This window comes from Candidatus Woesearchaeota archaeon, from assembly GCA_018303425.1.
Taxonomy (GTDB): domain Archaea; phylum Nanobdellota; class Nanobdellia; order Woesearchaeales; family JAGVYF01; genus JAGVYF01.
Genome location: JAGVYF010000019.1, coordinates 1 through 56672, shown reverse-complemented (window position 1 = coordinate 56672; position 56672 = coordinate 1). Strand labels below are relative to the sequence as shown.

54 protein-coding genes and 1 pseudogene are annotated in these 56672 nt (G+C 32.9%); 31 read left to right on the top strand and 24 right to left on the bottom strand.

The genetic code is table 11. From position 1 onward, the window contains the following. From J4418_03270 to J4418_03235, 8 genes are all read left to right on the top strand, one after another. Nucleotides 1-327, top strand: a 327-nt coding sequence (locus J4418_03270) for a hypothetical protein (protein MBS3113076.1), incomplete at its 5' end; no start/stop codon positions are given. 21 nt (nucleotides 328-348) lie between these two features. After that, complete coding sequence (locus J4418_03265; protein ID MBS3113075.1) at nucleotides 349-1542, top strand: hypothetical protein; 1194 nt, start codon at nucleotides 349-351, stop codon at nucleotides 1540-1542. Nucleotides 1543-1747: 205 nt separating this feature from the next. Beyond that, on the top strand, nucleotides 1748-2020 hold the full coding sequence (locus tag J4418_03260; protein ID MBS3113074.1) for a DUF1858 domain-containing protein: 273 nt from the start codon (nucleotides 1748-1750) through the stop codon (nucleotides 2018-2020). A gap of 4 nt (nucleotides 2021-2024) precedes the next feature. Further along, complete coding sequence (locus J4418_03255; protein ID MBS3113073.1) at nucleotides 2025-2228, top strand: ferredoxin; 204 nt, start codon at nucleotides 2025-2027, stop codon at nucleotides 2226-2228. Between the two features lie 102 nt (nucleotides 2229-2330). Beyond that, nucleotides 2331-4472 (top strand): vitamin B12-dependent ribonucleotide reductase, encoded by a 2142-nt coding sequence (locus J4418_03250; GenBank protein MBS3113072.1) that lies wholly within the window; start codon nucleotides 2331-2333, stop codon nucleotides 4470-4472. 1 nt (nucleotide 4473) lies between these two features. Then, nucleotides 4474-5091, top strand: a complete 618-nt coding sequence (locus tag J4418_03245; protein MBS3113071.1) for a cob(I)yrinic acid a,c-diamide adenosyltransferase — start codon at nucleotides 4474-4476, stop codon at nucleotides 5089-5091. Nucleotides 5092-5147: 56 nt separating this feature from the next. Further along, nucleotides 5148-5324: a hypothetical protein gene (locus J4418_03240; GenBank protein ID MBS3113070.1), complete on the top strand. Its 177-nt coding sequence runs from the start codon at nucleotides 5148-5150 to the stop codon at nucleotides 5322-5324. Nucleotides 5325-5357: 33 nt separating this feature from the next. Further along, nucleotides 5358-6260 carry a hypothetical protein gene (locus tag J4418_03235; protein MBS3113069.1) on the top strand — a complete coding sequence of 301 codons (903 nt, stop codon included), beginning with the start codon at nucleotides 5358-5360 and terminating at the stop codon, nucleotides 6258-6260. Here J4418_03235 and J4418_03230 read toward each other — a convergent pair whose 3' ends face one another. The 5 genes from J4418_03230 to J4418_03210 form a co-directional block, all read right to left on the bottom strand. Next, the gene (locus J4418_03230; GenBank protein ID MBS3113068.1) at nucleotides 6261-7061 is read right to left on the bottom strand and encodes a hypothetical protein; all 801 of its coding nucleotides are present in this window, start codon (nucleotides 7059-7061) and stop codon (nucleotides 6261-6263) included. It lies immediately after the preceding gene. Between the two features lie 135 nt (nucleotides 7062-7196). After that, nucleotides 7197-7898: a metallophosphoesterase gene (locus J4418_03225; GenBank protein ID MBS3113067.1), complete on the bottom strand. Its 702-nt coding sequence runs from the start codon at nucleotides 7896-7898 to the stop codon at nucleotides 7197-7199. Between the two features lie 32 nt (nucleotides 7899-7930). Beyond that, on the bottom strand, nucleotides 7931-8785 hold the full coding sequence (locus tag J4418_03220) for a DMT family transporter (protein MBS3113066.1): 855 nt from the start codon (nucleotides 8783-8785) through the stop codon (nucleotides 7931-7933). Nucleotides 8786-8809: 24 nt separating this feature from the next. Next, nucleotides 8810-9592 (bottom strand): undecaprenyl-diphosphate phosphatase, encoded by a 783-nt coding sequence (locus tag J4418_03215; protein MBS3113065.1) that lies wholly within the window; start codon nucleotides 9590-9592, stop codon nucleotides 8810-8812. A 108-nt stretch (nucleotides 9593-9700) separates the two neighbouring features. Then, nucleotides 9701-12319, bottom strand: a complete 2619-nt coding sequence (locus tag J4418_03210) for an ATP-dependent helicase (protein MBS3113064.1) — start codon at nucleotides 12317-12319, stop codon at nucleotides 9701-9703. 325 nt (nucleotides 12320-12644) lie between these two features. Between J4418_03210 and J4418_03205 the strand changes: the two genes are divergently transcribed. Then, complete coding sequence (locus J4418_03205) at nucleotides 12645-14291, top strand: TCP-1/cpn60 chaperonin family protein (protein MBS3113063.1); 1647 nt, start codon at nucleotides 12645-12647, stop codon at nucleotides 14289-14291. 393 nt (nucleotides 14292-14684) lie between these two features. On the opposite strand, the gene J4418_03200 is transcribed toward J4418_03205, so the two are convergent. Further along, nucleotides 14685-14825, bottom strand: a complete 141-nt coding sequence (locus tag J4418_03200) for a hypothetical protein (GenBank protein ID MBS3113062.1) — start codon at nucleotides 14823-14825, stop codon at nucleotides 14685-14687. Between the two features lie 122 nt (nucleotides 14826-14947). Between J4418_03200 and J4418_03195 the strand changes: the two genes are divergently transcribed. From J4418_03195 to J4418_03175, 5 genes are all read left to right on the top strand, one after another. Further along, nucleotides 14948-15475 (top strand): hypothetical protein, encoded by a 528-nt coding sequence (locus tag J4418_03195; protein MBS3113061.1) that lies wholly within the window; start codon nucleotides 14948-14950, stop codon nucleotides 15473-15475. Between the two features lie 2 nt (nucleotides 15476-15477). Beyond that, nucleotides 15478-17157 carry a hypothetical protein gene (locus tag J4418_03190; GenBank protein ID MBS3113060.1) on the top strand — a complete coding sequence of 560 codons (1680 nt, stop codon included), beginning with the start codon at nucleotides 15478-15480 and terminating at the stop codon, nucleotides 17155-17157. 42 nt (nucleotides 17158-17199) lie between these two features. Further along, nucleotides 17200-17406: a hypothetical protein gene (locus J4418_03185; protein MBS3113059.1), complete on the top strand. Its 207-nt coding sequence runs from the start codon at nucleotides 17200-17202 to the stop codon at nucleotides 17404-17406. 192 nt (nucleotides 17407-17598) lie between these two features. Continuing rightward, nucleotides 17599-19494 carry a threonine--tRNA ligase gene (gene thrS, locus J4418_03180; GenBank protein ID MBS3113058.1) on the top strand — a complete coding sequence of 632 codons (1896 nt, stop codon included), beginning with the start codon at nucleotides 17599-17601 and terminating at the stop codon, nucleotides 19492-19494. A gap of 31 nt (nucleotides 19495-19525) precedes the next feature. Further along, on the top strand, nucleotides 19526-19786 hold the full coding sequence (locus J4418_03175; protein MBS3113057.1) for a hypothetical protein: 261 nt from the start codon (nucleotides 19526-19528) through the stop codon (nucleotides 19784-19786). Here the strand turns inward: J4418_03175 and J4418_03170 are convergent. Beyond that, nucleotides 19761-20507: a hypothetical protein gene (locus tag J4418_03170; GenBank protein MBS3113056.1), complete on the bottom strand. Its 747-nt coding sequence runs from the start codon at nucleotides 20505-20507 to the stop codon at nucleotides 19761-19763. The two genes, J4418_03175 and J4418_03170, sit on opposite strands and share 26 nt — an antisense overlap. A 69-nt stretch (nucleotides 20508-20576) precedes the next feature. Between J4418_03170 and J4418_03165 the strand changes: the two genes are divergently transcribed. The 4 genes from J4418_03165 to J4418_03150 all read left to right on the top strand — a co-directional run bounded on the left by J4418_03165 (nucleotide 20577) and on the right by J4418_03150 (nucleotide 21708). Further along, entirely contained in the window at nucleotides 20577-20843 is a 267-nt protein-coding gene (locus tag J4418_03165) for a hypothetical protein (GenBank protein MBS3113055.1), read from the top strand. A gap of 164 nt (nucleotides 20844-21007) precedes the next feature. Next, entirely contained in the window at nucleotides 21008-21244 is a 237-nt protein-coding gene (locus J4418_03160) for a hypothetical protein (GenBank protein ID MBS3113054.1), read from the top strand. 1 nt (nucleotide 21245) lies between these two features. Next, entirely contained in the window at nucleotides 21246-21434 is a 189-nt protein-coding gene (locus J4418_03155; GenBank protein ID MBS3113053.1) for a hypothetical protein, read from the top strand. Nucleotides 21435-21540: 106 nt separating this feature from the next. After that, nucleotides 21541-21708, top strand: a complete 168-nt coding sequence (locus J4418_03150) for a hypothetical protein (GenBank protein MBS3113052.1) — start codon at nucleotides 21541-21543, stop codon at nucleotides 21706-21708. A 30-nt stretch (nucleotides 21709-21738) separates the two neighbouring features. Here the strand turns inward: J4418_03150 and J4418_03145 are convergent, their stop codons facing one another. Further along, nucleotides 21739-22425, bottom strand: a complete 687-nt coding sequence (locus J4418_03145) for a hypothetical protein (protein MBS3113051.1) — start codon at nucleotides 22423-22425, stop codon at nucleotides 21739-21741. A gap of 259 nt (nucleotides 22426-22684) precedes the next feature. Between J4418_03145 and J4418_03140 the strand changes: the two genes are divergently transcribed. From J4418_03140 to J4418_03130, 3 genes are all read left to right on the top strand, one after another. After that, nucleotides 22685-24061, top strand: coding sequence for a hypothetical protein (locus tag J4418_03140; protein ID MBS3113050.1), 1377 nt, complete (start codon nucleotides 22685-22687; stop codon nucleotides 24059-24061). Beyond that, nucleotides 24058-24279, top strand: a complete 222-nt coding sequence (locus tag J4418_03135) for a hypothetical protein (GenBank protein MBS3113049.1) — start codon at nucleotides 24058-24060, stop codon at nucleotides 24277-24279. The genes J4418_03140 and J4418_03135 overlap by 4 nt, the downstream gene beginning before the upstream one ends. A 96-nt stretch (nucleotides 24280-24375) precedes the next feature. After that, nucleotides 24376-25737, top strand: coding sequence for a signal recognition particle protein Srp54 (locus tag J4418_03130; GenBank protein MBS3113048.1), 1362 nt, complete (start codon nucleotides 24376-24378; stop codon nucleotides 25735-25737). Here J4418_03130 and J4418_03125 read toward each other — a convergent pair. From J4418_03125 to polX, 3 genes are read right to left on the bottom strand one after another with little or no spacing between them, the layout of a single operon-like run. Beyond that, nucleotides 25730-26128 carry a hypothetical protein gene (locus tag J4418_03125; GenBank protein ID MBS3113047.1) on the bottom strand — a complete coding sequence of 133 codons (399 nt, stop codon included), beginning with the start codon at nucleotides 26126-26128 and terminating at the stop codon, nucleotides 25730-25732. The genes J4418_03130 and J4418_03125 overlap by 8 nt on opposite strands. A 4-nt stretch (nucleotides 26129-26132) precedes the next feature. After that, nucleotides 26133-26948, bottom strand: coding sequence for a MinD/ParA family protein (locus tag J4418_03120; GenBank protein ID MBS3113046.1), 816 nt, complete (start codon nucleotides 26946-26948; stop codon nucleotides 26133-26135). A gap of 34 nt (nucleotides 26949-26982) precedes the next feature. Next, nucleotides 26983-28680 carry a DNA polymerase/3'-5' exonuclease PolX gene (polX, locus tag J4418_03115; GenBank protein MBS3113045.1) on the bottom strand — a complete coding sequence of 566 codons (1698 nt, stop codon included), beginning with the start codon at nucleotides 28678-28680 and terminating at the stop codon, nucleotides 26983-26985. Nucleotides 28681-28763: 83 nt separating this feature from the next. Here polX and J4418_03110 point away from each other — a divergent pair. After that, a pseudogene (locus tag J4418_03110) lies at nucleotides 28764-29931 on the top strand (DNA helicase UvrD). 1 nt (nucleotide 29932) lies between these two features. Here J4418_03110 and lonB read toward each other — a convergent pair. Then, the gene (lonB, locus tag J4418_03105; GenBank protein ID MBS3113044.1) at nucleotides 29933-31294 is read right to left on the bottom strand and encodes an ATP-dependent protease LonB; all 1362 of its coding nucleotides are present in this window, start codon (nucleotides 31292-31294) and stop codon (nucleotides 29933-29935) included. Beyond that, nucleotides 31291-33339 (bottom strand): ATP-binding protein, encoded by a 2049-nt coding sequence (locus J4418_03100; GenBank protein MBS3113043.1) that lies wholly within the window; start codon nucleotides 33337-33339, stop codon nucleotides 31291-31293. Before J4418_03100 ends, lonB begins: the two co-directional genes overlap by 4 nt. Nucleotides 33340-33787: 448 nt before the next feature. Here J4418_03100 and map point away from each other — a divergent pair, with 448 nt between their 5' ends. Continuing rightward, the gene (map, locus tag J4418_03095) at nucleotides 33788-34681 is read left to right on the top strand and encodes a type II methionyl aminopeptidase (GenBank protein ID MBS3113042.1); all 894 of its coding nucleotides are present in this window, start codon (nucleotides 33788-33790) and stop codon (nucleotides 34679-34681) included. On the opposite strand, the gene hisS is transcribed toward map, so the two are convergent. From hisS to J4418_03080, 3 genes are all read right to left on the bottom strand, one after another. Beyond that, complete coding sequence (gene hisS / locus J4418_03090) at nucleotides 34665-35948, bottom strand: histidine--tRNA ligase (protein ID MBS3113041.1); 1284 nt, start codon at nucleotides 35946-35948, stop codon at nucleotides 34665-34667. The two genes, map and hisS, sit on opposite strands and share 17 nt — an antisense overlap. 427 nt (nucleotides 35949-36375) lie before the next feature. Beyond that, the gene (locus tag J4418_03085; protein MBS3113040.1) at nucleotides 36376-37611 is read right to left on the bottom strand and encodes a translation initiation factor IF-2 subunit gamma; all 1236 of its coding nucleotides are present in this window, start codon (nucleotides 37609-37611) and stop codon (nucleotides 36376-36378) included. Between the two features lie 53 nt (nucleotides 37612-37664). Then, on the bottom strand, nucleotides 37665-38099 hold the full coding sequence (locus tag J4418_03080; GenBank protein MBS3113039.1) for a 30S ribosomal protein S6e: 435 nt from the start codon (nucleotides 38097-38099) through the stop codon (nucleotides 37665-37667). Nucleotides 38100-38304: 205 nt separating this feature from the next. On the opposite strand from J4418_03080, the gene J4418_03075 reads away from it, so the two are divergent. From J4418_03075 to mnmH, 8 genes are all read left to right on the top strand, one after another. Beyond that, complete coding sequence (locus J4418_03075; GenBank protein ID MBS3113038.1) at nucleotides 38305-39138, top strand: TIM barrel protein; 834 nt, start codon at nucleotides 38305-38307, stop codon at nucleotides 39136-39138. Between the two features lie 88 nt (nucleotides 39139-39226). After that, nucleotides 39227-41170: a methionine--tRNA ligase gene (metG, locus tag J4418_03070; GenBank protein ID MBS3113037.1), complete on the top strand. Its 1944-nt coding sequence runs from the start codon at nucleotides 39227-39229 to the stop codon at nucleotides 41168-41170. 103 nt (nucleotides 41171-41273) lie between these two features. Next, nucleotides 41274-43361, top strand: a complete 2088-nt coding sequence (locus J4418_03065) for a hypothetical protein (protein ID MBS3113036.1) — start codon at nucleotides 41274-41276, stop codon at nucleotides 43359-43361. Between the two features lie 94 nt (nucleotides 43362-43455). Continuing rightward, nucleotides 43456-46425 carry a hypothetical protein gene (locus J4418_03060; GenBank protein ID MBS3113035.1) on the top strand — a complete coding sequence of 990 codons (2970 nt, stop codon included), beginning with the start codon at nucleotides 43456-43458 and terminating at the stop codon, nucleotides 46423-46425. Further along, a complete protein-coding gene (locus J4418_03055) occupies nucleotides 46425-47726 on the top strand; it encodes a hypothetical protein (GenBank protein ID MBS3113034.1) in 1302 nt (433 codons plus the stop codon). The genes J4418_03060 and J4418_03055 overlap by 1 nt, the downstream gene beginning before the upstream one ends. Further along, on the top strand, nucleotides 47720-48166 hold the full coding sequence (locus tag J4418_03050; GenBank protein MBS3113033.1) for a hypothetical protein: 447 nt from the start codon (nucleotides 47720-47722) through the stop codon (nucleotides 48164-48166). Before J4418_03055 ends, J4418_03050 begins: the two co-directional genes overlap by 7 nt. Nucleotides 48167-48355: 189 nt before the next feature. Continuing rightward, entirely contained in the window at nucleotides 48356-48532 is a 177-nt protein-coding gene (locus J4418_03045; protein MBS3113032.1) for a hypothetical protein, read from the top strand. 86 nt (nucleotides 48533-48618) lie between these two features. Further along, nucleotides 48619-49626, top strand: coding sequence for a tRNA 2-selenouridine(34) synthase MnmH (mnmH, locus tag J4418_03040; protein MBS3113031.1), 1008 nt, complete (start codon nucleotides 48619-48621; stop codon nucleotides 49624-49626). Here mnmH and J4418_03035 read toward each other — a convergent pair. From J4418_03035 to J4418_03000, 8 genes are all read right to left on the bottom strand, one after another. Next, nucleotides 49616-50353, bottom strand: coding sequence for a 50S ribosomal protein L11 (locus J4418_03035; protein MBS3113030.1), 738 nt, complete (start codon nucleotides 50351-50353; stop codon nucleotides 49616-49618). The two genes, mnmH and J4418_03035, sit on opposite strands and share 11 nt — an antisense overlap. 188 nt (nucleotides 50354-50541) lie before the next feature. Next, nucleotides 50542-51024 (bottom strand): transcription elongation factor Spt5, encoded by a 483-nt coding sequence (locus tag J4418_03030; GenBank protein MBS3113029.1) that lies wholly within the window; start codon nucleotides 51022-51024, stop codon nucleotides 50542-50544. A gap of 2 nt (nucleotides 51025-51026) precedes the next feature. Then, nucleotides 51027-51230 carry a protein translocase SEC61 complex subunit gamma gene (locus J4418_03025; GenBank protein MBS3113028.1) on the bottom strand — a complete coding sequence of 68 codons (204 nt, stop codon included), beginning with the start codon at nucleotides 51228-51230 and terminating at the stop codon, nucleotides 51027-51029. Between the two features lie 20 nt (nucleotides 51231-51250). After that, a complete protein-coding gene (ftsZ, locus tag J4418_03020) occupies nucleotides 51251-52345 on the bottom strand; it encodes a cell division protein FtsZ (GenBank protein MBS3113027.1) in 1095 nt (364 codons plus the stop codon). Nucleotides 52346-52415: 70 nt separating this feature from the next. Further along, a complete protein-coding gene (locus tag J4418_03015; GenBank protein ID MBS3113026.1) occupies nucleotides 52416-53111 on the bottom strand; it encodes a peptidylprolyl isomerase in 696 nt (231 codons plus the stop codon). A 78-nt stretch (nucleotides 53112-53189) separates the two neighbouring features. Beyond that, nucleotides 53190-53744, bottom strand: coding sequence for a cytidylate kinase family protein (locus J4418_03010; protein MBS3113025.1), 555 nt, complete (start codon nucleotides 53742-53744; stop codon nucleotides 53190-53192). A 2-nt stretch (nucleotides 53745-53746) separates the two neighbouring features. Continuing rightward, nucleotides 53747-55849, bottom strand: a complete 2103-nt coding sequence (locus J4418_03005; GenBank protein MBS3113024.1) for a hypothetical protein — start codon at nucleotides 55847-55849, stop codon at nucleotides 53747-53749. Nucleotides 55850-55862: 13 nt separating this feature from the next. Continuing rightward, nucleotides 55863-56672 (bottom strand): hypothetical protein (locus J4418_03000; protein ID MBS3113023.1); only part of this gene is annotated, 810 nt, incomplete at its 5' end.

Below are 56672 nucleotides of genomic sequence, written 5' to 3'. Positions count from 1 at the left end.
GAAATATGGGAATATGATATGTTTTTAACTGTCGGAAACTATACCGGTTTTAATGTGAATAACAGCGCGCTTTATTTTGGCACCATAAAACCTGGTGGAACCAGCACAAGAAAAATTGAACTAAAGAACAACAATCAATTTGTAAAAGTTTCAATGTTCGTTAATGGCGAACTTGCTGAATGGATTTATACTGAAGATACATCATTTAATTTATTAGAAAATGAAGAAAAAACAATTGAAATTAAGGGGATAGTGCCAAAAGATGCTAAATTAAAAAATTATGAAGGAAAAATCACTATTAAATTTGAAACTGCAGTAAGACAATAGTAGGATGATTGAGAAAAAACTATGAAAAGCGGCAATAAACTTTTAATGTGGGCAATGTCATTCTTAATATTTATCTTATTAATAAATATTTTTAATGTATTAACTATTAACAAATTACAGCGAATTGATGGTTTGGCGAGCGGAGAAGTTTTATTAAAAGTTATTTCAGATATTGAACTGCCAAATATAACTGATTGCTCCATAAACCCCAAAATCGTTATTGCAAATAACTCTGTCAATCTTTATTTAAAGGTTTTTGATAACAATCCCTTGTCGAATACTAGCATAATATTAACTTTGCCGGATAATACCAATCACTCATTTTCAGGTAATACAAGTTATAACCCTGTTGTTAACGGAGATTACCTTATTACATGCGAGGCAGTTGATTCTGTAGGAAACCGCAAATATTTAAAAAATACCTTTATTGTTGCTCGGGCTTTCGATTTTGAAATGGATATGAATCAAAAGGACAATATTGGTGTTAATCTCGAATTTTATTATCCAAATTCAAATATTAAAATTTATACATTGGAAAATTATTCAGGTAATTACCATACAATGGCTGAAACAGTTTATGATATAAAATTTGCCAAAACAAATAACGAGTTTTATGCAACTTTGCATAACACAAATGTTTCAAGCAAAAATCCTAAAAACATGTCATTCTTTAAACTTGAAACGCCAAATGCTGGGTTTTTGTCAAATTATGTTATACAAACGAATTACGAGTTTGCAAATTCTACTCTTATTTTTAATTATAGCATGTTTAACATTAGTAAAGAAACAGATCTAATGACATATGTTTGCCACGATTGGGATTTAGAAATAGGAAAGTGTATGGGGGTTTGGTCAATAATAGCAAATGCTGAACAGGATAAGACTAATCAAATTATTACTGCAATCGTTTTAAATTTTTCGGGATTTGGAATTAAAGAAGTTGCGAATATTAGTTCTATTGTTGAAGCAAGATTAAATGCTCCCCATTCAGGAAGTAATGGTATAATTTTTCCGGATAAACCAACATTACCTAAAGAATTAGAGATTGAAGAAAACTTAATAAATGAGAGTTTAGAATTTAAACTGCCATTAATAGAAATCCCGTTTAACTGGGATATATCCAAAGAAAATAAAACATTAGAATTATTTATTTTGGGCCTGTTTTTCATATCAGTTATATTTATATTATTATATTATCAAAATATGATAAAATAAATTAAATTTTTTTCTGATGATTTTTATTTATAAATTTAAATTTATTGACCTACAATAACGCTATTTTTCGTTAATGGTATGACATATATCCCCCAATTTGAACATACTCGCGGTCTATTTCTATACTTAAACATAATTAAGAATTATCACAACAGAACCAAAAAACAACAACCTTTAAAAAGGATTAAATTTTCATATGAAAATTATGGTAACCAAACATCAAATTACAAAGAAAATGAGTTTTGTTGAAGTAATTGACAAATTTCCAATGACTGTAGAAGTAATGCTAAAATATGGTTTGCATTGTGTCGGATGCCATATGGCTGCAACTGAAACCATTGAAGAAGGTTCAAAAGGTCATGGAATGGATGATGAGCAAATAGATGAAATGATTGAAGAAATGAATGAAAAGATTGCTGTAGAAACAGAAGAAGATTATAGTGATTTTGAAGATGAATCCGCTGGTGAAGAGGAATAACCAGATGCCGTTTAAAATAAATTATAACGAAGAAGAATGCATAGGTTGCGGCGCATGCACTGTGCAATGCCCTGAAAACTGGGAACTTGTTGAAAAAAATGGCCTATTTAAAGCTAAACCAAAACAAACAAATTTAAGTGATATTGGAAAAAATAAGGAAGCTGAAGAAGTTTGCCCTGTAAATTGTATCAAAATTTCTGAAGAATAATTTGTTACTATTATTAGATAATTACTAACTCTAAACTAATGTATGCACTAGAATTAAATATATAAATAATAAATCTCAAAAAAAGTAAATGGGGTGTTAAATATGGGGACATTAAAACAAATACAAAAAAGGGATGGTTCTATAGTTAATTTTGATCAAATTAAAATTGCCGAAGCAATCTTTAAAGCGGCTAAATCTGTTGGTGGGCACGATTTTGAAAAAGCTAAATATGTAGCTTCATTAGTCAGTCAAGGTTTAGAAAATAAATTTAACGGGCATACAATTCCCAAGGTTGAACAAATTCAGGATCTTGTTGAAAATGTGTTAATTGAAGGAGGTTACGCTTCAACAGCTAAAGCATATATTCTTTATAGAGAAAATCGTAAAAAATTAAGAGATGAAAAGCTAAAAATTTTAGGTAGAGAAGATGATTTGAAGCTCCCTATGAATAGTATCAAAGTTCTTGCTGAAAGATATCTTAAACGAAATCACGACGGGAAACTAGTTGAGACTCCTAAAGATATGTTTAGAAGGGTGGCGGAGAATATTGCTTCTGCAGATGCATTGTATAATGGAAATGTCGAAGAAACCTCAAAAAAGTTTTTTGATATAATGACTTCTCTAATATTTTTGCCTAATAGCCCAACTTTAATGAATGCGGGTAATGAACTTCAACAATTAGCTGGATGTTTTGTTTTGCCGGTTGGAGATTCAATCAGCGAAATATTTGATGGGGTAAAACATGCTGCAATTATTCATAAATCGGGAGGGGGCACAGGTTTCGCATTTTCCAGATTAAGACCGAAAAATGATGTGGTGATGAGTACTAAAGGAGTATCATCCGGACCAATCTCATTTATGAAAGTTTATAATGTCGCCACTGAGACAATTAAACAAGGCGGAAAAAGGAGAGGGGCTAACATGGGAATATTGCGCATTGATCACCCGGATATTATAGAATTTATCAATTGCAAAGAAAAAGAAGGAGCTTTTAATAATTTTAATATTTCAGTTGGTTTAACTGAGAAATTCATGCAGGCAGTTGAAAATGATGAAGAGTATGAACTTTATAATCCAAGAACAAAGATTCATGAAGGTTCCTTATTAGCAAGAGATGTTTTTAATTTAATTGTAACAAATGCATGGAAAAATGGTGAGCCCGGAATTGTGTTTCTTGACAGGATGAACAGAGATAATCCTACTCCTGAAATTGGGGAAATTGAAAGCACTAATCCATGCGGGGAGCAGCCTTTACTACCTTACGAATCATGCAACCTTGGTTCTATCAACCTGGTGAAATTTGTTAAGAACGGCAATATTGATTATGATGAACTCAGAAAAGTTGTGCATATATCTGTACACTTTTTAGACAATGTTATAGATAAAAATAATTTTCCTCTACCTGAAATTGAAAATATGACCAAAGGGAATAGAAAAATAGGTTTGGGCATAATGGGTTTTGCCGATATGTTGCTGCAACTTAATATCGGATACAACACTGAACAAGCTGTTGAAACTGCTGAAAAAATAATGGGATTTATTCAGCAAGAATCTAAACTAAAATCTATTGCGCTTGCAGTAGAAAGAGGCAATTTTCCCAATATTGAAAGAAGCATCTACAATGGACAAAACATGAGAAATGCAACAAGAACAACGATTGCGCCAACGGGTTCAATTGGGATGATTGCTGACGCATCAAATGGGATTGAACCATTATTCGCAATATCTTTTGTAAAACAAAATATTCTAGGCGGAGACCATAAACTTCTTTATATTAACCATTTTTTTGAAAAAATTGCTAAAGAACGCGGTTTTTATTCGGAGGAATTAATGGAAGAAATTGCTAAAACAGGTTCAGTACAGCATGTTGATGCTGTGCCTCAAGACGTAAAAAAAATATTTGTTGTGTCACATGATATTGACCCTATATGGCATATCAAGATTCAAGCGGCTTTCCAGAGAAACATTGAAAATGCAGTTTCTAAAACGGTTAATTTTACACATGATGCGACAACTAAAGATGTTGAAAAAGCTTTCTTATTAGCCTATCAGTTAGGCTGCAAAGGTATAACTATTTACAGAGATGGCAGCAGAGAAGCGCAAGTAATTAATTTAGATACTACAAAACACCATAAAAAAAAAGAAACTGAAGAAAATCTTTGCCCGCAATGCAAAACAAAATTGTACCATTCAGAGGGATGCAGCACATGTCCTAGCTGCGGATTTTCCAAATGCTCCGTATAAAATGAGTAAAGACAACTTAGGCTTAGTACATGTATATACAGGAGATGGCAAGGGTAAATCCACTACTGCATTCGGCATGGCATTGCGGGGAATTGGACAAAATCTCCGAATAAAAATAATACAATTTCTTAAAGGGGGTTACTATACCGGAGAATATATCGCAATACAAAATTATCTAAGCAACATGATAGAAATTGAACAATATGGCAAAATGTGCTTAAAAGAAAATGTGCAAGTTAAACTTGACGAAAATATTTACAAAGGTTTTTACATACGAACTGAAGAAGATTGCGGTGATTGCAGACACTGTTTTACAAGCGACGCTGAAGAAAAAGCGTTTGTTTCTGAAGCTTTACAGCGCGCAAAAAAAATAATCAATTCAGGCGAATACGATATGGTATTTTTAGATGAAATTAATAACTGCATTGCAAAAGGCCTAATTTCTGTTGATGAAATTCTTGAAATGATTTCAAGTAAACCTGCGAAAATGGAACTCATATTAACCGGACGCAATGCACCTGATAAAATTAAGAAAATTGCTGATTTAGTCACTAACATGCAGATGGAAAAACATCCGTTTGAGAAGGGGATTTTTGCGCGGAGAGGGATTGAGTTTTAGAATATATCTCTTAAAGAATAGTAGAATATTTAAATTGTTTATAAAAATAAATTAACATGACAGATTGGCAGAAAATTGGTAGACCTGGAGCAATTGGAAGTAGAAAGAATGAAGTTCTGGCTAATTTTGACAAGATTTATGGTAAAGATAAATGGCGTTTAATTTGGGATGTTAAAGGGCAACCTGTTAGTGTACAAGGTGCATTAACTTTATATGAAGATGCATATTTTTAATTTTTACAACAAAACCCTGGTGAATTAGAATGGTTGATTAATAATTTTTCAGAAGTTTATGATAATAATGTTTCAAATGTTAATTCAGGTTTTGATTATTCAATTCAAGAATTTGAAGGCAATCATTTTCAAGACATTGCATTAAGAAGATGTTTAATTAGAAATGGTACCTGGTTTAAAGGGAATCAACCACTTGAAGTAAGGCTGTCAGAACCTGGAATTAAATTTAATCCTGGTGAAGTACTATTTCATAAGCCAGAACTTATACCACAACCAGAAGTTATAGGTTGGTGGAAATCAGGCTCAATTGAAAGTTGGTACCAATCTGCTCGTTATTTAGAAGCAAAAGATTTTGAACATGATACTGAAGATTATCTTTATTTTGTAACATCTAATGCTGGAAAAGTTAACTCTGCTCAAAAAGGGCTTGGAAATTTTGTAAGATTAAAACAAGCCCCCTTAGAAATTTCTGAACATCATTTAACTATCGAAGAGATTGCAAAACATAAAGCCAAAGTAGCATATTCAGTAATGTGTAGACCAATCATTTGTGATGATTCAGGATTAGTAATCCCTTCACGCGGAGAATGGCCAGGTTCAAGGGTAGGGAGAGAACTTGAAAAGTTAGGCGAACAAGGTTTTGCTGATATTTTTAAAGATAGACCTCTTGAAGCTTACTTTGAAATGGCAGTTACTTATTTTGATGAAACACTTGAAGAACCGAAAATATTTAAATCTACAGTGAATGGAAAATTTTATTCAGAAGCAAGAGGTGATCCAAACAAACCATTTATTAAAAATAAAATTTTGGGTACTAGGTTTGTTGTTGATGGTCAAACCAAAACTATTGCAGAAATGACTGAAGAAGAATATGAAAAAGATGCTACGAGCGATCGATGGAATAGATTAGTAGAATTTCTAAAAAGTAGAAAATAACTAATTCCGCAGCATAAACAAGAACATCTGCGCATATCCTGCATTCTTGCCCCAATATTCTTGGGCAAACTGCTTAATCTTTTTGTTAGAAGTTTGATTTCCGTCAAAGTAATGTTTTTCCATGATACGTTTTATCCAGGTATCAACAGGAAACGCTTCTGTATGTCCTAGTGAGAATAAAGATATACAATCAGCAACCTTTGGACCGATGCCTGGCAATTGAGTAAGAATATTATGCGCATCATTATATTCCATATTTTGCAAGTGATTAATTTTTTGGAGGGTTATCATCTTATTAATTTCATAAATATAGTTTGCCCTAAAACCGGTTTTTGAATGAACTATTTTTTCAAGAAGGTTAATATTGCCAACTTTAGGAAATGAGTGTGAAATATAACCTCCAACTTTAACTTTTTCTCCAAAATGCTGGGAAAGAAGTTCAATGTTTTTTTGTATCTTCGGAATATTTGAAGCAGATGAACAAACATATGAAATCATACATTCCCATGGATCCTGGCGCATCAACCTTAAACCATTATACTTTTGCGTTAATGAAGTCATTAATTTATCAGTTGAGATTTCTTTAATAATTTTGTTATAGTTATCATTTAATCCAAATAAATTTTTTAAAAAATCCTGCTCAACCCCGTCATATATTAAATAGTCACCATTTTGTTTTAGAGATATAACCCTATCTTTTGAGTTGACGTAATAGAATCCCGCAAAGTTATTATAACGAAAAAATTGTCCAGATTCTAATGTCAATGGCAGGTTAAAATCTTTAACACGTAATGTTTGCATAGTATTGTGGGGAGATTAGTTATTTATAAAACCTGCGGATAATCTGCGGTTTAATTCAAATAATCTGCGGTTTCAATAATCAAAATTAAATTTTTGACATATAGGGCTTACGAGTAAATAATAGCATTAATTAAATTACAAATTCCTTAACTTCTTAAGTTTGCCAAAATCAAATACTTTATCCCCAACTATAAACGCCATAAAATTATCTAAATCCTGTTTTAGAAAAGGGCTCAACAAACGCTCCCTTAAAACATCAGTGCCTTCTGTTACAAGATTAAATGATGGTTGAACAATAAGATTTTTTTGTTTATACCGCCCTAACAGAAAACATTTAAACCTCTCAGCCCTTATTTCGGTTCTTAAAGTTATAGCCGGATGTTCATGACCTATGATTATTGTTTTCTGTTCAACTTTTTTAGGAATAGCATCTCCATGACAGATGTAACAATCTTTAACAATGTAATGGTCAGTTATTTCAAGGCCTTTCTTTTTAGCAATAGGTTCAAGGATTTTATCATGATTGCCTTTTATGAGTACAACATTTTTTGAATGGTTTTGAAAGAGTTCAAGGAGTTTTAAAGTTTGCTTCCATTCAGTATCACTAATTATGCCAAACTCATGTTTCAAGTCTCCATTTATAATAATTATTTCAGGTTTAACTTTTTCAAGTATTGGAATAATTCTTTTAATAGTATCTCCAAACTGGAACATAGGCATAAATATTCCTTGCTTGTTTAATGCTTCTTCATAACCAATATGGAAATCTGCAAAAATTAAAATTTTGCCTATCTTTAAACCAAGGTCTACTATTTTGATTCCTTTCATAATCTCCATATTCAGGTATATTACTGAACTAATTTAAAAGTTTAACCGTAAATTTGAATAATAAGGATACAACTAAGAATTACAATGCCGGCAACAATCTTTTTCCAGCCCGGATTATCTTTATAAATAAAGTATGCGTAGGTGAAAACCGTAACAGGCAATAAGTTCATTATTAAATTCGTGACTACAATCCCGTTAAATTCAACACTTGTAAAAGTTGCAACATATTGAATTACGAAAGCCATCACCCCTGCAACCAAGTACTTCCAAGACTTTCGAGGTATCTCTTTAAATTTCACAGGGAATAATAAATTAAATAAAATAGTTAGAAAAAATGTCCGCACAAAATAAAGTGTAAACGGATTATACAAGCCAAGTAATTGTTTAACAAACATATATTCAATGGCAAGAAACAAAATTGATAACAATATATATTTCGAATTTTTAGTAAATTCTATATGGCCATGATAAAAATGTGACCATGCCAAAACAATTGTTGCTATGATGCCCAAAAAAAGAGGCAATAATAATCTTTCAGAAGGAAAAATAAAAAATGCTAAACTTATCGCAAACAATGGAACAAGTAACATTAAAAATTCTACTTCACATAAAGTTTCATGCCCAAATCCCTTAAAGAAAAAAAAATTGTACATGTATGCTACAAATATTAAACCCATCATTAAAGAAATGTTTATTGGTTCAAGCATGCGCATTGAAAAATTTTCTATAAAACCTAAGAATGGCAACATGAAAAGACTGGCTAAAATAAAAGTAATCGGCAAAAATTTATGAAAATTAACTTTATGCCTAACTAAAACAATCCGGCTCCAAATTAAATTAGCAGCCCCAGTGAAAACTGCAATCAGCGGAACCAATAAATTAATTAATTCTACCATTAAAAAAATTAGATGCTTTAATCTTTATAAAATTAGCGGTGTAAATGAAATTAAACCTAATAAAATACAAAAATATCCAAAGTTAAATTTCTTTGCAAACTGAGTAAGAAAATTAAGAGTAAATAATCCAATTATAAAAGAAAACACCATTGCAAGCAACAAATAATAACTGAAAGTTACTTTGTCTAATAATATTAAAACAATTTCTGCACCAAACACTGCAGGGATTGACATAAGAAAACTTAATGATAATGCAGTTTCAGGATTATAGCCTCTAAATATTAAAACTGACACAGTTAAACCAGATCTGCTCAATCCCGGAAGCCCTGCAAAAGGTTGCACAAAACCTGCCAAGATTCCATCAAAAGTAGTTGGTAATTTTTTGAGAGTTTGGTTTTTTATGAATAATTGTAAAAAGCCGGTGATAATTAACAAAATTCCGATAAATGCTGTTGCTAAATTACCATTAAAATCTAATTTATCCAAACCGAAAAGTAATATTGGCAAACCAATAATCCCAGTTACAATTGTTGAAGCAACTAAAAAGTTTGTCAAATTATTATAAGGAGTTTCTTTAAAAGAATAATGTCTAAGATTCTTTAACAATTTTAATATTTGTTTTCTAAAAAACACAACTGCCGCAAGTAAAGTCCCTGAATGAAGCCAGATTGACAAATATACTGCATCTGTTAATGATGAATTAAAGAAATAAATCAGAATCAGTGAATTAACCCCCTCAGAGCTAATCGGTAACCACTCCGCTATGCCTTGCACAATTCCTAAGATAACTGCTTGAAATAAATCCATGAAAGAGGTATTCTTTATATAAATATAAATTTATCTTATATCCGATATTGAGATTATAAAAAAGTAATAACTGCATTCGTAAAACTCAATTTTATAAAAGTATTACTCCTATTCAGATTTAGTAGTTTTCTTCATATTCAGCCCAATCTGCGCTTTAACCAATCCGTGCATTTTTCTTAAAAAATCAACCCGCTCATCTACTTTGAACAAGTCAGCGTAACCTTGCGCGATTATGTTGAATGAAAATGGGGATGGGATTTTTGTAGATTGTTCAGTTACTTTAATTTTTTTTTCTTCCACAAGTTCCAAAACTTTAACGGCATTTCCAATGTCCATCAAGTCTTCAAGTACTTCTCTCCGTGCTTCTTTCAAGATGGAGAAATTAGGGGAAATCCGCCTCACGGCATTTAAAAGAATCATAGAACTTACTTGCTGCCTTCCAACATTTTTCTTTCTGCCCATATAGTTCCTTAAAATCATCAGCGATCTCCCTGCGCAATGTCTAAACCTTCTTCTTAGTACCTCAGATTTTTCAATTGCAAGATCCATTAGCTTTCTTAATTCTTTTGACTTCAACATTTCAAAGGCTTTCAACGGGTTAATTGGTTTGTCAGAGGCAACATAAAATCCATTATCGCGGATACCAACTTCAACATCTCTATGTTGAGTTCTAAAAATTACAAATGCAACTGCTCTTGCAAGCACATCATTAACCCTTCTGCCAAAATTAGAATGAAATATGCTATACTTTTTTTGACCATCATTATAATTTTCAATAAGCAGCCACCGGAGATTGGGGATCCCAATAAAAAGATATTGATCATACATATAACTATAAATCGCTTCTGCTGCAACTTCATCTACATAAAGATACTTATGAATAAATTGTAATATCTCTTTTTTATTTACTTTGCTATTAAACTGGTCTTGCATCAACCCCCTAAACCTTTGAATTTCAGTGCCAAGGTCAAATGACAAAGGCAACATTTCTGATACCCAACTCGGAACTGTAGGAGTTTTACCTTGGGCAGCGTTTACCTGCGCAACCATTCCACGCGCAAATTTAAACTGGTAAGTATTCCCCCCTAAAACAAAAATATCGCCGGATTTTAATTTCTCAAGAAAACCTTCATCAACTGTGCCAATACTTTGCGTTCCAATCTTTACGACAATGCCATGCTGATCCGGAATAGTGCCGATGTTTGTCATGTAAAGAACCCGAGCCATTTTACCGCGTCTGCCGATTTTGCCTTCTTCAAACCAAATTTTTCCATAAACGTGCCTATCCTCCAGCGAAATAAATTTACCTGACAAATAATAAATAACCTCTATAAAATCGTCCATTGACAAGTCTCTGTAACAATATGATTGTTTAACTAACCTATAAAGTTCTTTAGTTTCAATAACTTCGTCAATCGCAAACCCATAAATTTGCTGCGCAAGCACATCTAAACAATTAGAGGGGATATGTATTCTGTCAATTTTTTTTTCTACTGCATTTTTTAATAAAACGGAACATTCTACAAGATCGTCACGATCCATTACAATTATTCTTCCTTTTGTGATAGAATGCAACTGATGCCCTGACCGGCCCACGCGTTGCAAAGCTCTTGCAACGCTTTTCGGTGAACCTAATAAAATCACAAGATCAATGTAACCTATGTCAATGCCCAACTCTAAAGAAGTCGAACATACAACTGCTTTCAGTTTGCCTTTTCTTAAACTTTCTTCAATATTCAATCTATGTTCTTTTGAAAGTGAGCCATGATGTGCCCCAATTAAAGATGAAACTTCGTCTGGCGAACCTTCTTTGATCTCTGAATATTTTTGCGGGAATTTGTCTTTCAAATGATGCACGACTCTTTCAGTCCCCGCCCTTGTGTTTGTAAAAATGAGAGTAGTTTTATGCTCATGTATTAATTTATCAATAAGATCATATGTTTTCTTTGATAATGTTTGATAATCAATATTGACTAGATCCGGCACTGGACTTATTACTTGCAAATCCAGTTCTTTAATAAACTGCACATCAACAATTTTACATGAACGTTTAACCCCTACTAAAAATTGAGCAACTTCTTCTAAAGGCGAAACCGTTGCGCTTAAACCAACCCTTGCCATACCTGGAGAAAGCCTCTGAAGTTTTTCCATTGTTAACGATAAGTGCACACCCCTCTTGTTATCTGCCAATGCATGAATTTCATCGATAATGCACCACTCTACATTGTTAAGTTTATCCCTAAACTTTGGAGAAGACAGCAGAATAGACAGTGATTCCGGCGTAGTAATTAAAATATGGGGCGGATTTTTCAACATCTTAGCTCTTTCGCTTTGGGGGGTATCACCTGTACGCACGGAAATTCGGATAGGGAATTGTTTTTTTTCTAACTCTTCCATCTGTTGCAATGGTTCAACTAAATTCTTTTTTATATCATTGTTTAGCGCTTTCAATGGCGAGATATAAACACAATAAACCCTATCTTCCAATTTTCCTTTTTCAGCAGAATCAATTAATTCGTTAAGCACAGATAAAAAACCCGTCAATGTTTTAGTTGCGCCTGTCGGCGCTGAAACTAGAATATTATTTCTTGAATGTATCTCTGAAACCCCATATAACTGCGGCAATGAAAAATCTTTAAATTTCTTGAAGAACCAATTACTGATTATAGGATTCAAAAGCTTTTTTAATACCGCTGCGCTGTCAGGTTTATCTTTAAATGTTATCATTTGATTGGTCCTATCGTCCTATCACTTACTAAGAAAATATCTTTTTTAGACTATACTTTCGAGTTTTTATATATAAAGGTTTGGGTAAGTTAATGCTGTTTCAAAGGCACCCCATCATTAATTAGTAACTGATAATCGATTATTAAAATAATTCTTACATAGATAGAATTTAATTTAATACCGGTATATTAACAATGGACTTTCAAAATATCCCGGTCTACCGCAATCTTTATAAAGAACCATTTAATCTTAAACTTAACCTAAACAGGTGATAGTTCTTAAAAATTAAAGAAAGCTAGAAAGAATTGATAGGAGGAAAATTAAAATGACAAATCAGGTTCAACCAATATTTATTTTACCCGAGGGTACACAAAGGACAACTGGCAGAAATGCCCAAAGAAATAACATTGCCGCAGCTAAATTAGTAGCTGAAGCGGTACGCACAACCCTAGGTCCTAAAGGAATGGACAAGATGATTGTTGATTCGCTAGGTGATGTGACAGTAACAAATGATGGGGTAACAATATTACAGGAAATGCAAATTGAACACCCAGCAGCTAAAATGTTGGTTGAAGTTGCAAAAACTCAAGAAAATGAAGTTGGAGATGGCACAACTACGGCAGCAATTCTTGCTGGCGAATTGCTAAAAAAAGCTGAACAATTATTAGATATGGACATTCATCCAACTGTACTCTCAAAAGGTTACGGCATTGCAGCTGAGAAAGCCCAAGAAATATTAAAAGAACTTGCAGTAGATATTGAAACAAACGATAAAGAAATTCTAAAAATGATTGCTTCAACTGCAATGAACGGCAAAGGTGCAGCAGTTGCAAAAAATAAACTTGCAGAAATAGCAGTTAATGCAATCATAAAAATCACTGAAGTAATTGATGGCAAAAAAAGCGTTATAATCGATAATATCAAAATTGAAAAGAAAGTTGGTTCCGGCGTAGAAAATACTGAATTAATTGAAGGCATCATACTTGACAAAGAAAGAGTGCATTCAGGCATGCCAACATTAGTAAGGAATGCAAAAATCGCGTTAATTGATTCGGCTATTGAAGTTAGATCAACCGAAACTGATGCAAAAATACAAATAAATGATCCGTCACAAATACAAGCATTCCTTGATCAGGAAGAAAAAATGTTGCGTAACATGGTTGAAAAAGTGGCAAACTCCGGCGCTAACGTTGTTATATGCCAAAAGGGCATTGACGATATTGCGCAGCATTACCTTGCAAAGAAAGGAATATACGCAGTAAGGAGAGCCAAAAAATCAGATATTGAAAAATTAGCTAGAGCGACAGGTGCTAAGATTGTTACCAATCTTGACGATTTGACGCCGGCAGAACTGGGGAAATCGGGTATAGTGGAAGAAAAGAAAGTTGGTGACGAACAAATGACTTTTGTGCGAGAATGTATCAACCCCAAAGCTGTTACAATTCTCGTCAGGGGTGGCACTGAGCATGTAATTGATGAAGTAAAGAGAGCGTTAGATGATTCAATCGGAGTACTTGCTTCAGCAATTAGAAATGGTAAAGTTGTAGCTGGCGGCGGAGCAATTGAGATCGAACTTGCTAAAAAATTAAGATATTTTGCAGATTCATTATCAGGCAGAGAACAGCTTGCAGTTAATGCTTTTGCGGATGCTATTGAAGTAATACCAAGGACATTAGCTGAAAATGCCGGCCTAGATCCAATTGATATGATAACTGGATTAAAAGCTGCGCATGATAGGGGACAAAAATGGGCCGGTGTTGATGTATTCAACGGCAAAGTTACAGACTCATGGGCTGACGGGATAATCGAACCTTTACAGATTAAAACTCAGGCAGTACAATCCGCGGCTGAAGTTGCTATAATGATATTAAGAATTGATGATGTTATAGCTGGAGCTTCCGGTGGCGCGCAACAGGGAATGCCACCTGGCGGGATGGGTGGAATGCCTCCTGGAATGGGCGGTATGATGTAAAGAGGACTTTGCATAATTCTTTTTTTAGGCAAACCCCTCAATGAGAATTTGGAATGGCGTAATTTTAGCCTTTATAAATCAAAATCTCCCCTGCGAGTCAAATACTAAATTGGAGATTTTTAAGACCCTATTTTTCCAATATAACCCTCAGCGGTATAGCAAATGTGTTAAATAATCGTATATTTATCCATACATTTGCTTATTAGTAATTGTGAAAAATGTACGAAAATTATTCACAATTACTATACACTGGTGGAAAAATAAGATTTTATTTACTTTTTGAAATTTATTTAGCTAAAAATTCCTTTTTGCAAAGCTCTCTAAAGATGTCTTTCTATAACAAATTGCAGATATAGACACAAGTAAAAGATTAGAAAATAATGAATAAACAAATCAATATATATTTGAAAGATATTTAGAATCTCCGGGGATTAACAAGTTAATCTCTCCAGGCAAAACTCTTAATAAAATCTCTTTATGCCTGCCGACATAATCACCATCAATTTCAACAGGCTCAAGATTAACTGATTTCACTACTCTGAAGTAATGTAAACCACTAACAAAACCTTTATAAATACTAAAAGGGTAAACTTTAGTATAACATAAATTATTATATATTCAAATATATACACAAATACTAAAAATGGTGATAGATAATGATTAAAAGTGATATTGATAAACTTGAAGCATTAAGGGATGAAATTGATTTAATGAAATCCAGAAGACCAGAATCAAAGTCAAAAGTTCCTGAACAAAAAGACGTAACGGCATCAATGGAAAAGTTAACTGAGACATTAAATAATTTCATGAAAACATTTGAAGAAGCAACTGATGAGATGAAGCTTGAAGAAAAAGAAGAAGAACTTTTTATAAGAGAACTTAAGCCTTTGCATGAAAAAATGGGCATAATAATTGAACAAAACGAAAAGATTGCTAAAGGCATAATTGCAGTTGCTAATATGTTAAATTCTGATATTCCTTTTATTAAAAGGATGGTGACACCAAGTTCAGGTGGAAATAGGTCTATGTTTGAACCTCAAAAATTAAATTTTGGAGAAATGCCCCAGATGCAAAGACCTATGGCTCCCAGGTCAATGGAAAGCCCAAATTTAACTGGCGCCCCAATGCCCTCTCCGCCAAGGCCAGGGGATAATAAAAAAAAATTTAGTAATTTATTTAAATAAAAATGAGTCCTTTACAGCCCAGAAAAGTTAGAAGGTTACTAAAACATTTTAAAAATATTAAAACAAAAAACGTTGAAAAAATTAAACCTGAACTAACAAAAGGAAGGGTAAAATTTCAGGAACCAATACCTGAACTGATTAGTTCTATAAAATCCATGAAAAGTGATTTTAAAATTGACCCCCCTAAGCTAATTATCAATACAGTAGAAAATAAAGAACTTCCTTTTTTAAAACAAAAATTAGCTGCAACTGAAAATCTGCTTAGTCAGGATGAACGCAGACTTTATGAGATTTTTTCAGAGATTAATGAATTAAAAGAAAAATTTGAAAAACAAGACTTGGAAAAAAATGAGCAAGATCAAAAGATTAAGGAACTTGAAAAAGAGATACAATTAATAGCATCAAAACCGCCTAATGATATTCAAACAAGGCAATTAAATGAACAAAAACAAATAAACTCTGAAAATGCAGAAGAACCAAAAACAAATAAGTTTAAAAGATTATTACATCCTTTCAAAAATATTAAAGACCCTAAAGAAGAAGAGAAAATTAGATTGTTGTCTAAACCACAAAAAACTGAATCTGATGAACAAATTACAAATTTAAATTACCTTTTAAATCCTAAAATTGATTTACCCCAGACATCTGCAGGTACAATAAAAAATACTGAATTCCCTTTATTAAAACCAACCAGTATGATTGCAGAGAAAAATATTAGCCAAAATGAATGCAGACTTAATAATTTATTCTCTGATATCAATGAATTAAAAGAAAAATATGAGAAGCATGATATTGAAAATAATGAATCCGGCCTGAAATTTAATGCGCTTGAAGAAACAATACATATAAAAAAATCTACGGCGATGGAACATGAACTTGATAAAGATAAACTCTATGAATTATTTTCAAACATAGGCGGATTAAAAGAAGAAATTGAAAAACAAAAATCTGAAGGAGAAGAACAAGATCAAAAGATTAAGGAACTTGAAAAAGAAATACAATTAATAGAAACAAAAAAATCTAATGATGCCAAACAGACTCTGCAATTAAATCAGTCTAAAACCGAAAAACTAATAATGGATAAAGACAAAAAAGTTAATACTTTGCAAAATACATTAATACTTATGCAAAACAAACTTAACCAATTAATCAAAATTAAAGTTAAAGAAGAGAATGATAAAATGAAAGAAAACAAAACCAAATTAAACGATATAGATAAATCAATCACGAAATTTGAAATAAAACTTATTAGGCTTCAAAGTAAACATAGTCAAAAAAAATTAATGCCATTAATGAAAAAAATTCAAAATTTAAAGGATAAGTATAATGAGATAGCCATAAAACTAAAAAGTAAAGAAAATTTTAATGTTGCCACAATTGAATTGGATAAAGTACCTAAAATTCCCGATATTATTGAAACTAAAAATATCAAAAAGAGTTTATTTGAAAAAGAAGCTTCAGAACTGCTTTCCGGGTATAGGAACGAAACTTCTCGTGAAACGTTGCCTATCAGTTTAGACCTGCCTGACATCACACAGGGTACAATAGAACTTGATTTGGATTTACCTGACCCAGTTCCGAATCCAACTTCAATAAGACCGATTACAAAAACTAAAAAAAAGGCCGGATTTTTGGAAAATGTAGGCCTGGAAGTTAAAAAGTTTCTGCATATTGGTTCTTGAGAATATAAATAAATAAATACTCCGAATTCATCATTAGTTTTAATGATAAATAATAATTTAGAGAAAAAAATTAATTCAGGTTTAATCCTTCCGAGACTTCACATTAAAAAAAGTAAATGGTATCAGTTAGGTTATGAAATGGCAGAAAAAGCCAGATCTGAAGGAAGAATTACGAGATATCCAATTGGTTTTGATCCGGATGATAAAACCGAGTATATGGTAAGGTTAATAGATAAGGACTATTATTAATTATCCGGGCAGTGTTTCCAAATAATCTATATTGAGATTTAGATATTTTAGTAAACCCTTATTAAACTATACCAACCCAATTTTCCAAAGCCTGCTACTGAAGTTATAACGATTTGAAAACACTGTCATTATCCGTAAGCTTTTTATAAACTAGTCCTATTTCTTTTATGAAGAAGTAAAAAGTGATTATAAATGGTTAAAATTACATTTTTAGATGGAAGTTCAAAGAATTTTAAGGAAGGAGTTACTGGCTTAAAAATAGCTGAAAGTATTTCTGAGGGATTAACTAGGTCTGCGCTTGCTATCAAAGTAGATGATAAAGTATGGGATTTGTCAAGAGAAATCAAGCACGATACAAAAATACAAATATTAACATTTAAAGATAAAGAGGGTATTGAAATATTTAGGCATTCTACTGCGCACATTTTAGCTGACGCAGTTATACAATTATTCCCCTATGCAAAATTAACTATTGGTCCAGTTGTTGATGAGGGTTTTTATTATGATATTGACCATGAACCTTTCACGCCAGAAGATTTATCTAAAATTGAGGCTAAAATGAAAGAAATTGCCAATGCTAAGCTGAAATTTGAACGTAAAGAAGTAACAAAAAAAGAAGCGCTTCAAATTTTTCTTGACAATCCGTATAAAACTGAGATGATTAGAGAACTTAAAGAAGATTCCATTACAATATATCAACAGGGCAAATTTATTGACCTCTGCAGGGGTCCGCATGTGCAGCATACCGGGCAGATTAAAGCTTTCAAGTTAACTAAAATTGCAGGCGCTTATTGGAGAGGAAATGCTAAAAATAAAATGTTGCAGAGAGTTTATGGTATCTCTTTTGCAGACAAAAAAGATTTGAACCAATATTTAGAAATCATTGAAGAAGCAAAGAAAAGAGACCATAGAAAAATTGGTAAAGATTTAGACTTATTCTCGTTTCATGAAGAAAGCCCGGGGTTTCCATTCTGGCACCCAAATGGCATGTATCTATACAACAAACTTATTGAATATGCAAGACAAGAAAATAGAAAAAGAGGTTATGAAGAGATTAGAACTCCAACAATTTTAAACGCGTCACTCTGGAAACTTTCAGGGCACTGGGACAATTTTAAAGAAGCAATGTATTTCACTAAAATCGATAACGAAGATTATGCAGTTAAACCTATGAACTGTCCGGGGGGATTATTAATTTACAATACCAAAATTCATTCATATAAAGAATTGCCAATAAGAAATGCCGAATTCGGTTATGTCCATAGACATGAATTATCAGGGGTATTATCCGGATTAATGAGAGTAAGAGCATTTACACAGGATGATGCGCATGTATTTTGCACTGATGAACAATTACAAACCGAAATAATCGATATGTTGGAATATGCAATCGACATTTATGGAACTTTTGGATTTAAAGAAATTAGCACCTTCATTGCTACAAGACCTGAAAAATCAATAGGCACTAACGAAGAGTGGGAATTTGCAATCAACTCTTTAACAGGGGCATTAAGCAAGAAAAAACTGGACTATAAAATTAAAGAAGGGGAGGGCGCATTCTATGGCCCAAAAATAGAGTTTAATCTTAAAGATGCTCTAGGCAGAAACTGGCAATGCGGAACTATCCAAGTAGATTTGTCTATGCCTAAAAGATTTAAAGCAATATATGATTCAGATGATGGCACTAGAAAAACTCCAATCATGATTCACAGAGCGATTCTGGGTTCACTTGAAAGATTTATTGGTATGGTTATTGAAAATTATGGTGGAAGGTTCCCACTATGGATAAACCCTAGACAAGTAGCTGTTCTTTCTGTATCTGAGAAAGGCGAAAATTATGCTAAAAAAATTTATGAAAAATTGTTTAACGCCGGTTTTAGAGTTGAACTTGACACCAGATCTGAATCTATTCCTAAAAAAGTCAGAGATGCGCAACTTAAACAGTGCAACTATATTTTAGTGGTAGGAGAAAAGGACAAAGAAACCGGAACTGTAACCCCACGTACACGTGATGGTGAAATTCAAAATGCTTTGAAAGTTGATGATTTTGTAACAAGATTACAGAAAGAAATTAATAATAAACAATAGATTTTTATTGTCCTTTCATTTCGTAGTTATCATGAAAAGATTAATAATGTTATTATTAATATGGATTTTAATAATTCAGCAAGTTTATGCCGGTACTACGCAAGCAAGTTTCACGATTTCAGAGAATCAAATAACTGGCGCGGTTGTTGGAGTTGATAATCAAACCGGAACAGAAAATAGTAATGACACAAATAATTTAATAACTGGTGCAGTTGTAGGCGCGAATAAGGGTTTTTCAGAATTTTGGAACCTGGTTAAAGGATTTTTTATTCAGCTTCTTGCCAAAATTTAAAAAATAATATTTTGAGGTTTTCTGCAAATTTTTGGTTTTCGATAAATATTACACCGCCGAATGTGATTGGATCTTCATGCACAAGTTTTAATAAAACCTTTTTACTATCAATAATATCGCATCGTGTAAAATCAAGGTTTGCTCTTTTTACTTGAAATTTAGTTTTATCAAGAAAATTTAAAATCAAAGGAAGTTCTATGCCCAGGGGATAAATTGCTTTGAACATAACGCCTCTATTAATTGCATTTCCAATTTCTTTTTCCCATAAAGTCTTGCTTTCTCTATTCGATTTAGGTTTATGGTGAATATTTATTATTTGTAATACTTCACGTTCGGCCTCATGAAAAGTTCTTAATTGCAGTCTTTTATTATCTTTCACATTTGTCCCAATTTCAAAAAAATGAGTTTGCCTATTTGCTTTTTGATCAAAATGCGTGGCTAAATCATGGAGTTTATCGGTAACACTTTGCTGTTTAAGTTCATAATCTCTAATTAATTTAGAAATAATAATGGAAACGTTTTCAATATACAAATGTTTAGGCCTTGTGCTTGTTTCCTGTACTAATCCTTTTTCTAATAATTGTTTAACTACTGTCGATATTTTTCCGGCAGGGATTCCAGTTACTTTACTTAACTCTTTCAGAGTATATCGTTTACTAAATAGTACTTCTAACGCTTTACTTTGGTAAGTCGATAAGCCTAACGCTTTTAGTTCTTCCATTTTCATACTTCCGTGGTGTGAAAAGTGCGGAATAATATTTAAATGTGATTGTTTGAGTTAGATATTAAGATGGAAAAAGATAATTTAGGATTCTATGTAGAAGGTTATGATAAATATGAACCCATTGCCTTTCTTGCAGGAATTTCAAAAAATTTGAGAAGGCCAAATATGTTCCAATATTATAGATGTTTTGATTTAGAGGGTTTATTTTGGTACATAGAAAGTATTCCCGAAAAAATCTTATCTAAACCAATCTTCTATACTGGAACGATTACAATCAAAGATGAACGAGCAATTAAGGAGTACAGAAAGACACTCCTTGATAAATTAAAATGAATAGTCGGAGGATGGATGAAAATGAAAAAAATACAGAAAACTAGCATTGAAAAAATATTAAATAAGGGTGATCTAAAATGACAAAATTATACTTAGAAAAAAATTCATAATTTAGATTATATTATCAAAGTGGATTTCATTTTGACCAGGATGATAGAGAAGAAGTGCCTTCTTACATCACAATTGCAAGTGCGAAAACAGTTTCAGATTTAAGGGAACAATTACGCATGTACATTGCATCTAAACCAACAGAAGAATTTGAGCTTAAGATAAGTAAACCTACCCTAGAAGCATTTGAACAGTTTGATACGAGAAATGACCTAGAAAAGATTGTAGGAAAGCATAATACATTTGTGCGAGAAGAACTAATTAAGAAATACAAAGACTACATGAATGATTAAGATGCCAAAATTAACACTACAAAAAAAAATTGAAACTTACAAGATTAGTTTCTGCTATCACCCGGAAGATAAAGAGAATCAGAAATATGTTGAAAAGCTTCTTAATATCGGATACAAGGTTTCAACAATTCCTGTTGCATGCATTCCAACATTGTATGTGAGGCAGATATGGCAACGTGTAAAGCTGTAGGAGAAAAAAGTATTGAAAAGTTAATTGAATGGCTTGAAAAGGATGATGAGTGAATGAATTTAAATGACAAAATTAAAATAGCAGAATAACATTTTTTGACTCTTCTTTGGAAGGACAAGATCCAAAATTATTAGAATTATCTGAAAATTTAAAAAGTGCAGGTTATAAAGTTGATTATACTTACACAACGGGAATACCCGCAATTTTGTATGACAATCCAGGACTGCCAAATTGTATGCACAAAGAAAAAGGAATAGACGCAATCAATAATTGAGTTAATTATCTCTTGAAAAATGATGAATAATTATCTTCTAAAAATAACATTCCCTCTGCCTTTTTTAACTTTCTTTACTAGACCTTTATGTTCCAGCTCAGTTATCATTAATGACATCTTAGCCTCCGACATTGATGGATGATGTTTTCTTATTTCTTTTTGTGTTATTCTTCCATTGTTTTGCTTGATAAGATTTAGAAGGTCATTAAGTTCAGTGTCAACTTTTACTATTTTAATCTCTTGTTTAAGTTGTTCATTCTTAATTGATTTATTATTGTTAACTTGAATTAAACGATACCTCAAAAAGAAAATACCAATAATGAATAGTGCCAGTACATAATAAAACCAATAAGATTCTCTTTCCAAAGTTGTTTCAGGTAATTCAATTACTTCTGTATCATCTTCAAGGTTTGAAAATAATACAAGGTCAACTCTAAATGTTCCTTGCTGTTCAATTAATACAAATTCTTCTGCCATAGAAATTAAGACTTGGTCTTCATAATATTCTGCGCGAAGGTTGTATTCGCCCAAGGGTAGATCAAAAGTATAAAATCCGTAAGGTGAAATGATTTTTTGTATAGGTTTAGAATCAACCGTCACAATTACATTATTAGCTTTATTTAACGATAAATCGTAAATAGTACCTTGAACAGTAGCCGCTTCAACCAATGAAATTGATAAAATAAATATCAAAACAAAAAATAATAAACGTTTCATGTATACTTTAAACGAAATGTGGTTTAAATAGTTTTCTACGAGCAATAGCCAAAATGGGGTTAAAAAGAGCTTTATTTGTTTAAACGAGGCTTTGTAAAGTTTTGTAAAGTGTTAAAGCTTTGATAATTGATTAAAAATGATTTAAAAAAAAAGTAAGTTTATAAACAAAAATCATCAGAATAATACTAACCCAAAAAAAAGATTTGGCGAATTATGTTTTTATAAAATATAATAAAATAAAATAAGGGAGGGATTTATCATGAAAAAAACATACGCATTGATGATTATGTGTTTACTGGTTTTTAGTATTGTTCCTTTGGCATTTGCCGAAGAAGATACTGACAGTACCAATTTAGATAACACAGAATCTGCAAATGTTGAAACAACAAATACTGAAACTGAAAAGACAGATAATTCAGATTCAGTTAAAAGAGAATTAACTCAGAAAGCAAGAAAAGTAGTTGGTGAAGCTGCAAAAACTAAAGAAAACGTATTCAGAGAAATCAAAAAACTTGCAACCGCAGAACAAGCTGAAAGAATTAAAACTCTGGCAAAAGAAGAGTTTAGAGAATTTCAGGAATCAAGGTTAATGCAGGCAGTGAAAAAGTGCAAAGAACAAGGTCTTGAAGGCTGTGAAGTAAAGGCACAAAAAAGGTTAAAACTTGTAGCAAATCTACAACAGAAAGATCTTGAAAGAATCCAAAACATTGTTGAACATAAATCTGAAGCTTTAAGAAAAGTTCAAGAACTTGAGCAGGATGAAAACTTTGAAAAATACAAAAAAGAAAGAGAGTTCAAAGCAAGGGCTTTAACAAAAGAAAAATTAACTAATGCAAGAGATAAACTTGAAAAAGCTAAAGAAAGGTATGAAGTTGCAAAAAATAATTATCAGAAAGCAATGGATAAATTTGAAGAAAGAAAGAAAGAAATAGCTTGTGAAGACGATAATTGTCCTGAAATTAAAGCTGATGCTAAAAAAGTTTTACAACACGCAAGCGAAAGAGTTCTTGAAACTTTAAATCAGTTATTAGAAAGAGTTGATTCTGCTGAATACTTAACTGAAGATGAAGTTGCTAACTCTAAAGCGTTCTTGGAAAAAGAGATTGCAAAAGTTAATGCAATAATGTTAAAAGTTGAAAACTTTGATGAGACTACACCTAAAGCTGATATTAATACAGCGTTCAAAGAATTAAGAAAAGTTACTCAAGAAGCAAATCAAGCAGTAAAAAGGGCTGCAGGTAAACTTGTTAATTCAAGAATAGGTGGAATTGTAATTAGTTCACAACATTTAAAAGTTAAGTTAAACAGGATTATTGAAAGGATGGCTGAAGCTAGTAAAGATACTGGCGCTACCGAACCATTAATTGTTGAGTTTAATAGCTTCCTTGAAAATGCTCAAGCAAACTTTGAACTTGCAAAAACAGAATACGATGCAAGGAATGTTGAAACAGCTCATGAGTATATTACAAAAGCTAAAGAAGCATTGAAGGAAGCACAAAGTGTTTTACAACAGATTGTAAAATCTATTGCTGACAATGACGGAACCGAAGAACTTGAAGATTCAGATTTAGATGAGATTGAAGATCAGATTGATAATGAAAATGAAGATTCAACTGAAGTAGGTGATGCACAATGAAAAAATCTGCAATCTTATTAATCGGAATTGTATTGTTAGTTACAATTATAGGATGCTCAAAAAGCGCGCCTATTCAAGACAATAACGAAGTTCAACAAAGTGCTCAAGCTACTACTCCTGCAATTGATTCAGAAATTAAAGAAGTTGATCAATTAAATCAGGAACTGGATACAAGTGAACTTGACACATTGGAAAGTGATCTAGATATCGAGATCTAGAATTTTGTCTATTTTTATTTATTTTTTTTTATTTACTTATCTAAGTGATAAAATTAGGCGTTAGCTTTATAAAGGTCACTTCGGTCCTCTATCATAATGATACTTGAAAATTTAAGCGAATCCCTCAAGAATACATTAAATAAGATTGCAAAATCTATTTTTGTAGATGAAAAATTAGTGAATGAATTAATCAAGGATTTACAAAAAGCCTTGCTTAAAAGTGATGTTAATGTTAAATTTGTATTTGAACTGACAAATAAAATCAAAGAAAGGGCATTGAAGGATGATGCACCAAAAGGATTATCGAAAAAAGAATTTCTAATTAATATATTATATGAAGAATTAACTAATTTTTTAGGTAAAGAACCTAAAGAACTAGAAATTGAAAAAAAACAACCCTTCAAAATCATGTTAATTGGTTTATTCGGTAACGGTAAAACTACGACTGCAGGAAAACTTGCGAAATTCTATCAAAAACGCGGATATAAAATTGCATTAATGAGCACAGATACATGGAGACCTGCAGCGCTTAAACAATTACAAACCCTTGGTCAAAATTTGAATATTCCAGTATTCGGAGATTCAGCAATAAAAGACCCAGTTGAAATTTATAAAAAATTTGAACATGAACTTTTAAAATATAATTTATTAATAATTGATACAGCCGGCAGAGATGCGCTTAATGATGAACTTGTAGAAGAACTTAAAAAAATTAATTATTGCATAAAAGCTGATGAACGTTTATTGGTGATGGCAGCCGATGTCGGACAAAGCGCGCAAAAACAAGCCGAAACTTTCCATAACACTTGTAATGTCACAGGAGTAATAATAACAAAACTTGATGGCACTGCGAAAGGAGGCGGGGCATTAAGCGCATGCGCAATTACATCTGCGCCGGTAAAATTTCTCGGCACTGGTGAAAAGATAGATGATTTTGAACTTTTTGAACCTAAACGTTTTGTAGGCAGATTACTCGGTATGGGAGACATTCAAACCTTGCTAGAAAAAGCTAAAGATGCAATCAATGAAGAAGATGCAGAAGATTTAGGTAAAAAATTAATGAAGGGGGATTTTAATCTTCTTGACCTTTACCAACAAATGGAAGCTATGAATAAAATGGGCAGCATAGGGAAATTAATGGAAATGATTCCGGGCATGGGGCAAATAAAACTCCCAAAAGATGCATTAAAAATTCAAGAAAGCAAACTGAAAAAATGGAAATTTATCCTGGACTCCTGCACTAAAGATGAACTTGAAGACCCTGAAAAAATAACTTCAACCAGGATTGAAAGAATTGCAAATGGGTCCGGCACTGAAACCAGTGATGTGCGTGAATTATTAAAACAACACAAGCAAACCAAAAAAATGATGAAAATGTTTGGAAGCAGCGCAGGATCTGAAAAAGGGATTAAAAAACTTATGCAAAGAATGGGCGGAAAAGCGCAGGAATTTAGTTAATCATGTCCTTTAAAAGTTTTTGAAATTGTTTAATGGTAATAAAATTAAATGGTTTTATTCGTTCCAAATCATCTGAAAAACGGAGCAAATCTTCATTTTTAGCAGTCAAGTTTAATTCTGAAATAAAAAATTCCTGATTATTTCCTATAAAAGAAATATCTTGATTTATTTGGTCCATGCTTTTTTTAAGGTTCCCTAGAATAGATTCTATTTCTTTTATTTCACTCCAAGCATTTAGATCAAGCTCTCCTAAATGAGTTGTTAAATTAATATCTATATCCTGCAAAGAATCAAACCGTTTTTGTAAAGAAAATATTTGTTCCCTTGGAGTTTTATAAAGTTCTCGTATCTTTAACTGGCCAATTGGAACCTTTTTTTTAAATAATGTCATTAAATTACTCCTTGATTGGCTGATTACCGCTTTCTATCGTAATATATCTGTTTAAAAAGTTTTTTACCCGGCTTTTAAATGGTTGCTTTATAACAACAGAATTTTCAGTTTCTCCCATTATATGTTTTGCAATGTTATGATACATTTTAGTAACTTTGGTTTTAGGACTATAGTACGGTAATGGTGTCGTCTTGGACAAAGATTCAAGAATTTTTATATCATCAGGAAGCACAGCCAAAACAGGAACCTTTGTCTGAGATTCAAGATCTTTTTTTGTAACTTCAAACCGTTTTCCACGTTGTTTATTGATAATTAAGCCAGATATGGGTGTTTTTTGTTGTTTTGCAACTTCAACAGCTTCAATCGTACACCTTAATGTAGGTGTGTCCGGAGTTGTAACAACTATTAATTCATTAGCTGCAACCATTGCCAAAAGCATTTCGTTATTTAAATTCGGAGAAGAATCAATTAATACAAAATCATAATTACGCTTAATCTTAAGAAGTTTCTCTTTGAGTTTAAACACGCTAAACCTATCTGCATTCGGTGTAAAAGTTGAGGGTATAACATCAAAACCCAATTCGTGTTTATATATGGCGCCGCTAGCGCCAATCTTGTCCATCAAAACATCTTTCAATGTAAAATCAGGATTAATTATGCCTATATGATCGCCCAAGTTTGGTGAAGATAGGTTGCCATCCACTAATAATACTTTCTGATTAAAATCTTTAGCAAGAATAGCTCCAAGATTCACAGTCGTAGTAGTTTTTCCAACACCCCCTTTAATTGATATGATACTTATAGTTTTACCATTGCCCATAACAATATTAAATATATTTATGATATATAAAGTTTTACTTTTTAAAGAATTTAATAAGCTCAGAATAGCTCATTGTATTAATAACATCACATTTCTTTGCCCAGCCCCTTCTTGCCTGGCCAATGCCATAAATCATATTATTAAGCTGATATGTGCTATGGGCATCTGTGTTTATTGCAAGCTTTACTTTTTGCTCAACGGCCTCGCGGATAAATGAGTCTTTTAAGTCTAACCTTAAAGGTTGAGAATTAATCTCCAAAGCAATATCGCGCTCTCTTGCTTTTGCAAAAATCTTTGTAAAGTTCAATGAAAAAGAGTCCCGCGCATTGATTAATCTTCCAGTAGGATGACCTATAATTTTTACATAATCATTGTCCATTGCCTTTAAAACTCGTTTTGTATTATCTTTATTAAATCCAGAATGGATTGAAGCCAAAACATAGTCTAGCTGTTTAAGCACATCATCAGAATAATCCAAAGAACCATCTACAAGAATATCAACTTCAGCACTTTTCAGCACCTTGATTCCATTAACTGACCCATTTAACTGGTCAATCTCTTTAATCTGTCCCAATAATTTATTTACTGGCATACCTTTAGCAATCCTTAAAGTTTTAGAATGATCTGTAATCCCAATATAACTATAACCTAGCTTTTTCGCTGCTTCGACCATCTCTGTCAAACTATTATCACCATGACTATAATTAGTATGCGTATGCAGATCTCCCTGCATATCGTTAAATTCTATTAACTGGGGTATCCTATTTTTCTGCGCTGCTTCAATCTCTCCATTATACTCCCTTATTTCAGGAGGAACCCATTGCAACCCTAATTTTTGATATATCTTTTTTTCATCTTTTGATTCAATAACCCTGCCGGTTTTTCTTAAAAATAAACCATACTCATTTAATTTATAACCTTTATTTATAGCAATCTTTCTTAATGCAATATTATGCTCTTTTGAACCTGCAAAATATTGAAATGCTGAACCATATAGTCCAGGTTTTACAACTCTCAAATCTATCTGCACGTTATCCTTTGTCATGATAGAAGCTTTTGTTGAGCCTTTAGCCAGAACCCTTTTTATCTGAGACAGCTCTGTAAAATACTGAATAATTTTTCCAGGCATATCTGAAGTTGCAAGAATATCAACATCGTGCACTGTTTCTTTCATCCTTAAAACAGAACCTGCAAGAGTAACATCTTTGGCAACAGTTTTTAATTTTTTTACTAATTCCATTGCTGAAGGATAAACGTCACCTAGCAACAACCTTGTCTCTCTTTGCTTGACAAGTTTCAGACCTTCTTCAAGATCTTCTTCAGATTTTTTCCCAAACCCTTCAAGTTCCTGTATCTTGTGCTGTTTGATTGCTTTATTTAAATCAGATAAGGATCTAATTTTTAATTCAATGTGTAATTTTTTTATTCTCTTTGGCCCTATGCCCGAAACCTGCATTAATTTAAAAATCCCTTCCGGCAGCTTCTTTTTTAACTTTTCAAAATATCTTAATTTTCCAGTCTCAAGAATCTCGCGAATTTTTTCAGTTATGCTTTTCCCAATTCCGGGAATGTTATCAATCACATTTTCTTCGTAGTATTTAGAAAGCAGTTCAGGCAATAATTCAATCTCCTGCGCAGCCTTTTCATATGCCCTTGGCTTAAACTGCACATCCTGAATTTCAAGAATGTCCGCTATATCATAAAAGATTTGCGCAACTTCTTTATTTGATATTTTATGAAGCCTTTTAACCATTGCAAAAATTAGGTGTTTTGTATATATAAAAGTTTATATAAGATTATTTTTATTACAATGTTATGACTATTATAGCAGATTTACATATACATGGAAAATACTCTAGAGCGACAAAAACTTGAAAAGTATGCAAAGATTAAAGGTGTTTCATTATTAGGAACAGGGGATTTTACACACCCGCAGTGGATAGAGCATTTGAAAGAGTCATTAATTCGAAAAGAAAACGAGATTTATTATACTAAAACTAATTTTCCATTTATGCTTACAACTGAAATTTCTTTAGTTTATACGCAAGATAACAAAGGTCGTCGTGTACATAACCTCGTGCTTGCACCATCATTTGAAGTTGTTTCGCAAATTACTGAATGGCTTAAAACTAAAGGCAGAGTTGACTATGATGGAAGGCCAATATTTAAAATTCCTTGCCCTGAGTTTGTTGAATCGTTGCGTTCAATATCTAAGGATATTGAAGTCATACCTGCGCATATTTGGACTCCATGGTTTGGGTTGCTTGGAAGCAACTCTGGATTTAATTCTGTGCAAGAAGCTTTCCATGATCAAACTAAATATATACATGCACTTGAAACGGGTTTAAGTTCGGACCCTATCATGAACTGGAGACTTTCACAACTTGACAAATATTCGTTAGTATCCTTTTCAGATTTGCACTCATTCTGGCCGCATAAGATTGGAAGAGAAGCAACAATCTTTGATTGTAAACTTTCTTATGACTCAATAATCAAATCATTGCATACTAAAGAAAGACTTGCTGGAACAATTGAAGTTGACCCTGCATATGGAAAATATCATATTGACGGGCACAGAAACTGCAATGTTGCGCTAAAACCTGATGAATCTGTAAAATTAAACAATATCTGCCCGAAATGTAATAAAGGTTTAACCATCGGTGTTGAACACAGAATTGAAGAACTTGCTGATAGGCCCTATGGTTTTAAACCTGCAGATGCTAAAACTTACCACACCTTAATTCCGTTGTCAGAGATTATTTCTGCTATCATGGGTAGGGGCATTATGACTAAATCTGTTGTACAAGAATATAATAAAATTTCTAAAATTGGACATGAATTTAAGATTTTGCTTCATACTCCGCGTGAAGAATTAATCAAATATACGGACATAAAGATTGCTGATGCGATTATTAGGTACAGAAATGGCGAAGTTAAGATTGAGCCAGGGTATGATGGGGTTTATGGGAAACCGTTGTTTTAACTTACGCACTCTTAATCTTCTTCAAAATGTCTTCTTTACCTTTCCATATAAGAATTTGTTCTAAAACCTGAGCAATGTTCTCAACAGGAATAATTTTTATCCTGCCTTCTTTATCTTTATCAAGGATAATATCCTGTACATTTGATTTTGGTACAATTACGGCATTTAAACCCGCTTCTATTGCTGCTTCAACTTTTGCAGAAACTCCCCCGATTGGTAAAACTTCCCCCCTCACGCTTAACGAACCGGTCATTGCTATGTCTTGCCTAACTGGAATTTTATGAAGCGCAGAAATGACCGCAGTTGCAACTGCAATACTGGCAGAATCACCTTCAACACCTTCATATGTTTGTAAAAATTGTACATAAATATCATAGATCTCTTTGATATCTTTTCCAAAATATTTTTTTATTATTGCACTCACGTTTTTTATTGCTTCTTTTGCGATATCACCTAGTTTACCAGTGGCAATTATTTCTGATTCTTTACCGCCAGGCGTTACCTCTGCTTCAATCGGCAAAATTATACCGGAAAATGCACCAGACCCACCAATTACAGCCAACCCATTAACCCTGCCTATTTCTATACCTTTGGTCCTAATAACTTCGTACTCTTTTTTATGTTCAATAAATTTATCAGCTATCTGTTTTTCTAAAGTTCTTGCAATTTTTTTTGCCGCCATAATATGTTTTGGTTCAACAAGTTTAGCTTTTTGTTCAAGCCCAATGTCACCAGCTGCCCTGACAAGCCCGCCAAGTTCCCTTAATCTTAATGTTAAATGGTTTTTACGGTTAGCCATTTTTCTGGCTTCTTCAATTATGACTTCAACAGCAGCTTTTGAAAAATGTGGGATTTTATTATCTTTTACAACTTCTTGCGCAACAAACTGCGCAATTTTCATCCTATTTTCGTCAGTATCAATCATTGTGTCATCCATATAAACTTCGTAGCCATAACCCCGGATTCTTGATCTTAGAGCAGGATGCATATGTTTAATAGTTTCCAAATTTCCTGCGGCAATTAATATGAATCTGCAAGGTACTGGTTCAGTTCTTACCATTGCGCCGGCTGAACGTTCAGATTGCCCAGTTATAGGATATTGCCCTTCCTGCAACGCAGTAAGCAAATCTTGCTGCGTAGAAGGTTTTAAAGTTGCAATCTCGTCAATGAATAAAACCCCCATATGCGCTTTATGTATCATGCCGGCTATAACTCGTTCGTGCGCAGGTGTGCCCAGGCCCCCTGAATTTTTACATAGAATTCCATTAGCAATTAAATTACCTGAATCAGTTGTAACATTATACAATTTGCCCTTATAATGAATTTTTTCTACTCTTGTTACTTTTTCAGATATTAATTTCATGTTTTTGCCTTTTCTCCAAAATGGTTTAAAATTAAATATAATGAATTAGGACTAAGGTTAAGCGTCTTCATCGCATGTTCTGCGCCATAACCTCTTTGTGTCAGTTCATGATATTTATTTATTTTTAATTGCGTCCATTTCCCCAGTGCTCGATATAATCTTTCAACTTTATATTTACAATAATTAATTTTTATATTTATTAAAAAATAGAGAACATTGTCTAACTTTTTTTCGATCAACAAGCGAAAAATTAATGAGTCCGGGCTTGTTGTTTTGCCTTCATAAATTGATGTACATTCAACATCATTTATAGATAAATAGTTTTTCAATTGAGACAAGAAAAATAGTCTGTTTTGTTTAAATTCCAACGTACCAGTTATACCCACTTCTAATGAAGTTAAGTAATTCCCATGTTTATGAATTATTGGTGTTCCAAGTTCTCCGCCTAAAAAAGAACCATAAAACTCTTTTTCAAATTCGGAATTAATCTTTACCCAATTAGGAACAAATAGATTCAGAGTTGTTTTATTTCCTTTAGGAGCGCCCAAAGCCAAAAAGAATCTTATCACATTGCGGTTGGTATTTTTATAACACCAAGAATGACCATATTCTCCGCCTTCAATAATTCTGGAGTTTGTATATTTCTCTAATTGAAATATGTTTTCAATATCTCGACCAAACTCTTCAACTGCTGATTTTTCAGAACTTGAAAGGAAAATGCCATTTAAATTCTCAAAAATTCCACCATCGCCAAAAGTAGCACCTAAAACTTTAGCAATTAATGATAATTGAGGGCTATCAATTTTCAGTGGAAGTAACCCTTTTTGTTTAAGCCAGTTTGCGGTTTGAATTGGAACAGGAGTATGTCTTTGAGCATGCCACCACCTTGTTTTACCAATCTTTTGACCCATAGCATTTGCAATGCGTTTATATCCCCATGTAGGATTTTTTTGTTTAATATTTAAATATTGATAATAAAATTTACACTGTTCTTGTTGTCTTTCATCATAAGTATTAATAATCTCTTGTTCATCAATTAAAATATTCTCATATTTAGAAATAACCTCATCATCTTTTTTGATATTTTGAGCTTCGACATATTTAATTCGGTTATTTTTGTTAATAGCCACTTTATGTTCAGGTGTAACAATAAGTTCCTTATCTTCAGATGTTGTTAATTTTATCATTTCACCATCATAATCATAACGATTGCATGATAAAACTTCAACAGGAGAAATTGAATTGTTTGTTTCACCTAAGATATGTAACTCATTCTTTGACAAGTGAATTGCTTCATAATTATTTAGGTGTTTTTTCATAATTTTGTTTTTATTTTTTTCTAATAATACATCAATTTGATTAATTAGTTTTATTTGAGAAAGATCACTTAGGCCCTGTTTTGTTACTACGGTGAAAGGATAAAAAGTTTGGAACGGATCATGAAGTACATCACCTAACAATGCACCTGCATGCGCACCAGTTGCATCATAGAATGGTGCCTGCTTTCGTTTAAAATTATCAACTATAACTTTAGGCACTTTAACTTTGCCGTTAGCCCTTTGACCAACATTAAGGAATAACATGAAACCCACGATGAACATTACACCCGTTATCATTGACGCTGCAAAAATTATATCTGAAATTTGTTTTGTACTCCATAACCAATAAGGTATAAGTGAAACTGCAAGCACAACGATGAACATTATAATTGTTTGATTTTTGAATGCATTCATACCCTGGAGATTAGATTTCATTGCAATTTCTCTGCCTTCACCAGCTTTCACAGTACGAATTAAAGGCTGATTTTCATCATTAGGATTATTAAAAGAAATTGTATCAAGCAGCTTTTCTTTAGGTAAAAGTTCTGCTAATGCAAGACCAATCATACTCTTCCCTGTACCGGGCTCACCGATTAAAAGAACGTGCCTTCTTTGAAGCGCGGCTTTCTTAATTATCTTAACAGCTATCTCCTGGCCAACTACTTGATTAACAATGCTATTGTCTACCTTAATATCTTTAGTTGATTTTAGGTTTAAATTCACCATCGGATTTATTTATAGAATCAACCTTTATAAGATTTGTGATTTGGGGGTTTTGTCCAGAGTCGTTCCATTATCAATTAGTATTCGTATCTAAAATATAATTGCAAGAAATGGTTCTTGGCGAACTATTATTATTGAGATATACTTATATCTAAATAATGGACTTTCGGAATAAAGCAGATTTTTGGATGCTCTCCTAAAAAGTTCTATAAAACAATTATTGCCAAGAAAATGCAAACCTTTCCAAACTCTAAATTAACATATTCACTAAATTAAAAATCTGCAAAAATAGCCTTGATAATTTCGTATTAAAATGTAGGGACTGACAAATATAAATAAATATATTAAATACAAATAAATTTATTTTCACAGAACCAATTACACGCGATGTTATCCCAAAACTATTAAGCACCCCAAAAAGTTTAAATAGGGAAGCAGTAGTATAGCCCATATGACACAAGATTTTAATTCTTTGAGAAAGGCAGGACAAATAGCAGGCAAGGCTCTTTATTTTGGCAGCAGTTTAATAAAACCTGGCGCTAAACTGTTAAATGTAACAGAACAAATTGAAGCATTTATAAAAAATGAAGGCGGAGAGCTGGCATTCCCGGTTAATATTTCGTGCAATGATACTGCTGCACACTACGCCGCTAAAAAAGATGACAATTTTATATTTAAAGATGAACTTGTAAAACTTGACGTTGGCGTGCATGTAAATGGTTATATCGGTGACAATGCCTGTACAATTGATTTGTCAGGCAAGTATAAAAAATTAATTGATGCTTCTCGCGAGGCATTAGAAGCAGCTATATCAATTGTTAAACCGGGGGTTGAAATTGGCGCAATAGGCTTAGCAATCGAATCTGCAATTACAAAAAAAGGTTTTCACCCGATAAAAAATTTATCCGGACACGGCCTTGACCAATATATTACACATTGTTATCCTACAATCCCTAACTATGACAATGGCGATGGAGAAGAACTTAAAGAAGGAACAATAATTGCGATTGAACCATTTGCAACAGAGGGTGTAGGAATGATAAAAGAACAAGGAATACCCGAAATTTTTTCAATGACGAGCTTCAAAGCAATGCGCGTAGGATTTACTAGAGACATTTTAAAATATATTGAAAAAAAATTTAAAACTTTGCCTTTCTCCAAAAGAAGTTTATATGAAAAATTTAGCGAAGCGCAAGTAAACTATACCCTGAAAAAATTGAATGAAACTGAAATGGTGCATGAATACGCCCCATTGGTTGAAAGGTCTGGCGGAATGGTAACTCAGGCAGAGCACACATTACTTGTTACTAAGAATGGATGCGAAGTTCTTACAAAAGTTGTTTAATTACCTGCTTAACTGATAATAATTCTTCTTTACCTGTTTTCATATCTCTTAATTTCACTTTATTTATCTCTAATTCTTTCGGTCCAACAAATAATACGTACGGAATTTTTAATGCATTGGCGTAATCTAAATTTTTACTGATTCCTTTCCCAATTAAGTCAATATCAGTATTAAGATTATTCTTTCTTAATTCTTGCGCAATCCCTAAAGATTCTTTTAATGTTTTTATTGGAATAACATAAACTTTAACTAAACTTTCCTGTTCTTGCTTGTTATCGCATTTCAACGCATCAGTAATCACATCAAGCCCAAAACTAATTCCGGTGGCAGGATATTCTTTTTCTGTTGAAAGAAGGTCCCCAATCATGTTATCGTATCTTCCCCCTCCGCAAATAGAACCGGTTATCTGACTTTTTTTTAAAAACCCCTCAAATATAGACCCAGTATAATACCCTAAACCGCGAGCAAGTGCAATATTAAAAATTACATCTTTATTCTCAATATAAGAAAACAATTCTTCTGTTTCGTCCAATGCTTTCTTTCCCAAATCGGACAATAAAATTTTTCTTAGTTCATTTATTTTTTGTTTATTTGAACCTTCAATATCAAATGCAGTAAATAACTTTTTAATTTCTTTTTCGCTTAATTCTTTTTCAATTAACTCGATTTTTACGCCGGATTTGCCAATTTTAGCTAACTTATCGATAGAAATAATTACGGAATTTGCTTTTGATTCTTGAATCCCGGCATAATCAATTATTGCTTTCAATAATTTTCGATTATTAACTTCTAAATAAGCCTCTAAATTTAACCTTCTAAAACAGTCTAATGCAAGAAAAATTAATTCTGCATCAGCAACAACACTTCTAGTCCCAACAATATCAACGTCACATTGCCAAAATTGTCTATATCTGCCTAATTTTATTGGCCCATCCCTAAATACCGGCCCAACCTCATATCTTTTGAAAGGCATTTTCAAGTTAGGATTCATCCCAATGTATCTGCAAAAAGAGAGTGTAAGTTCAAATCTTAAACCTAATCTTCTTTTACCTTGATCAGTTAATTTGAAAGTTTCTTTCATAACATCAGATTCTTTTCCTGCCCCGCCTTTTGCGGAAAGTACGTCGTATCTTTCAATAATGGGAGTTTCAAATGGTGAATAACCATATTTCTCAAAAACCTCTGTTAAGTTCCTAACTACATAATTCCGAATGATTTTATCTCTGGGTTCAATATCCTTTACTCCTCTCGCTGTTTCAAGGTTCATATGGCTGAGCCATTTCTGTGCCCAGAATCAAAGATTCTTGGGTACGAATAGCATGTTCGCTTTGCTCACCCCCTGCCGTATTTTGAGCACAGTCGAAATTCCAAAATAATAATCAGTAGTGAAACCACTTGTCAATACTTACAATTTTGTTGTAAGTTAGGAACGAAGTGACTTAAGACAAATGGAATTCCGATGTTTGAAACATAAAGTAGCCAAAAATGTTCTTGCAGTCATAGTTAAATCGAAGATACTAATTGAGAATGAAATGATTCTGAACAGCACCGATGGTTCTTGCACAAATTTAAGAATAAATTGAGAATAATTTTTTACCGCTTCATTAAGTTGTTTTTTAACAATAAACAAAATTATGTTAATGTTATAGCAGTTAATTTCACAAAATAGCCTTAGCTATGCTCATACGGATTATTTAAACAATAACCCCATAACCAATTAACCTAAACCTATTACCGACTCTTCGGGAAATTGTGACTCTTGCCCCATTATCTGCGCACACTGCAAGCTTAAGTTTACATTCAAAATAATCTTTTTTTAGTTTTGTAACAACCCCAACAGTCGCGGCTGCATTCACATTGAGCATTAATGATTCCCCAATTTTAATGCCTTCAACTACAAGATCCTCTTTAGAGCCTACAACCCGTTCCATTAAATGTGTCTCAATTTTTAATTCAGACCATACAGGCGGCAATTTATCAACATGACCAACTACACTGCCTGTAAGTGCATCAGATTTAACAATTGCAGGATCAAGAGAGGTTAAAATTCCAATTGAACCTCCCGGACCTAACTTTTTTACGTCAACACCGCCAGTTTTCAACGCGAATATTTTAGTTTTAATGGATTTATACTTTGCAACCCCCTGCTCATTATAAGTCTTTCCAGGCCGAATTTCAATTTCATCTTTTACTTTAAACTCCCCCTGCGCAAGTGCTCCCCCGATAATGCCCCCAACCATATCGAGCGGATTAGAACCCGGTTTATTTATATCAAAAGACCTTGCAACATACATTAAAGGTATTTTTGTAGAATCTCTTTTTGGCACTTTAAATGTATCTATCATTATGTCAAGCAATATTTCAATATTAACACGACGTTGCGCAGAAATTGGCACAATTGGCGCTTTTTCATAAGCCGTGCCTTTCAAGAAAGCTTGAATCTGTTCATAATTTTTAATAGCCTGTTCCTCTGTTACGATATCAATCTTGTTTTGCACAACAACCACTTTATTTAGACCGGAAATCGAAAGGGCCATTAAATGTTCCCTCGTCTGCGGTTGAGGACATTCTTCATTAGCTGCAACAAGCAATAATGCGCCGTCCATAATAGTTGCGCCAGATAACATAGTAGCCATTAAACTCTCGTGGCCAGGGGCATCTACAAAACTAATTTTTCTTACTGCTAAAGCTAATTTGTTACAATGTTTTTTTTCAAGAACATGTTTGCCGCAAACTTCACATTTTCTTATTGTAGCATCAGCATAACCGAGCCTAATGGTGATTCCTCTTTTTAATTCTTCAGAATGAGTATCTGTCCATTTACCTGAAAGGGCTTCAGTTAAAGTAGTTTTACCATGATCAACGTGCCCGACTAAGCCAATATTTAATTCGGGCTGTACAATTTCAGGGTTTTTTTTTGGTCTTGCCATTAATTATATGAAAATTCTAGATATAACTATATAAAAGTAACGCTTATTATAGTTTATTCAGATGCAGGAGCTTCTTCAGTTGCAGGAACTTCAAAAATAGAAGATTTACCTGTTTTAAGAATTTTTAGGTTAATTTGAGAAATCTTTTCGTGGATAACCTCAGAACATACTGTTTTTTTTCGTCTAAATCCTCCGCGATTTCTTTGTAATGTTTTTTTTCTAAGCTTTCTTTCTTTGCCTAAACAACCAACACCTTTACCCATTAAAAGAGATTTTCTTAGTGTACCGGATAAACCTTTTCTCATTGGAAAACCGCAATAGTCAGAACCGCCCCTGATCTCAAATTCATATCCTTCAAAGCCTAAATTTGCGCCTTCTACCCTGTCACCTATTTTTAAGCCAATGAATACATCTGCTTCAGATTCTTTTATTTCTTTCTGTAATGTTTTGCCTTCTTTTCCAGAGATTACAAGTTTAAATTCAGCCATTTACTATATGAATTAAAGAAGCCTTTATAAAGGTTACTATATCATAAGGAATATGAACAGCCAGATTAAATCTAAAATCCTCTTTAAGCGTGCCAAATTAGATGCATCTAAAGAAAATCCTACATTGCACCGATAAAAATACAGTGTTATCAAGCTTAAAAAAAAATGATTAAAAGAACTGAAAACTTTCTAAAGAAAAAATAAAATGGACAAAATAAGATTCGGAACTGCGGGCATACCCTTGAATATGCCTAATCGCAACACTATAGATGCTCCTAATTACATACGTGAACTCGGTCTTGATGCTATGGAACTTGAATTTGTGCATTCTATAAATTTAACAAACGAAAAAGCTAAAGAATTAAAAAAAGCTGCAGAGGATAATGACCTAAAATTATCATGTCACGCACCATACTTTGTAAACCTTTGTTCAAATGAACCTTCAAAAATTGCAGCAAGCAAGCAAAGGATATTGAAAAGCGCAGAAATTGCTAACATTGCTGGCGCAGAATCAGTTACATTTCATGCAGGATATTATCAGGGAAAAGACACTGAAAAAGTTTATGAAAAAATCAAAAAAGAAATTCAAGAGATAGTTTTAAGCTTAAGAAAAAAAGGCAATACAATTAAAATTAGTCCTGAAACAACTGGTAAAGGCAGTCAGTTTGGTTCAATAAAAGAGCTTGTAAAAATTGCCCAAGAAATTAAAGGTGTTTCTTTATGTGTAGACTTTGCTCACTTATACGCTAGAAGTATTGGAAAGTTTAACGGCGAAAAAGATTTTGGTTCAACTATTGATTATATCAAAAACGAATTAGGGAAAAGTTATATTGAAGATATGCACGTACATTTTTCAGGTATGAACTATGGCCCTAAAGGCGAAAGAAACCATTTAGTTTTAGAAGATGAAAATAACAAATTCGATTATAAAGGTTTAATTAAAGCATTTCAAAAGTACAAAGTTAAAGGCATTATTGTTTCTGAAAGCCCAAATATTGAAAAAGATGCGTTATTGATGCAAAAATTATTTATGCAATGAAAAAAACATTAAATTCTGCAAAATTAATTTAATGTATCTTAAGTAAGATATAGGAATATTTATAAGTAAAACACATTAAATTGGTACTATGGCTAAAAAGACTTATTACATAACCACTGCGATTGATTACCCTAATGGAAAACCGCACATTGGACACGCATTTGAAAAAATAATTGCAGATGTTTGCGCAAGATGGAAAAGAGTTAATAGTTATGATGTATTCTTTTTAACTGGCACAGACGAAAATGGCCAAAAGTTACAGGAAGCAGCTGAAACCGCCGGTCTTGAACCTCAAGCATTTGTTGACCAAATGGCTGAAAAGTTTAAAGAATTTGCAAAAGAATTAGAGATTTCAAACGATTTTTTTATAAGAACAACTGCGCCATATCACAAGAAAAAAGCAACTGAAATATTTAATAAAGTGCTGGAGAAAGGAGATATCTATAAAGGACTTTACCAGGGATGGCATTGCGTGCCATGTGAAACTTACTACACTGAAAAAAATTTAGAAAATAGTAATTGTCCAAAATGCGGAAGACCTGTAAAAGTTATTGAAGAAGAAGCTTACTTTTTCAAGCTAAGTAAATATAGCAATCAACTTTTAAAGCATATTAAAAAAAATAAAAAATTTATTTTCCCTGAATTTAGAAGAAACGAAATCCTGCACAGGCTTGAGAATGATGAATTAAAAGATTTATGCGTATCACGATCAACAATTAAATGGGGGATTCCTCTCCCAAATGATCCGGACCATGTAATTTACGTTTGGTTTGATGCCTTAATTAATTATATTTCCGGTTTAGGAAATAAAGAAGCGCAATTTTGGCCGGCAAATGTTCATGTAATCGGCAAGGATATTACTTGGTTCCATACGGTTATATGGCCTTGCATGTTATTTGCTGCAGATATTGAACTCCCAAATCAAGTATATGTGCATGGCTTTATTAATGATAAGAATGGAGAAAAAATGTCTAAATCTAAAGGCAATGTGGTTGAACCTTTAGAAATTATAAATAAATATAGCGCAGATGTATTGAAATATTATTTTTTAAGATCAACACCTGCGGGACAGGACGGAAACTTTTCTGAAGAAGATTTAGTTGAACGTTATAATACAGAACTTGCAAATGAACTAGGAAATTTAGTTACACGCAGCGCCGTGCTTGTTGAAAAATATTTTAATGGAAAAGTTCCAAAAGCCAGGCCGGATAAAATATTTAACACTAAAAAATTATTAAAAGAACTTAACGCAAATATGGAACATTTTGATTTCAATATTGCTCTTGAAAATATTTGGCGTACAATCAAGCAGATTAATAAATATATCAATGAAAAAGAGCCATGGAAAGAAGAAGATAAAAAGAAACTTTCCAAGGTGGTTTATACTGTAGTAGATTCGATTCGGCTAATTAACATCTTATTACAAGCATTTATGCCCCGTACTTCTGCAAAAATATGCAAGCAATACAACTTTAATCAAGAAACCATTGAACATTTTGTCTGGGGATTGCTTGAACCTAACACCGAAATTACAAAAGGTGAAATCTTGTTCCCTAAAACAGAACTTGATTCGAAACCTGTATTCCCATTAAACTTGAAAGTCGGCGAAATAACAGGAGCCGAAGAACATCCAGGGGCTGATAAACTATTAATTCTAAAAGTTAATATTGGAAACGAAATTCAGCTAATAGCTGGAATCAAAGAATGGTATAAACCGGCAGAACTAATCGGAAAAAAGATTATTGTTGTTTCTAACTTAAAATCTGCAAAATTGCGCGGTAAACAGTCAGAAGGCATGTTGCTTGCCGCTGAAAAAGAAGGAAAGGTTGTATTACTGAACTGTGATGTTCCATCTGGTTCAAGCATAGAAGTTGAAGGATTTAACAATGAAACCAAACAAATTGAGTTTAGCGATTTCTTAAAAGTAATTTTAGAGGTTAAAGATAAAAAAGTTTATTATTCAGGTAAACAGTTAAAATCAAAAAAATCTGAAGTTATTGCTGAAATAGGCGATGGCGCTAAAATTAGGTAAAATAATAATTTTTCTTTATTTTAATAAAATAAAATTAGGTTTTAATACTATAATATAATAATTAGTAATATTTATAAATACGAATTTCTTAAAATATGATAAGGTGTATAGATTATCAAAAAGAGGCCAAGTTACTTTATTTATCGCATTAGGTGTAATGCTCGTTTTTTCTATTGCAACATTATACGCATTTAAGAGTATTGGACAAGACTATGGAAATTTTAAACCGTACATTGAAGAAGTTCCTTCAGATCTCCAACCATTGAAAAGGTTTATTGAAAAGTGTGTTGAAAATACGGCCGTTGAAGGATTGAGAAAATTAGGCGCGCAGGGAGGATATATCGACATTGAACAACAAGGAATCATAATAACTCCGGAACCAACATCATCAGAAGGAGTTGAATTTGCGCCAGGCATCAAAGTTCCGTACTGGTTTTATATGAAAAGTCCCAATAGTTGCGTTGGAGCCTGCAACTTTGATCAAAGTTTAACACCAAGCAATAAAAAAATAGAAGAACAGCTTGCTATATATGTCGAAGAAAACCTTCAATATTGCACAAGAAGATTTGAAGAATTCCCTAAATTTACTATAGAAGACAGTGAACCTGAAGCGCAGGCTAACATTGGAGTTTCAAATGTACAAGTAAATGTGCTTTACCCATTAAAAGTTAACACCGGTACAAGAGTTACTAGTCATTCTAAGTTTTTTGCCCAGATTGATTTAAATCTCAGAAAGATATTGGATGCAGCAAGAGATATAGCAGGGATTGAACTTAAAAAGAAATTTTTGGAATATACTGATATTGAGTTAATAAGCACATATTCCGGCGTTAACAGAAATTTGTTGCCCCCTTTTGCTGCAAGTGAAATGCAGCTTAAAAATGTGTTCTGGACCAAAGTTGAAGTTGAAAAAAAACTAAAAAGCTTATTTGAAGAAAAATATATGTTTTTACAGGCAGATCCATCACTTAACATAGCCTTGCCGGAACTAAGCGCTGAAGAATATGCTGAAACTGCATTACAAATTTATAAAAATTTAATTGTGCCTTTTAGTTATACTAATAAGTTAAATGTAAATTTTAATTATTATTCCAATTGGCCAATCTATCTTTCATTAAATAGTAATAGCGGAGTTGTTATGCCCGAACAAATATTGCCGAGCATTATCCCTGGTTTAAGCCTGGCAATTGAAAAGTATGACACTATATATGATATATCACACCCGGTTGTCATTGAGATTGAAGACCCTGACGCATTAAAAGAACAAGGATATGTATTCAGATTTGCCCTTGAATCCAATATCCGAAACAATGAACCTTTAAAATATGAAAATAATCAAGTGTTCGGCGCTGAATTAGAAGATTCAATGTTTTGTGATATTGACAAAAGAAATTCCGGTGAAGTTCATTTAGAAGTAAGAAACTCTATCACGAATCAGCCTATTGAAGGTGTCAGCGTGTTATTTAATTCTGTTGATAGCTGCGTTATTGGACAAACGGATTTAAATGGCGAATTAACAAGCAACTTCCCGGTAGGTTTAGGTTCATTAACCTTTATACACCCTGAATATTTGCAGTTAGTTTCCCCTGATTTTACAACTGAACTGGATGCTAACAAAGAAGCAGGCATATTTAGGATGAAACCATTGGTATCTAAAAGAGTTGCGGGGAATATTAAACAATTAGATAGGCTTGGGATTAATCAATGGATACTTGAAAATTCACCAAGAGTTTTAGGGAAAAAAGAAAGCATGATGATTGTTTTTGAAAGATTACAAAATTCTGAAATTGATCCGGATTTTAAAAGAGTTGCAGTATTTGATACCAGTTCAACACAAGAAGATATAGAGCTTGTAGAAGGAAATTATAATGTTAGAGTGATGCTTATGTACGACGGAAATTTCACAATACCTGAAAGTTTGCAATGTTTCAAAATGAAAAAATTCATGAAAAAGTCTAAATGTGAATGGGTATATTTACCCGGCCCCGGAGACATGGTGATGCCAATGCCTGCAATTGAATATGAAATTCCTTTCACATTGTATAAAGAAGATATGAATAAAAATACGCCAATTACATTTTATGGGTTATTTGTCAACATGCCTGGCGCAAATAATTTAGTAATGGATGAAATAAGTGTTTTCGAAAATATGGCTGAAAAATATAAAGATAAGTTGACGCCACAAAAATGAAAACCTCAATAACTGTAAATAACAAAATTTTTACGGCCGTAATCTCAACTCAAATTATGCTAAAAACCGCAACGCAAATGGAGAATTATAACAAATGAATAAAAAATTTTATGCAATATTAATGATTATAATGATTTTGTCTATGCCGGTTACTTTTGCGCAAAGCACCATTAGCCAAATAAATGTCTATGGACAAGATAACACTAATGGTTATAATAGGGAAACGAATGATGATGCAATAGTTGAAGCAGTAGTAAAAATTGATAATGAAAGTTTTGTCAGCCCAGGACAAGTAAAAATTGAAGATGTTGAATTTGATACTTGTGTTGAAGTGAATAATAATTTTTTTAAGTGTAAATATGTTGAAGACGGGGGATTTTTTGAAGCTAAATCTTATCCATTTACTGTTTCATTATATAGCGAGTCAGGTTCAATTGTTGCGACCAAAGACGCATCTATTACTATTGATAATATTAATCCAGTTATTGAAGATTTAGAAGTTAAACAGATTGGAAATGATATCAAAGTTACCTATAAATTAACAGACAGCGCATGTCCAGATGCTTCCTGTGCAGGCAAATGTTCAGGTTTTAAAAGAATTGAATTTGTAGGGATTAAACAATCCGAGTTAAATGCTACAGGCAAATGCAGTTATACCGACAGCGAGATACTTGACCTTGAATCAGGCACATACGTCTTAAATGTTAATGTATATGATGGCGCAGGAAATATTGGGTCTTATACCTCGCAAAGCTTTACTGTTGACAAAACATTGCCGCGGGTTGAAACTAATGAAGCATTATTTTTCAAAGACGGCAAGGAAGTTTCATATATTGGCGTAAACGGATTACAACATGTAGATATTTTGGTTTACATTGAAGAATCCAATCTTGCCGAGGTTATTGGCGATTTATCATCACTAAATAAAATTACACATTATAAAATTGCGTATGAAAATTTAAAAGCCTCATGCAGGGATTTGGGAGGGGTACATTTATGCCAATGGAACGATGTTTATTTGTTCCCTGAGCAAGCATCCGGTCAAATTGATCTCAGTATAAAAGATGGCGCCGGGAATAATGCAGATCAAAGTGTGCCTTTCTCATTGCAGCTTGACAACCAAAAACCTTCAATAGTCTCAATTGAGAGCAACTGCAACGGGGGATTATGTTATTTAAAAGAAAAAAATAATACTCTTAAAATGAAAATTAGTGAGTCGGGTTCTGGTTTTGAAAAAGCAATATTAATTAACGGCCAAAAAAAATATTTTGTTGGTTTAAACTTAGGACAGCTTAACTCTATATATTCTAAAGAATGGGCAGATGATTGCGCTAAAGAAGATAATCTCTGGACATGTTACTGGCACAATATTGAAGTTGCTAAAAATCATGGCAGTTTTGTAAAAGCCTCATTAGCAGAAGGTTCACAAGACGACGCAGGCAACGCTTTAGAAGGGGTGCTGGAATCGGAATTTATAGTTGACAAAAAAGGGCCAATTGTGAAAGAAGCAACAATTAATTCAGGAGAGTTTGGATATTTACTGCAAGGCGAAGGATTAAACATTAAACTCGTGCTGGAAGAAGATTCACCGGTTCTTGCAATCGGCCGGTTTGGCGGAGTAATCAACGAAGGCCAAAATTTCCAAAAAGGCTGCGCAAGCTCCAATAAGAGCGAATATATCTGTGAATGGAACAATATTGGTTCTATAGTGCCCGGACCACTGATTGACGCTGAATATGAAATTGAATTGATTGATTTTAGCGGTAATTCAGTCATATATAATAACACCGTTGACATTGTTGAAGCTGAAGGACTGCCTAAAAATTATTGGAGAATGGAAGGCAACGTTTTAACTCGACCTGCTGCAATATCAAAGGATACACTCTTTAAATCACAAAAGGTTTATTTTGTTTTGCCATTAGTATCATCTGTTAAAAATATTAAAATTGTCGATGCTATATTAACTAGTTGCGCCGGTACAGGTTTAGAATTGAACAAAAGAATTATTGCAACTGATAATGGGATCTTTGTATCCGGCCAAACAAAGGGGGGACTTGGTTCAATCAACGAAATAAATGCCGAATGTAAATTACAAATTATTTCAGTTATCAATAGAGAGAGAGTTACACAACCACAAAATATTGATATTAGTTTAAAACTGCCAGTAGTTGATTCCCGCGCAGGCACAGTTGGGGCTACTGTTGCTAATAAAATTAAGAAAGCCCGTGAACAGGCAAAAATGACCGGTATATTTGGCATTCTTGAAAAGATATATGATATAAGCGAGAAAGTTTGCACTGGACTTAGGTTAGCTACATTGGGAAGCGACTTGTTCCATAAATTAAGTCTTGGACCTGCAGGATTAATTGATGCACTGAAAACTAACCCGCCTACTGCTCCTGCAGCAGTAAAAGCCCATGTTTCATTAGACGGCGCTGCAAAAAGCCAAAGCAGAGTAATACGGGGCATTACACAAAGTTTGAAAAAATTCTGTGGATTTATGTCATGCGAAAAAGGTTCATTCAGCGGACCATTGTCTAATTTTTATGAATCAATGTCAAAAACTACTGAAGCCAATTCCGCACCTGGAATGTGGCCGTCAAATCCAAAAGATAATCTTTTATTAAGTGCAATGACTGGTTGTATTCCAGGCGTTATGTATAATCTAAAAAAAAGGCAACAAATTCAGTGTTTATATATTGACTGTTTAGAAAATCAAGTCCCAACAGGCGTACCAGTTGCTTTCTGCGATAACCAGGTTGCTTATCAAGAGTGCAGATTTGTGTATGGACAAATATTTGATCTTATCCCATTTGCGCACATTGTAAAGAAATTTGGTCAGACAATTCAAAACTTGTTCCATGACCCTGTATCTTTAATATTAGGATTATCAGAAGAACTTTGCAGCAGCCCCTCAGCAAAAGCTAATGCAATTTGCAGAATTATTTCGTCAAGTAAAAAAGTACAAAGCATATTGCAAGATTTTAAAGCTTTAAAGGAAAACAAAAATTTACTTGACAAATTTGACGGTGCTGCAAATATATGCAAGAAGGTAGGGATATAATGAAACGAAAAATCAATTTAATTATAATTATGCTTGTATTTATGGTAATGATAAGTGTGCTTGCTAATTGGAACGCAGAGGTTACTGGAATGGATACGGAGACTATACCTTTAAATGAACTACCTAATAACGGGGTTGTAGGTAAAAATATATTATATGATCAGTCTGCACAAGCAGCAGTAGCTACTATCCTAGATGACCTAATGAATATTAAAGTAACACAAATCGGTACTGGTTCTAAACCCTCTCAAAATATTAAATCTAAGATTAAAGAAGTAGATGCAATTTTAACTCTTCTGATAAAAGAAGCCAAAGATAATTCAGTAGAATTTACAGATGAACAAAAAAATAAAATTAGGATAATAATATCTACAATAACAAGTTCTATTGACAAAACTACCCCATTATCAAATTTATATAAGTTACAATCCGCATATAAGGAGTACGATACAAGTATTACACAAAAAATAGAAGAACGGCATGAAGAATTAGTGAAATATGGCAATAACCCTTCTTTAATGAGCAATTTAGAAAACCAAGAAAAAGACCAAATTATTGCAGATTCTAATTCATGGCTTGCTGATGCAGAAGCCAGGAAAAAAGCAGGAGAAACCCCGGATTTTGATTTTGAACTTGCAAAAAAAATAATAAGGCAATTCGAACAAGAACGTTGGGATTCCCGCACATTCTATGAGCGAATGGATACGATTTATGAAGGAGCAACAGCAGGGAGGTATTTAGCAGATAAACTGGGTATAAATGGTTTTGAATGGTCTGAACGATTCTTCCAGGGATCTTTTGGCCAGTTTATCACAGGTGAACCCCCCGCGGGCATCTGCGACAAAACTATAAAAAAAGCAGGTTCAAGCCAAGGAATAATTGTTGATAGCTCGTTGCTTGGAAATCTTGTTGCGCATATTGAAGGAGAAAAAACCAAAATTATTAACCCTGAAGGTAATATAGAATATCTTTATAAAATAACTTTACAAATCAAACCTAAAAAAGAAACAGATAGGGTTACATATAATATAGATTTATTTAGCAGTAACGCATTGCAAGTTGCTATATTTAAACAGGACCAAAGTAAACAGGGCGCAGTAAACCATGTCGGTGAAACTGCATTTATACAGTATTCAACAAAAAATTACGACAAACTTTGTTTAAGGTCAAGTGTAGGAAACACCTGCAACAGATTTGCAGATATAACTGAATTTGCCGAAGTGATAACAGCACCAAATTCTGGCTCAAATAGCGGTTCAAGTCAATCAAATGCAGATTCAAGCGCAACAAACGCATGGTGAACATGATAAAAAAGCAATGGTTAGATACTATCTGGATTAATTTATTTTTAATTGTTTTTGTAAACATAATAATTACAGGATTTTTAAGTTATTTTTCTGAAGATTATACCTTATTATCTATAGTATCATTGGCATTAACCTGTTTTTTAGTTGGGGCATTGCATGGCTTTGTATTCGGAAAAAGGATTCATTACAAATTAAGAATTGCAGTTGGCCTAATATACGTAGCTTTATTACTTGTCCTAGAACTATTGATTTTCTGGCAACCGGGATCATTCTCACTTAACATGGTAATTCCAAGAATTATTCTCGTACTCGCATATTTCGCAGAAATTTACTTTATACTTGAAGGCAGCGCATGGTTAATGGTTTATTTTATTTTTAAAAAACAGCCAAAGACAAAATTAAATAAAAAGCCTGCCAAAAAAATAAAAAAGTAAAACTTAATTCTAAATAGAGAATCTCCCTGTCAAAAATAGAATTTGACTTGCCTATTAATAAAGTTTGCAATGTTATTTTTAATATCTGTAAAATCAGATTTTGCATGGAAAAACTTACTTTTCCGCATTTAATTTTTTACTTGAATAATACCGTTAATTTTATAAATCATCACTTATAATATCATTGTTATGGGGAAAAAATGCATCATCTGTTATGAGCCTGCCTTATTTTGTATTAAGGATTCATCTGAATGTTATTGCAATGAATGCGCGGAAGAACATTTTAGTGATATTTCTTTATTAGTCAAAGTTGAAGAAGAAACTAAAAAAATTAAAGAACTTATTGATAAAAAACGAGATAATTAATTTTTTTGCGTGAGGAACTTGAATTATATATAATACTCCCCAACAATCAGTTAATTTATTAAAATAACTGGATTATAACAGTTAATATGGTTAATTTATTAAAAGTTGAAGAAGCATTAGAATTAAAAAATAATGTTTTAATAGATACAAGAACACCTAAAGAATACAACGAATCACATATTCCTGGCGCAATAAATGCGCCAATCTTGAGTAATGATGAAAGACATATTATTGGACTGCTATACCGAAAAAATGGTTCTGAAGCCGCTATTGAAAAAGGAAAAGAAATATTTATACCCAGAATTGGCGAATATTTGAAATTTTTTAAACAGCACAAAGATAAAAACTTAATTGTATACTGTTCAAGAGGAGGTATGCGTTCTAAAGTAATAACGGAAATTCTTGAAAAAGGAAATTATAAAGCAATACAGCTTGAAAACGGGTATAAAGCATACAGAAATTATATTTTAAATAAATTGAATAATTATCATGTTAAACCCCGGCTGATTGTAATACATGGTTTAACAGGAACACGAAAAACAAAAATAATTCAAAAAATAAATATGCCTAAAATAGATTTAGAGGGGATTGCGCAGCACAGAAGTTCTTTATTCGGAGGAATTGGTTTAATCCCCAGAAATCAAAAAATGTTTGAAAATCTCTTATTTCATGAATTCAAAAAATTAGAAAATACAAAATATATAATCATTGAAGGTGAAAGCCGCAAAGTTGGCAACTCGATTATACCAGAAAAAATATATCAAGCAATGAAAGGGGGGTTGCATGTAAAAATTGAATGTTCGATGAATATGAGAATAAACCATATTGTTGAAGAATATCTAAATACTCCTGAAAAAATTGAACAAGTTAAGCAGGTTATACCAAAACTTAAACAATCCTTAACTAAAAAAATTGTTGATGAGCTGATGCAACAAATGGAAAATCGGCAGTATAATCAAGTAACAGAAACAATACTGATAAGATATTATGATCCAAAATATTCTTTTTCATTAGATGAAATCAAATACGATTTAGTTATAAAAAATGATGATATTAATCAAACCATAATAGAATTAATTAAATTTATTTCTTAACCGCAGTTGCTGCTCCTGCTACAGGCGCTGCTGCTTCCACAGGCAATAACTCTTCAATGATGCTCATTGGAACTTTCATCTCGAGCAATTTTGCTTTAATTGTATTTCTAGGCTTTTTCTCCATAGACTTAATTATACTTTTTGCAGTTGTTTCAAATTCAGCATGTTTTGCTTCCATTTCAGTTTTTAATCTCTTTTTCTCCTCTTCAAGAACCTTTAACTCTTCAACTGTTAATTCAGTTTTACCTGAAAGAATTTTTTCGTCAAATGTACCAGTATTAACATCTGCAATTGTTTCACGAGCTTGTTTGCCTTCAACAAGAATTCCCATAGAGTCGCAAGTTCCAATAATTTCTTTTACTCTCTCTTTTAAGCCTTTACCCAAAAGCTTGTCTTCTTTCATTTTAGCTATTTTTATAATTTGTTCAATTTTTAAATCAGCAACCTTATCAATTAGAGGATTGCCTGCGCCTTTGTCAACACCTGCTTCTTTCTTAATTAAAGCTGATGCTGGCGGGGTGCCTACACTAATGATAAATTCTCTTGTTTCAGAATCAATAGTTACTTTTACAGGAACCTGCATACCTTTAAAACTTTCAGTTTTTTTATTAATCTCAGCTACAACTTGGCCTATATTTACGCCTAATGGGCCTAATGCAGGACCTAATGGTGGCGCAGCTGTAGCTTTACCGCCCTCGATTAATACATCAACTGATTGTTTTGCCATAATACTTGAGATTTAAGTTTAGTTTATAAAACCTTCGATTTCATAAATATGGTTTCATGAACACAAAAAAAATAATAAAAATCCCAACCACAGCAAGCTGTGGGGTATTTTTTAACTTTATGTGTTTAATTAATTATCGTAGCAAGCTACGGATTATTAAACCCCTGAAGTAATAAAAATTAAATATTTTATTCCCCATCTTCTTTATCATCAGAATCTCTTCTAATAACTTTAACAGTGTCAAGTTTAACTGTTACTGGAATTGGGACAGCTGATTCTAAAAGTTGCACAACAACTTCTTCTTTGGTTTTGTCAACTCTTGTAACTTTTGCTTTTTCACGCTTGAATGGACCTGAAATAAGTTCAACAATATCATTCTTACGGATATTAACCTCTAGTTTGACTTGTTCAAGCATATGTTCAATTTCTTTATATTCAACAGGTTTTCTTAATATTCCCCGCGCATAAGGGATGCCAAAAGTAGCTTGTTCTGCATCTAATTTAGTTTTTGCTTCTAAAAATATATAACCGCGCATTCCATGCGGTTTTATAATTGAATAAACCTCTAATTTCTTCTTTAAAACATTAGAGTGTATGAAATCCATAACTTGATCTTCTCTATTTGCAGTTGTTCTTAATCCAAAAATTATTGTATTTTGTTGTTCTTCCATTATTACCATCCCATTATGAAATTTGAAATCAAATTAACCAAAAAGCCAATAAACCCTATTAATAAAATGCCTAAACCTGAAACTTTGACAATTCCCTGGAATTCGGAATAGTCTGGTTTTTTTGTAATCACTAAAACTCTTTTACATTCAACTAAAAATCTTTTTACCTTGAATTTCAATGAATTTGCTGAATCTTCTTGTTGCATTGTTTTATCCGCTGTCAATCTTAATCTACAAATTCTATCCCTAAATGATTTTCAATATCTTTCTTTTTTTTGTCAACAGTCATTTTTGAAGGACCAAAAATCTGGGCAGAGTTTACCCCTGTAACAATTAGCATCGCTCTAATTGTTTTTTCCATATCATCATAAATTTGGGCTCCCCAAATAACTCTTGCATCTACATCAAGTTTTTCTGAAACCGCTTCAACAACTTTACGCGCTTCTTCGAGCGTCATATCGGGCCCTCCTGCGACATTAATCAAAGCCCCATTCGCGCCCGAAATATCCACGTCAAGCAAAGGGTTTTCAATTGCTTTATGCACTGCTTCAATTGCTCTGTTTTCGGAATCTGATTCACCAACGCCAATAAGCGCCACCCCGCCGTTACTCATTACCGCCCTGATATCTGCAAAGTCTAAATTTACTAAACCTGCTTTAGTTACCATTTCAGCAATACCTTTAACAGCATTTGTTAAAACTTCATCAGCAACTTTAAATGCCGTGCTTAACGGCAAATCGGGTGCCAGTTCTAAAAGTTTATCATTTGGAATAACTATTAACGTGTCAACAATCTGTTCAAGCTTTTCAAGACCGTAAACTGCATTTTGATACCTTCTTTGGCCTTCAACACTAAAAGGCATTGTAACAATTGCTACAGTTAAAGCGCCAATTTTTTTCGCTAACTCAGCCACTACCGGAGCTGAACCTGTCCCGGTTCCTCCCCCTAACCCGCACGTGATAAAAACCATGTCTGAGCCCTGTAATGATTGTTTGATCTCTTGTTCAGATTCACGCGCAGCTTCTTCCCCCACTTTAGGGATTGAACCTGCCCCTAAACCCCGCGTTGTGTCCTTGCCGATAAGGATTTTCTTACCGGCAGTCGTATATAATAAATCTTGAGCATCAGTATTGATTGCAATAGTTTCAATTCCTTTGATACCAACCTCGCTAATCCGGCTAATAGTATTATTACCACCGCCGCCTGCACCAATAACTTTGATACTAGCCCTTTGCTGAGATAATAATGCTTCAAGTTCCGCATCAACGTCAGATTTTTGAGTCTGAGATTGTCTAACAACCCCATTTTGATGATTATACATATCCAATTTACCCACCTCTACACTAACTTAATAATATAATGCTGCTAATAATATAATACTGCTAAAGTATTTAAACGTTTTTATTGCCTAAATTCGCTTTTGAAGTCTCTTTATTTTTAAACGCAAATTTTATGCTTTTCACAGAAGGGATCATTTCACTGAACCTTTGCTTAAGCATATCTGCGAATTCATCAGGTATTTCAATTTTGGAATCAACGGATATTTCACCATTTTTTAAACTTATGTGCTCTGGTTTAATTCCAAGCTCAAGTTTCATTAATGCTTTAACTTTTTCTTCATCATGCTCAACTTTTCTATTAATTTTGATAGAGTAAATGACTTCTCTTCCGGCCAATGGATGGTTAAAATCTACAAAAATTCTACCCCCTGTCACAGTTCTTATAATCCCATATGCATTATCAATGTTAACCCGCATACCTGGAGCAGGGTTAATTTTTTGTTTTTTAAATACTGAGACCGGTATAAGTTTAAGCAATTTTGAATCTTTATTTCCGAAAGCTTCTTCAGAAACAAGCTCAATTTTATATTCCTTACTTACTTCTTTTCCTATTAGCTTCTTATCCAACATACCAATAAGTTGGGATTCACCTACACAGATAATTGCTGGCGCATAATCTATTTTTTCGTTAAATATTCCTGCTTTTTTTGCTTCTTTCGAATCAGTGGTATCAAATACAAAGCCTTCTCCTTTTAACCTTCCAGTATATTCAATTTCAATAAAATCTTTTTCTTGTATTTTATCCATATTAAACTACCTCATGATTTATCTTCATAAGAAGTATATCTTTGGTTATGGGGGAGTATTTATAAAAGTATCGGTTTACTAAACACGATTTTTTATGAATTTTAAAACTTTATCCAATACACCTTGTATGTTAAGTTTAGAGGTGTCTATCACTAAATCATATTTTTTAGAATCCATAAAATCAACACAATAATACTTTTTCCATCTTTCCATGTTGACTTCCATCCTCTCTTCAAGAATTTGTTGCGCTTCTTTAGCAGTTTTTACGGGCCTTTCAGATAAATCTCTTTTTTTAGATTTAATGTCTTCAAATATCCTTTGCGCTGAAATTTTATTGTCGCAAGTCAGAAAAATTTTAATTGAACTGGGGATAAAATAAAAACCTAACCATGAATCAATAACAAAATTATCCTGTTCATTAGCTAACTTTAATTGAGATGCGTCAACCTCTCTATCAATAGTATCATCTTCGGCTTCTAACCTTCCCAACTCTTCAATAGTAAGACTCCTGTCTTTTGCGTACTTGCGTTGCAAGTCCCCCATTGAATAATGTTTAAAATTAAGTTTCTTGGCGACAAGTTTTGCAATAGTGGATTTGCCTGAACCAGCCTTACCTGAAATCGTGATTATCATTTTTATCGTTTCATCTTTCTTAAAACTTCAATGTAAGAGTTTATGCCTTGGCCTATGCCTTTAGGCATCATTTTCCTTTTTCCACTGTACAACTCAGCGCGGGCTGAACCGGTAGAATATCTGTCTGTTGAAATAACAAGTTTATTTTTAACTCTTTTAATTTCATCATAAAACATATTAAATGAATTGTAATAGGTCTTAAAAAGTTCAGGTTCTTCTAAACGACTTTTTTCAAGAACTATTTTAATTTCATCCATAAATTTTTTACAGCTTATTGCTAAAAATGCAAATTTTGCAAGCTGATTTGAATAATCAGTTTTATTCGTTGCAGGAGCCATATTAAATATATTAGAATCTTGCGCTAAATATTGCAGCAGCAAATCAATCAACTTATCAATTTTATTGTTTAAACCATTCACATCCATAACACCGGCATTTTTGGACAACATCAATAACTTCTGACTTAAATCTTCTAATTGCAAATTTAAATATTGTGAATCTTCAACAAATAATTTTACTTTTGTTAAATCTGATTTACCAGGCAATAGTTTTTTCAATGAAGAAATTGGGAGATACAATGTTTTTTTTGCCTCAGCTGCTTTTTGAAGTTCAAGGTCAATAAGTTTTATTTCATCTTCAATAGCCTTCTGTAACTTTTTAACTTTTTTTTCAAGCGATCTATCGCCTAATTGTTGAGCGCGCGTGTAAATATTTTCACAAAATACCCAAATTACCCCATTACGCTTTTTCATATCGGCCAAACTTTTAACAAAATCCGTTTTACGAGCAACTAAAGCCGCTATAATATTGTCTTGCCTCTTAAATTGGTTGTGGATTAATCCAATTAGTCTTTGAATCAGCGGATCTGCTGTTCCAGCAACTGCAATAATTTGTTTCATGCCGTCTTTGATGTCCTGGGTTGCTTCTTTTAATTCTGAAGCTATTTTGTTTTCAATATCAATTTCAAATATTTCGCCAATTACATTTAATCCTTTATCGATTACTTGATTAACAACTGCAATGCTTTTGTCAATTTCTTTTTTTACATCCCCTATTGCAGCAGGATTTGAAGTCCCGTTTTCAGCAGCTTGTGCAGTGGTTTTTGCAGTATCAATTGCTTTAATTACAGGGGCTAATGCCGTCCCCAATAAAGGTAAATGTGGCGCCATACCTGAGGCATGGTTTATAATTTTGAAATATGTAGCGCTTGCAGCGCTAGTAACTGCACTGGCTGGAGCATTAGATGCAGTACTTACATTTGAACCCGGAGATGCAGTACTTACACTCTGACCTGGAACTGTCCCTGTCCCGAGATTTCCGTGTAACGTGCTTGTTCCCCCAACCGGGTTGACTGGAGCAGTTACACCCGAAGCCGGGATATTTGGAGTTGGTGTTGTTCCCACCCCAATTCCAGGTTGAAGTGTTGTCCCAGCCCAGCTTCCTGAAATTAATGAAAATACTTCAAATAAAAAGTAAATAGATAAAACTATTAAAGCAACAACTAGAATTAATATTGCTATATTATTAATGAACATAAAATTTTCTGCTGCATCTCTTATCTCTTGAGAACTTGTAGATTCAAATATGGTTTCAAAACCTGTCTGCATGCTTGCTAATAAAAGCAATATTAAAGAAAAAATTAAGAGCCTGCTTAATGCCAAAAATATATCACTTATCCCCAATCCGGGCAAAATTTTAAAATTTAAGTATAATAAACCAATTGCAGGCAATAAAAACAATAAAGATATTAAAATTGAAGAATATGCTCCATATACTAACAAAAGTGTTTCTTTTGGTAACAATATTGAAGTACTCCACCCAAAAACTAAAGCGATAAGTAAAGAACCTCTGCTCGAGGATTCATCATAAGATTGTCTTTTCCAATATTTATCAAGCACAGCAAAAACTAGGATAGTTACAAACATAAAAATGGATATTCTTGCAAAAAGTAACAATGTTTCGGTAGATGAATCGGTCACCCTAAATAGTATTAATAAAATTTCCCTGACATTGCTAAAAACTTTAGAATCTAATATTGCAGCATTAACTGGAATAATGTTAAGCAGAAACACCAATATGTTTGATATTAAAAATTTGTTTTTCATTTTTTGAAAAAAATTACCTGTTTATTAGCGCATTTAATTCTTTGATTAAGTTGTTGATGAACCGGTCTCGCCTATTGTTAGGAAGCATAGTTACTGCTTTTGCTAATTCTTTTTTTAATAAATTTAAATCTGAACCGCCAAACCTTAAACTATTTGTAATTTGATTATTAAAATTTGAAAAATTATTATAAAGTTCAACGAAAAGCGGAGATTCATGAATTAGATTTCCTTTCTTTAATAATGCACCCAACTCTTCCATCTCTATTGCCATTTCATTATCATGGTTTACTAAGTTAGTCAGCAAATTTTTAATTTCCTGCCCATTTATGTTGGTTGCTGCTTTTGATGCCAATTTGAGTTTATTAAATAATACATCAAAACGAAGCAACTGCCCTTCTAATTTACTGATAACTGGACGCATCTCTGCAAAAATTCCGCCCAGTCCCGCACCAGAAGTCAATAGTAATACACTTTTCTCTAAATTTTCGATTTGTTTTATTTGAGTTTGAAGGTTATCTACTAAAGCATCAACTCTTACTGAATCATTATTTCCAAATGGCAGCATTTTCCTTAATCCAGAAACAGGTAATCCTGCTTGTTCAATTATTTTATATACCCCATCAATCACTGTAGCCATGGTTTTAATTTCACCACCTACTTTTTCCACTAATTTATTTGATTCCCTAACTACTAAATCATTCCCGGTTTTTTGAGCCCATAACCTTACCATTTCAAATAAATTCATTAAATCTTGAAGCCGAATTATTAACTCATTGCCGGCATTTTCAGGATTAATGCGTTGACTAACTAAACCTTCTTTAAT

Coding starts and splice junctions, on each gene's coding strand:
- J4418_03080 (MBS3113039.1), bottom strand. CDS start 38,099: ATGGCTGAATTTAAACTTGTAATCTCTGGAAAAGAAGGCAAAACATTA.
- J4418_03190 (MBS3113060.1), top strand. CDS start 15,478: ATGAGTCCTTTACAGCCCAGAAAAGTTAGAAGGTTACTAAAACATTTT.
- J4418_03145 (MBS3113051.1), bottom strand. CDS start 22,425: ATGAAACGTTTATTATTTTTTGTTTTGATATTTATTTTATCAATTTCA.
- J4418_03140 (MBS3113050.1), top strand. CDS start 22,685: ATGAAAAAAACATACGCATTGATGATTATGTGTTTACTGGTTTTTAGT.
- J4418_03250 (MBS3113072.1), top strand. CDS start 2,331: ATGGGGACATTAAAACAAATACAAAAAAGGGATGGTTCTATAGTTAAT.
- J4418_03185 (MBS3113059.1), top strand. CDS start 17,200: ATGATAAATAATAATTTAGAGAAAAAAATTAATTCAGGTTTAATCCTT.
- J4418_03135 (MBS3113049.1), top strand. CDS start 24,058: ATGAAAAAATCTGCAATCTTATTAATCGGAATTGTATTGTTAGTTACA.
- mnmH (MBS3113031.1), top strand. CDS start 48,619: ATGGTTAATTTATTAAAAGTTGAAGAAGCATTAGAATTAAAAAATAAT.
- ftsZ (MBS3113027.1), bottom strand. CDS start 52,345: ATGTATAATCATCAAAATGGGGTTGTTAGACAATCTCAGACTCAAAAA.
- J4418_03045 (MBS3113032.1), top strand. CDS start 48,356: ATGGGGAAAAAATGCATCATCTGTTATGAGCCTGCCTTATTTTGTATT.
- J4418_03130 (MBS3113048.1), top strand. CDS start 24,376: ATGATACTTGAAAATTTAAGCGAATCCCTCAAGAATACATTAAATAAG.
- J4418_03025 (MBS3113028.1), bottom strand. CDS start 51,230: ATGCAACAAGAAGATTCAGCAAATTCATTGAAATTCAAGGTAAAAAGA.
- J4418_03170 (MBS3113056.1), bottom strand. CDS start 20,507: ATGGAAGAACTAAAAGCGTTAGGCTTATCGACTTACCAAAGTAAAGCG.
- map (MBS3113042.1), top strand. CDS start 33,788: ATGACACAAGATTTTAATTCTTTGAGAAAGGCAGGACAAATAGCAGGC.
- J4418_03120 (MBS3113046.1), bottom strand. CDS start 26,948: ATGGGCAATGGTAAAACTATAAGTATCATATCAATTAAAGGGGGTGTT.
- thrS (MBS3113058.1), top strand. CDS start 17,599: ATGGTTAAAATTACATTTTTAGATGGAAGTTCAAAGAATTTTAAGGAA.
- J4418_03195 (MBS3113061.1), top strand. CDS start 14,948: ATGATTAAAAGTGATATTGATAAACTTGAAGCATTAAGGGATGAAATT.
- J4418_03005 (MBS3113024.1), bottom strand. CDS start 55,849: ATGAAAAACAAATTTTTAATATCAAACATATTGGTGTTTCTGCTTAAC.
- metG (MBS3113037.1), top strand. CDS start 39,227: ATGGCTAAAAAGACTTATTACATAACCACTGCGATTGATTACCCTAAT.
- J4418_03060 (MBS3113035.1), top strand. CDS start 43,456: ATGAATAAAAAATTTTATGCAATATTAATGATTATAATGATTTTGTCT.
- J4418_03175 (MBS3113057.1), top strand. CDS start 19,526: ATGAAAAGATTAATAATGTTATTATTAATATGGATTTTAATAATTCAG.
- lonB (MBS3113044.1), bottom strand. CDS start 31,294: ATGAAATTAATATCTGAAAAAGTAACAAGAGTAGAAAAAATTCATTAT.
- J4418_03165 (MBS3113055.1), top strand. CDS start 20,577: ATGGAAAAAGATAATTTAGGATTCTATGTAGAAGGTTATGATAAATAT.
- J4418_03100 (MBS3113043.1), bottom strand. CDS start 33,339: ATGGTGAATTTAAACCTAAAATCAACTAAAGATATTAAGGTAGACAAT.
- J4418_03255 (MBS3113073.1), top strand. CDS start 2,025: ATGCCGTTTAAAATAAATTATAACGAAGAAGAATGCATAGGTTGCGGC.
- J4418_03055 (MBS3113034.1), top strand. CDS start 46,425: ATGAAACGAAAAATCAATTTAATTATAATTATGCTTGTATTTATGGTA.
- J4418_03035 (MBS3113030.1), bottom strand. CDS start 50,353: ATGGCAAAACAATCAGTTGATGTATTAATCGAGGGCGGTAAAGCTACA.
- J4418_03215 (MBS3113065.1), bottom strand. CDS start 9,592: ATGGATTTATTTCAAGCAGTTATCTTAGGAATTGTGCAAGGCATAGCG.
- J4418_03240 (MBS3113070.1), top strand. CDS start 5,148: ATGACAGATTGGCAGAAAATTGGTAGACCTGGAGCAATTGGAAGTAGA.
- J4418_03155 (MBS3113053.1), top strand. CDS start 21,246: ATGCCAAAATTAACACTACAAAAAAAAATTGAAACTTACAAGATTAGT.
- J4418_03050 (MBS3113033.1), top strand. CDS start 47,720: ATGGTGAACATGATAAAAAAGCAATGGTTAGATACTATCTGGATTAAT.
- J4418_03205 (MBS3113063.1), top strand. CDS start 12,645: ATGACAAATCAGGTTCAACCAATATTTATTTTACCCGAGGGTACACAA.
- J4418_03010 (MBS3113025.1), bottom strand. CDS start 53,744: ATGATAATCACGATTTCAGGTAAGGCTGGTTCAGGCAAATCCACTATT.
- hisS (MBS3113041.1), bottom strand. CDS start 35,948: ATGAACCTTGAAACAGCGAGAGGAGTAAAGGATATTGAACCCAGAGAT.
- J4418_03085 (MBS3113040.1), bottom strand. CDS start 37,611: ATGGCAAGACCAAAAAAAAACCCTGAAATTGTACAGCCCGAATTAAAT.
- J4418_03225 (MBS3113067.1), bottom strand. CDS start 7,898: ATGGAGATTATGAAAGGAATCAAAATAGTAGACCTTGGTTTAAAGATA.
- J4418_03075 (MBS3113038.1), top strand. CDS start 38,305: ATGGACAAAATAAGATTCGGAACTGCGGGCATACCCTTGAATATGCCT.
- J4418_03230 (MBS3113068.1), bottom strand. CDS start 7,061: ATGCAAACATTACGTGTTAAAGATTTTAACCTGCCATTGACATTAGAA.
- J4418_03265 (MBS3113075.1), top strand. CDS start 349: ATGAAAAGCGGCAATAAACTTTTAATGTGGGCAATGTCATTCTTAATA.
- J4418_03030 (MBS3113029.1), bottom strand. CDS start 51,024: ATGGAAGAACAACAAAATACAATAATTTTTGGATTAAGAACAACTGCA.
- J4418_03125 (MBS3113047.1), bottom strand. CDS start 26,128: ATGACATTATTTAAAAAAAAGGTTCCAATTGGCCAGTTAAAGATACGA.
- J4418_03210 (MBS3113064.1), bottom strand. CDS start 12,319: ATGATAACATTTAAAGATAAACCTGACAGCGCAGCGGTATTAAAAAAG.
- J4418_03015 (MBS3113026.1), bottom strand. CDS start 53,111: ATGGATAAAATACAAGAAAAAGATTTTATTGAAATTGAATATACTGGA.
- J4418_03220 (MBS3113066.1), bottom strand. CDS start 8,785: ATGGTAGAATTAATTAATTTATTGGTTCCGCTGATTGCAGTTTTCACT.
- J4418_03260 (MBS3113074.1), top strand. CDS start 1,748: ATGGTAACCAAACATCAAATTACAAAGAAAATGAGTTTTGTTGAAGTA.
- J4418_03245 (MBS3113071.1), top strand. CDS start 4,474: ATGAGTAAAGACAACTTAGGCTTAGTACATGTATATACAGGAGATGGC.